Origin of the sequence: Pseudoalteromonas sp. K222D, assembly GCF_017653575.1 — a bacterium.
GTDB classification, from domain to species: domain Bacteria; phylum Pseudomonadota; class Gammaproteobacteria; order Enterobacterales; family Alteromonadaceae; genus Pseudoalteromonas; species Pseudoalteromonas nigrifaciens.
The window spans coordinates 57,672-115,342 of sequence record NZ_JAGGDL010000006.1 but is presented as its reverse complement, the minus strand read 5'-3'; the positions used below and the strand labels follow the sequence as shown (position 1 = coordinate 115,342).

Annotated in this window: 48 protein-coding genes (2 of these 48 cut by a window edge); 28 read left to right on the top strand and 20 right to left on the bottom strand. The window is 41.0% G+C overall.

Features of this window, described 5'->3' with window-relative positions; translation table 11 throughout:
* Positions 1–71, top strand: partial view of a Der GTPase-activating protein YihI gene (yihI, locus tag J5X91_RS05395; protein WP_011329394.1) — the 3' portion only. Its footprint begins 514 nt before the window's first position; only the last 71 of its 585 coding nucleotides appear in the window; its start codon lies beyond the left edge, outside the window; the stop codon is at positions 69–71.
* Positions 72–84: 13 nt separating this feature from the next.
* Positions 85–600 carry a DUF2489 domain-containing protein gene (locus tag J5X91_RS05390; RefSeq protein ID WP_058374288.1) on the top strand — a complete coding sequence of 172 codons (516 nt, stop codon included), beginning with the start codon at positions 85–87 and terminating at the stop codon, positions 598–600.
* A gap of 86 nt (positions 601–686) precedes the next feature.
* Here the strand turns inward: J5X91_RS05390 and hemN are convergent, their stop codons facing one another.
* Together hemN and yjgA are read right to left on the bottom strand one after the other, a co-directional pair.
* A complete protein-coding gene (gene hemN / locus J5X91_RS05385; protein ID WP_208834201.1) occupies positions 687–2,060 on the bottom strand; it encodes an oxygen-independent coproporphyrinogen III oxidase in 1,374 nt (457 codons plus the stop codon).
* A gap of 118 nt (positions 2,061–2,178) precedes the next feature.
* On the bottom strand, positions 2,179–2,712 hold the full coding sequence (yjgA, locus tag J5X91_RS05380; RefSeq protein WP_011329391.1) for a ribosome biogenesis factor YjgA: 534 nt from the start codon (positions 2,710–2,712) through the stop codon (positions 2,179–2,181).
* Between the two features lie 145 nt (positions 2,713–2,857).
* Here yjgA and pmbA point away from each other — a divergent pair, with 145 nt between their 5' ends.
* The 3 genes from pmbA to J5X91_RS05365 all read left to right on the top strand — a co-directional run bounded on the left by pmbA (position 2,858) and on the right by J5X91_RS05365 (position 7,107).
* Entirely contained in the window at positions 2,858–4,207 is a 1,350-nt protein-coding gene (pmbA, locus tag J5X91_RS05375; RefSeq protein ID WP_208834200.1) for a metalloprotease PmbA, read from the top strand.
* Positions 4,208–4,287: 80 nt separating this feature from the next.
* Entirely contained in the window at positions 4,288–4,767 is a 480-nt protein-coding gene (locus J5X91_RS05370; RefSeq protein WP_182683858.1) for a DUF721 domain-containing protein, read from the top strand.
* 267 nt (positions 4,768–5,034) lie between these two features.
* Entirely contained in the window at positions 5,035–7,107 is a 2,073-nt protein-coding gene (locus J5X91_RS05365; protein ID WP_011329388.1) for a M13 family metallopeptidase, read from the top strand.
* A 151-nt stretch (positions 7,108–7,258) separates the two neighbouring features.
* On the opposite strand, the gene mutT is transcribed toward J5X91_RS05365, so the two are convergent.
* From mutT to J5X91_RS05350, 3 genes are all read right to left on the bottom strand, one after another.
* Entirely contained in the window at positions 7,259–7,657 is a 399-nt protein-coding gene (mutT, locus tag J5X91_RS05360; protein WP_011329387.1) for an 8-oxo-dGTP diphosphatase MutT, read from the bottom strand.
* A gap of 72 nt (positions 7,658–7,729) precedes the next feature.
* The gene (gene secA, locus J5X91_RS05355) at positions 7,730–10,438 is read right to left on the bottom strand and encodes a preprotein translocase subunit SecA (RefSeq protein ID WP_011329386.1); all 2,709 of its coding nucleotides are present in this window, start codon (positions 10,436–10,438) and stop codon (positions 7,730–7,732) included.
* 418 nt (positions 10,439–10,856) lie between these two features.
* Positions 10,857–12,884 carry a methyl-accepting chemotaxis protein gene (locus J5X91_RS05350; protein ID WP_208834199.1) on the bottom strand — a complete coding sequence of 676 codons (2,028 nt, stop codon included), beginning with the start codon at positions 12,882–12,884 and terminating at the stop codon, positions 10,857–10,859.
* Positions 12,885–12,994: 110 nt separating this feature from the next.
* Between J5X91_RS05350 and J5X91_RS05345 the strand changes: the two genes are divergently transcribed.
* The gene (locus tag J5X91_RS05345; protein ID WP_041454596.1) at positions 12,995–13,765 is read left to right on the top strand and encodes an NAD-dependent epimerase/dehydratase family protein; all 771 of its coding nucleotides are present in this window, start codon (positions 12,995–12,997) and stop codon (positions 13,763–13,765) included.
* Here J5X91_RS05345 and hutH read toward each other — a convergent pair.
* From hutH to hutC, 3 genes are read right to left on the bottom strand one after another with little or no spacing between them, the layout of a single operon-like run.
* The gene (hutH, locus tag J5X91_RS05340) at positions 13,762–15,294 is read right to left on the bottom strand and encodes a histidine ammonia-lyase (RefSeq protein ID WP_208834198.1); all 1,533 of its coding nucleotides are present in this window, start codon (positions 15,292–15,294) and stop codon (positions 13,762–13,764) included. The two genes, J5X91_RS05345 and hutH, sit on opposite strands and share 4 nt — an antisense overlap.
* Positions 15,295–15,296: 2 nt before the next feature.
* The gene (gene hutU, locus J5X91_RS05335; protein WP_089368815.1) at positions 15,297–16,970 is read right to left on the bottom strand and encodes a urocanate hydratase; all 1,674 of its coding nucleotides are present in this window, start codon (positions 16,968–16,970) and stop codon (positions 15,297–15,299) included.
* A 20-nt stretch (positions 16,971–16,990) separates the two neighbouring features.
* Entirely contained in the window at positions 16,991–17,704 is a 714-nt protein-coding gene (hutC, locus tag J5X91_RS05330; RefSeq protein WP_011329381.1) for a histidine utilization repressor, read from the bottom strand.
* A 120-nt stretch (positions 17,705–17,824) separates the two neighbouring features.
* On the opposite strand from hutC, the gene hutI reads away from it, so the two are divergent.
* A complete protein-coding gene (gene hutI / locus J5X91_RS05325; protein ID WP_208834197.1) occupies positions 17,825–19,072 on the top strand; it encodes an imidazolonepropionase in 1,248 nt (415 codons plus the stop codon).
* Positions 19,073–19,209: 137 nt separating this feature from the next.
* The gene (locus J5X91_RS05320; protein WP_208834205.1) at positions 19,210–20,883 is read left to right on the top strand and encodes a GGDEF domain-containing phosphodiesterase; all 1,674 of its coding nucleotides are present in this window, start codon (positions 19,210–19,212) and stop codon (positions 20,881–20,883) included.
* On the opposite strand, the gene J5X91_RS05315 is transcribed toward J5X91_RS05320, so the two are convergent.
* Together J5X91_RS05315 and rraA are read right to left on the bottom strand one after the other, a co-directional pair.
* Positions 20,880–21,929 (bottom strand): formimidoylglutamase, encoded by a 1,050-nt coding sequence (locus tag J5X91_RS05315; protein ID WP_182683863.1) that lies wholly within the window; start codon positions 21,927–21,929, stop codon positions 20,880–20,882. The two genes, J5X91_RS05320 and J5X91_RS05315, sit on opposite strands and share 4 nt — an antisense overlap.
* Position 21,930: 1 nt before the next feature.
* Positions 21,931–22,428, bottom strand: a complete 498-nt coding sequence (gene rraA / locus J5X91_RS05310) for a ribonuclease E activity regulator RraA (protein ID WP_011329377.1) — start codon at positions 22,426–22,428, stop codon at positions 21,931–21,933.
* 334 nt (positions 22,429–22,762) lie between these two features.
* On the opposite strand from rraA, the gene J5X91_RS05305 reads away from it, so the two are divergent.
* Complete coding sequence (locus J5X91_RS05305) at positions 22,763–24,643, top strand: methyl-accepting chemotaxis protein (protein WP_208834196.1); 1,881 nt, start codon at positions 22,763–22,765, stop codon at positions 24,641–24,643.
* A 27-nt stretch (positions 24,644–24,670) separates the two neighbouring features.
* Here the strand turns inward: J5X91_RS05305 and J5X91_RS05300 are convergent, their stop codons facing one another.
* The 5 genes from J5X91_RS05300 to priA form a co-directional block, all read right to left on the bottom strand.
* The gene (locus J5X91_RS05300) at positions 24,671–25,045 is read right to left on the bottom strand and encodes a gamma-butyrobetaine hydroxylase-like domain-containing protein (protein WP_011329375.1); all 375 of its coding nucleotides are present in this window, start codon (positions 25,043–25,045) and stop codon (positions 24,671–24,673) included.
* Between the two features lie 67 nt (positions 25,046–25,112).
* Positions 25,113–26,441, bottom strand: coding sequence for an HslU--HslV peptidase ATPase subunit (hslU, locus tag J5X91_RS05295; RefSeq protein WP_011329374.1), 1,329 nt, complete (start codon positions 26,439–26,441; stop codon positions 25,113–25,115).
* Between the two features lie 11 nt (positions 26,442–26,452).
* Positions 26,453–26,971 (bottom strand): ATP-dependent protease subunit HslV, encoded by a 519-nt coding sequence (gene hslV, locus J5X91_RS05290; protein WP_011329373.1) that lies wholly within the window; start codon positions 26,969–26,971, stop codon positions 26,453–26,455.
* A gap of 79 nt (positions 26,972–27,050) precedes the next feature.
* Positions 27,051–27,578, bottom strand: coding sequence for an SPOR domain-containing protein (locus J5X91_RS05285; RefSeq protein WP_011329372.1), 528 nt, complete (start codon positions 27,576–27,578; stop codon positions 27,051–27,053).
* Between the two features lie 20 nt (positions 27,579–27,598).
* Positions 27,599–29,785: a primosomal protein N' gene (priA, locus tag J5X91_RS05280; protein WP_208834195.1), complete on the bottom strand. Its 2,187-nt coding sequence runs from the start codon at positions 29,783–29,785 to the stop codon at positions 27,599–27,601.
* A gap of 256 nt (positions 29,786–30,041) precedes the next feature.
* Here priA and rpmE point away from each other — a divergent pair, with 256 nt between their 5' ends.
* Positions 30,042–30,257 (top strand): 50S ribosomal protein L31, encoded by a 216-nt coding sequence (gene rpmE / locus J5X91_RS05275; RefSeq protein ID WP_011329369.1) that lies wholly within the window; start codon positions 30,042–30,044, stop codon positions 30,255–30,257.
* Positions 30,258–30,801: 544 nt separating this feature from the next.
* Positions 30,802–32,043 carry a malic enzyme-like NAD(P)-binding protein gene (locus J5X91_RS05270; protein WP_011329368.1) on the top strand — a complete coding sequence of 414 codons (1,242 nt, stop codon included), beginning with the start codon at positions 30,802–30,804 and terminating at the stop codon, positions 32,041–32,043.
* A gap of 98 nt (positions 32,044–32,141) precedes the next feature.
* On the opposite strand, the gene metJ is transcribed toward J5X91_RS05270, so the two are convergent.
* Complete coding sequence (gene metJ, locus J5X91_RS05265; RefSeq protein ID WP_006793094.1) at positions 32,142–32,462, bottom strand: met regulon transcriptional regulator MetJ; 321 nt, start codon at positions 32,460–32,462, stop codon at positions 32,142–32,144.
* Between the two features lie 198 nt (positions 32,463–32,660).
* Between metJ and metB the strand changes: the two genes are divergently transcribed.
* Positions 32,661–33,899 (top strand): cystathionine gamma-synthase, encoded by a 1,239-nt coding sequence (gene metB / locus J5X91_RS05260; protein WP_011329367.1) that lies wholly within the window; start codon positions 32,661–32,663, stop codon positions 33,897–33,899.
* A gap of 5 nt (positions 33,900–33,904) precedes the next feature.
* Entirely contained in the window at positions 33,905–36,250 is a 2,346-nt protein-coding gene (metL, locus tag J5X91_RS05255; protein WP_208834194.1) for a bifunctional aspartate kinase/homoserine dehydrogenase II, read from the top strand.
* A 90-nt stretch (positions 36,251–36,340) separates the two neighbouring features.
* Here the strand turns inward: metL and J5X91_RS05250 are convergent, their stop codons facing one another.
* A complete protein-coding gene (locus tag J5X91_RS05250) occupies positions 36,341–38,851 on the bottom strand; it encodes a PBP1A family penicillin-binding protein (RefSeq protein ID WP_208834193.1) in 2,511 nt (836 codons plus the stop codon).
* Between the two features lie 131 nt (positions 38,852–38,982).
* Between J5X91_RS05250 and J5X91_RS05245 the strand changes: the two genes are divergently transcribed.
* The 9 genes from J5X91_RS05245 (at position 38,983) to J5X91_RS05205 (ending at position 48,126) form a co-directional block, all read left to right on the top strand.
* Complete coding sequence (locus J5X91_RS05245; RefSeq protein ID WP_011329364.1) at positions 38,983–40,062, top strand: pilus assembly protein PilM; 1,080 nt, start codon at positions 38,983–38,985, stop codon at positions 40,060–40,062.
* Positions 40,050–40,622 (top strand): PilN domain-containing protein, encoded by a 573-nt coding sequence (locus tag J5X91_RS05240; RefSeq protein WP_011329363.1) that lies wholly within the window; start codon positions 40,050–40,052, stop codon positions 40,620–40,622. Before J5X91_RS05245 ends, J5X91_RS05240 begins: the two co-directional genes overlap by 13 nt.
* Positions 40,612–41,214, top strand: a complete 603-nt coding sequence (locus J5X91_RS05235) for a type 4a pilus biogenesis protein PilO (protein ID WP_182677589.1) — start codon at positions 40,612–40,614, stop codon at positions 41,212–41,214. The genes J5X91_RS05240 and J5X91_RS05235 overlap by 11 nt, the downstream gene beginning before the upstream one ends.
* On the top strand, positions 41,214–41,750 hold the full coding sequence (locus J5X91_RS05230) for a pilus assembly protein PilP (RefSeq protein WP_011329361.1): 537 nt from the start codon (positions 41,214–41,216) through the stop codon (positions 41,748–41,750). Before J5X91_RS05235 ends, J5X91_RS05230 begins: the two co-directional genes overlap by 1 nt.
* Entirely contained in the window at positions 41,737–43,827 is a 2,091-nt protein-coding gene (locus tag J5X91_RS05225) for a type IV pilus secretin PilQ family protein (RefSeq protein WP_089368803.1), read from the top strand. Before J5X91_RS05230 ends, J5X91_RS05225 begins: the two co-directional genes overlap by 14 nt.
* Before the next feature lie 442 nt (positions 43,828–44,269).
* Positions 44,270–44,788, top strand: a complete 519-nt coding sequence (gene aroK / locus J5X91_RS05220) for a shikimate kinase AroK (protein ID WP_008466255.1) — start codon at positions 44,270–44,272, stop codon at positions 44,786–44,788.
* Positions 44,789–44,816: 28 nt separating this feature from the next.
* On the top strand, positions 44,817–45,887 hold the full coding sequence (gene aroB, locus J5X91_RS05215) for a 3-dehydroquinate synthase (protein WP_208834192.1): 1,071 nt from the start codon (positions 44,817–44,819) through the stop codon (positions 45,885–45,887).
* A complete protein-coding gene (locus J5X91_RS05210) occupies positions 45,887–47,215 on the top strand; it encodes an AAA family ATPase (RefSeq protein WP_208834191.1) in 1,329 nt (442 codons plus the stop codon). Before aroB ends, J5X91_RS05210 begins: the two co-directional genes overlap by 1 nt.
* Positions 47,216–47,268: 53 nt before the next feature.
* Positions 47,269–48,126 (top strand): Dam family site-specific DNA-(adenine-N6)-methyltransferase, encoded by an 858-nt coding sequence (locus J5X91_RS05205; protein WP_011329357.1) that lies wholly within the window; start codon positions 47,269–47,271, stop codon positions 48,124–48,126.
* Here the strand turns inward: J5X91_RS05205 and J5X91_RS05200 are convergent.
* Positions 48,083–48,268: a DUF2970 domain-containing protein gene (locus J5X91_RS05200; protein ID WP_041454590.1), complete on the bottom strand. Its 186-nt coding sequence runs from the start codon at positions 48,266–48,268 to the stop codon at positions 48,083–48,085. The genes J5X91_RS05205 and J5X91_RS05200 overlap by 44 nt on opposite strands.
* A gap of 2 nt (positions 48,269–48,270) precedes the next feature.
* A complete protein-coding gene (locus J5X91_RS05195) occupies positions 48,271–48,567 on the bottom strand; it encodes a hypothetical protein (protein WP_208834190.1) in 297 nt (98 codons plus the stop codon).
* A gap of 215 nt (positions 48,568–48,782) precedes the next feature.
* Between J5X91_RS05195 and rpe the strand changes: the two genes are divergently transcribed.
* The 3 genes from rpe to trpS are packed head-to-tail and all read left to right on the top strand — an operon-like array spanning position 48,783 to position 51,168.
* The gene (gene rpe, locus J5X91_RS05190) at positions 48,783–49,466 is read left to right on the top strand and encodes a ribulose-phosphate 3-epimerase (RefSeq protein WP_208834189.1); all 684 of its coding nucleotides are present in this window, start codon (positions 48,783–48,785) and stop codon (positions 49,464–49,466) included.
* Positions 49,466–50,131 carry a phosphoglycolate phosphatase gene (locus J5X91_RS05185; protein WP_208834188.1) on the top strand — a complete coding sequence of 222 codons (666 nt, stop codon included), beginning with the start codon at positions 49,466–49,468 and terminating at the stop codon, positions 50,129–50,131. Before rpe ends, J5X91_RS05185 begins: the two co-directional genes overlap by 1 nt.
* A 32-nt stretch (positions 50,132–50,163) precedes the next feature.
* A complete protein-coding gene (trpS, locus tag J5X91_RS05180; RefSeq protein ID WP_011329353.1) occupies positions 50,164–51,168 on the top strand; it encodes a tryptophan--tRNA ligase in 1,005 nt (334 codons plus the stop codon).
* 141 nt (positions 51,169–51,309) lie between these two features.
* Here trpS and uvrA read toward each other — a convergent pair whose 3' ends face one another.
* Positions 51,310–54,132 carry an excinuclease ABC subunit UvrA gene (gene uvrA / locus J5X91_RS05175; RefSeq protein WP_208834204.1) on the bottom strand — a complete coding sequence of 941 codons (2,823 nt, stop codon included), beginning with the start codon at positions 54,130–54,132 and terminating at the stop codon, positions 51,310–51,312.
* Between the two features lie 161 nt (positions 54,133–54,293).
* On the opposite strand from uvrA, the gene J5X91_RS05170 reads away from it, so the two are divergent.
* From J5X91_RS05170 to J5X91_RS05160, 3 genes are all read left to right on the top strand, one after another.
* A complete protein-coding gene (locus tag J5X91_RS05170) occupies positions 54,294–55,661 on the top strand; it encodes an MFS transporter (protein WP_208834187.1) in 1,368 nt (455 codons plus the stop codon).
* Positions 55,662–55,681: 20 nt separating this feature from the next.
* Entirely contained in the window at positions 55,682–56,416 is a 735-nt protein-coding gene (gene ssb, locus J5X91_RS05165) for a single-stranded DNA-binding protein (protein WP_208834186.1), read from the top strand.
* 194 nt (positions 56,417–56,610) lie between these two features.
* On the top strand, positions 56,611–57,671 hold the 5' end (the start) of the coding sequence (locus tag J5X91_RS05160) for an Ig-like domain-containing protein (protein WP_208834185.1). 1,747 nt of this gene lie beyond the right edge of the window; the window shows 1,061 of its 2,808 coding nt (coding positions 1–1,061); its start codon is at positions 56,611–56,613; its stop codon lies beyond the right edge, outside the window.

The window sequence follows — 57,671 nt, the reverse complement described above, 5'->3', positions numbered from 1 at the left end:
GTAATTCAGACTTCGATCAGTATTTATCGAACGATCTTGCTAACGAATGGTTAGACGAAGAAGACAAGTAATAAGGGTTATTAAATGAGTACAGCGGTGATCTTAGCCTTATTTGTAGGCGCTGCTATTATAGTAGGCTTAGCATTTTATGCGGGTCAGTTGCTTTATAAGTTAAGCGCGCAAAAAAAACTGATTGCTAAAAAGCAGGCTGAACAACAGCAAAAGCTTAAGCAGTCGCGTTTAAAGCGTAACGCCAAATTAGCCGACAGCATTCATTTAATCGCGCGTGCAATGCATGAACAGCAGTGTGAGTTTTCAGAAGGCTGTTTACGTATTTGGGTACTTATGTCGCAATATGGTTTTGAAGACGAGCAAGATTTAACGACAAAATACTCGGGCATTTATAAAATGTACCAAGTAGTTAAAGAAATGCCGACTCATGATGCGCGTAAAAAATATACCAAAAAAGAAATATTTAAGTTAGATACAGCTCGCTGGCGTGCCGAAGAGGCACATAAAGATGAGATTATAGCTGACTGCGCTAAAATTATTATTGAGTTTAAAGCCGCCCCTGGCAGCGAAAACGTGGTATTTAATTAATCAGCGTTTAAATAATTTAAAGCACAAAATACAAAAGCAGACCTCAGGTCTGCTTTTTCGTTTTAAATTTACTACTTGGCTGAGGATTAAATAACCCGAGAAAAACGCGTTGCATTTAGCTGTTTTTGTAAGTGAGCGTCAAAACACATACAAATAATACGAATAAACAAATTTCCTCTAGCAGTGACACTAATCATATTATTTTCAATAGTGACCATGCCATCAGCAATTAAAGGCTTAATTGCCGTTAGTGCATCAGCAAAGTAGTGGTTAAAGTTAAGCGCATGCTTGGCACTAAATGCCTCCATATCTAACTCAAACTGGCATATAAGCTGTTTAATTGCATCTGCGCGTATTACGTCATCGGCACTTAAGTGCATGCCTTTGGTGATGGCACAGCCGCTTTGCGTTTCTACGCTATGATAATAATGCTTTAACTCTTTTTGATTTTGCAAAATGGCAGTACCAATTTGCGATATAGATGAAACCCCTAAGCCTAATAAATCGCAGTTTCCGTGAGTAGTATACCCTTGAAAATTACGGTGTAATTGCCCCGCATTTTGTGCCACAGCGAGTTCGTTATTAGTTTTAGCAAAATGGTCCATACCAATAAATTGATAACCGGCTTGAGTCATTTGCTCTAAGGTGTTTTTAAACATAGTTAGCTTGTTGTGTGCACTGGGTAAGTCGGCATCTTTAATTTTACGTTGTGCTGCAAAACGCTCTGGAAGGTGAGCGTAATTAAATACCGAAACACGATCAGGGCTAAGCTCAAGCAACTGCTCTATGGTTTGTTTAAAGCTTTGTGGTGTTTGCAGTGGGAGGCCGTAAATCATGTCGGCATTAATCGATTTAAACCCTAATTCACGGGCTTGGGTGATTAACTGTTTTACGGTATCGGCATTTTGCGGACGGTTTACTGCTAGTTGTACTTCATCATTAAAGTCTTGAATACCAAATGATACGCGGTTAAAACCTAAGTTACTTAAATCAACCAACATATTATCGGCAAGCGAGCGAGGGTCAATTTCAATACCACGCTCAGTGGCGTCGGTAAAATTAAAATGCTGCTCCAAAAGTTTAACTAAACGGCTCATTTGCTGCGTAGTTAAAAAGGTGGGTGTGCCACCGCCTAAATGCAGTTGCTCTAGGGTGTAGTCTTTAAATAGAGGTGCTTGGGCTGCAATTTCTATAGCTAAAAAATCAAGGTAGGTATCGGCTTTTGACTGATGGCGAGTAATAATTTTATTGCAGCCACAGTAATAACAAAGCTGACTACAAAACGGAATATGTATATATAAAGACAATGCACGGCTGTTTGATGACTCAATCGCACTGAGTAAGTCTTGCTGTTGATAGCCCTCAGTTAGCGATAGTGCCGTTGGGTACGACGTATAACGTGGGCCAGACACATTATATTTATTTATTAGGGTTTGATCCCATTTTGGAAGTTTAATCATCACGCGCACCTTGGTATATTATTTAGGTGCTGATTATAAAAAAATGTTTAGCAGGGCGGGTTGATCTACAACAAAAAAAGGTGCCGTAGCACCTTTTTAAAGTATGTTTTTTAATCTGTTAGTAAGTAACTTGATGGGCATCTTTCAAATATTGAAATAGCTCTTTGTAACCTCTACCAGGTTTTTCATCTTTTGCTTCTTTAGCTGCATTACGAACTAGCTGGCGCATTTGTTGACGATCAAGCGACGGAAACTGCTCTATAGTCTCATTGATTAGGTCATCGCCTTGTTCAATTAGGTCTGCACGTAATTGCTCAATTTTTTTGACCAACACTTCAGCTTGGTTATTTTTATTAAGCATAACATCGATAATTGATCTTATAGCATCGATGTTCTCTACGGTGCGCAGTGTTTTAGCTATGTAGTTTAAATGACGACGATAAGCATCACTTTTATTGCTAATTTTATCGGCAACAACCATTGCAGCTTTTAAATCATCATTTAATGGCAAGCGCTCACGCTGCTTTTTACCCATTTTGGCAATTTCAGTCCCTAACTGATGAAATTCTTGTGCTTCACGCTTCAGTTCGGTTTTTGAGACATATTCAATTTCTTCTTCAATATCAGCAGGCTTGCTTTTTTTCTTCGCCATGGGGTGCTCTTAAATAAAAATAACTTCTGCCATTATACATGATTATCATACAGAGGAATATTAGCTGATGTGATGCATTGAGTGTGTTAGCATTTAAATATAAAAAATGTGTGCAACATTGCCTTCAAGGCTCAGGACTTAATTTATGAAAAGCCAACAACACGATCCAATTTATTCTCAAATATCTCAAGTAAAAGATGCGGTAGCAGCAGTGCTCGAGCATGCGAAAAAACTCGGTGCCACAGCGGCAGAAGCGGCTATGTCTAGCACTTCAGGGCTGTCGGTTAGCACTCGCATGGGCGAAATAGAAACCATTGAGTTTAACCAAGATGGCGGTTTAGGCATTAGTGTGTATGTAGGTAATAATAAAGGCTCTGCGTCTACCGCAGATTTAAGCCCTAAAACGCTACGCACTGTGGTTGAAAAAGCCATTGATATTGCAAAATTCACCTCAGACGACCCTTTTAACGGTGTTGCAGATAAAGAGCTACTTGAGTTTTCACCCAAAGATCTCGATTTATACCATCCATGGGATGTAAGCCCAGAGCAAGGTATTGAGTTTTGTCATGCTGCAGAGCAAGCAGCGTTAAATGCGGATGGGCGCATTGTTAACTCAGACGGCGCAAGTTTTTCATCGCACCAAGGTTTGCGTGTTTATGGCAATAGCCATGGTTTAATTGCTGGTTTTCCGCGTACTCGCCACAGCATAAGTACTATGGTAATTGGTAAAGATGGCGAGCAAATGCAACGCGACTCTGCTTACACCGTAGCACGCGATCAAGCTGGTTTAAATGATGCCGCAGCAGTGGGGCTTGAAGCCGCAGCCGAAACTTTAGCTAAATTAAATAGCCAAAAATTAGGCACCATGAAAGTACCAGTAATATTTAGAGCTGACATTGCTAATTCATTATTTGGCCATTTAGTGTCGGCCATTGGTGGTGGTGCGCTGTATCGTAAATCGAGTTTTTTACTCGATAGCCTAGGTACACAAGTATTTAGCAATTGCGTAAATATTGCCGAGCGTCCGCATATACTCAAAGGGCTCGCATCGTCGCCGTTTGACAGCGAAGGTGTTAAAACCTTTGATAGAGAAATCATTCAAGGTGGCGAGTTACAAACTTACCTACTTGCAAGCTATGCTGCGCGTAAAATGAATATGACACCAACAGGGCACGCTGGCGGTATACATAACTGGTTAGTTGAGCAAACACATAACGATTTAACCGCGCTACTTAAAACCATGGGTACAGGCTTATTAGTAACAGAGCTAATGGGGCAGGGCGTAAATACAGTAACTGGTGATTACTCGCGTGGTGCGGCTGGTTTTTGGGTAGAAAATGGCGAAATCCAATATCCAGTAAGCGAAATTACCATTGCCGGTAACTTAAAAGATATGTTTAAAGGAATATCAGCTATTGGTGGCGACATAGAGCGCCGTGGTGGCATTCAAACTGGCTCTGTGTTAATTGAACAAATGCAAATAGCGGGCGCTTAGTCACTGCGCTCAGTGTATACTCAAGTCGAGGGTTATTTCGATTTGAGTAACCGCATTATTGAGTTTTTACGAGGTGTTAAATGGCTAAAGACAGGTATGCGCCAAAACCATTAACTGACATTATGGCAGGACTGAATAACCGCTTGTCGGCTTATGCAGGTAAAAGCCAAGCACTCGGTACCCAGCAAACCTTACTTAAAGACTTTTTAGGCCCCAAACTGGGTGATAAATGCCGCGTGAGTAACTACCGCGATGGTACTTTAATGATCGAAGCGGTATCTGCGCCTATTGCGCTTAGACTAAATTACTTAAAAATGGATATGCTCTCGCATTTTAGAGCCGCGGGCATGGCAGAGCTTGGGCAAATAAAAATTACCGCTAATCCACAAGCAACACAACGCTTGGGCGCAGTAAGTAAAACCATTAATACCCCAATAACTAATTCTCGTAAAATGAGCGAACAAACAGCCGATTATTTAAATGCCATAGCCGCCTCAGCCCCCCCTTCGCTAAAAGAAAAATTAGAGCGTTTAGCACTGCACGCAAAGCGTAAAACCTAGCTGCTAATAACTCGTTTATAAGCTCACATAGTTATTGATAGCACTATGTGGGTCACTCATCGCATTAAAATACTTTGTTACATATTCAATTTTATTGTTACCCCAATGGGGTTTATGATAGCTACTTAATACGCCTATTAACTAGGTTGCAGTTAATGCTTATTTCATTAAGTAAAAGTACATAAAATGTCATTACGCAGCTTTATGCTGCTGGTATTTGAATATTAATGAAATAGGTATTTATTTTAACTAACAAACGGAATCCTTATGATTAAAATAACAATGACCGCCGCAGGTATTGCGCTGGCACTTGGGTTGGTTGGTTGTGGTGAACAACAAGAAATTAAAGTAAACGAGACTCCCGCGGTTAGCGCTCCAGTTCCAGCTCCTTTTGCCTTAGGTATTGAGCTGGAAAATATGGATAAATCGGTACGTGCTCAAGATGACTTTTATTACCATGTAAATGGTCAATGGCTAGCTAAAACCGAAATTCCTGGCGATAAATCTAACTATGGTTCGTTTTCGCAATTATATGACGAGTCGCAAAAGGCGATGAAAACAGTACTTGAAAGTGCGGCAGCAAATAGCAATGTTGAAAAAGGCAGTGATGAAGCAAAGTTGGCGGCATTTTATAATAGCTACATGGCAGAAGAAGCGCGCGAAGAACTTGGCATCCAGCCACTTGAGCCATCATTGGCAAGCATTGACGCCGTTAAAGGTAAAAAAGATTTAGTTACTTTAATGGCGCAATTACAGATTAAAGGCGGCGACTTGCCATTTGGTTGGTATGTAAATAATGACGCTAAAAACTCCAGCGAAAATGCATTGTATGCGTATCAAGCTGGGTTAGGTTTACCCGATCGTGATTATTATTTAAAAGATGATGAAAAGTTCACTAAAATTCGTGCTTCTTATCAAGCTTACATTGCTAAAATATTAGCCAAGTCAGGGGTTGAAAATACAGAGGCTGTGGCTAAAAATGTATTAGCGCTGGAAAAAAACCTTGCTGAGGCGCAGTGGAGTCGAGTAGAGAGCCGTGATGCAACCAAGTCTTATAATAAAATGAGCCTTGCACAAGCAAATAAACTAATGGGTGACTTTGATCTTGCTAGTTACTTTAAAGCGATAGGCATAAACACCGAAGAGTTAATTATTAGCCAGCCGAGCTACTTTGAAAAATTTGCGACTATTTATAAAAACACCGATTTAGCAACATGGCAAAATTACCTTAAGTTTCACTTTGTAAGTAATTACGCTCAGTTACTCGATAAAGAGTTAGTGGACCTTAAGTTTAATTTTTACAGTACAACTTTACGTGGTGTAGAAGAACAAGCACCACTTTGGAAGCAAGCGGTTGATGCTTCAAACAGTGTGCTAGGTGAGATTTTAGGTAAAGTGTACGTTAAAGAGAACTTTCCACCAGAAGCGAAAGCGCGTATGGAAGAGTTGGTTGATAACGTAATTAAAGGCTACGGTGTTGCGATTGAAAATTTAGAGTGGATGAGCCCGGAAACTAAAATTGCCGCTCAACAAAAGCTAGACAAGTTTACACCTAAAATTGGCTACCCAGATAAGTGGAAAGACTACTCAGCACTAGAGATTAACCCTGATGAATTAGTCGGTAACTACATTCGTTATAGCGAATGGGCTTACAGCGATATGATTGCCAAATTGGGTAAACCAGTAGACCGCTCAGAGTGGCACATGACACCACAAACTGTGAATGCATACTACAACCCAGTAAATAACGAAATTGTGTTTCCAGCAGCTATTTTACAGCCGCCATTTTTTAACTTAGAAGCAGATGATGCAGTAAATTACGGTGCTATTGGCGCGGTAATTGGTCATGAGTTAGGCCATGGTTTTGACGACCAAGGTGCTAAATACGACGGCGACGGTAATTTACGTAACTGGTGGAGCGAGTCAGACCTTAAACAGTTTGAACAGCGTACTGCGGCTTTAGTTGCTCAGTATAATGAATACAAACCTTTTACTGATGCTGGCGTAAATGGTGAATTGACGTTAGGTGAAAATATTGGTGATTTAGGCGGCCTTACGGTTGCGCATAAAGCGTATATGCTATCTTTAGGTAACTCTAAGGCTCCAGTGATTGATGGCTACACTGGCGATCAGCGCTTCTTTATGGGCTGGTCACAAATTTGGCGTCGTAAGTATCGTGATGAAGCGCTGCGTAACCGCTTAATGACCGACCCGCATTCGCCTAGTCATTACCGCGTAATTGGTATTTTATCGAATATGCCTGAGTTTTATAAAGCATTTGACGTTAAAGAAGGCGACAAAATGTATATTAAACCAGAGGACCGCGTAAAAATTTGGTAATTTAATTACCTAACTAGAAAGTACCTAACTAGAAAGTATCTAACTAAAAAGGCCAGCAAGTGTTAACTTGCTGGCCTTTTTGTAGCTGCCTAATAATGGCGGTTTATTGTTATTATTATTTTACTAAAAGAGTATAGCCAAATATTAAGCGTTAAATATATTTCGCTTTTATAGCGCTAATAATATCGACGTTAGCTGCTGGAAACTCGTAGTTATCTAGCTCGTCAATACTTACCCAAGCATTATCTTGCCCTTCTGCGCCATGTGCTTCACCACTAAAGTTACTCACCACATGTACGTTCAGCTTTACCGTTTTATCATCGTAATCGTGTTTTATTGTTAGCAACTCACTGGAACTAAAAATAGTGATGCCAATCTCTTCTTGAAGTTCACGCTTAAGTGCTCTAAATACACTTTCACCGGCTTCAATTTTACCACCAGGAAACTCCCACAAACCTCCTTGATGTTGATCATTTGCCCGCTTGCAAATAAACAGAGCGTTATTTTTTTTAATTACGCCAACAGCCACATTTACAATTATACTAGTCATTTTATCTCCCTTAAACACCATAAAAAAAGCGACGCAAGCGCCGCTTTTTACGAAATTTATTACACTATTGGATTATTTTAATTTACCACAACATTGCTTAAATTTTTGACCTGAGCCACAAGGACAAGGATCGTTACGGCCTACTTTTGGCTCGCTACGTGCCATTACAGTTGCGCTTTGTGGTGCTTCTCCGCCTACATGCTCAACTTCTTCATGCTGATATTCGCGAGGAGCGTTTTCACTTTTACGGTGTTGCTCTTCTACTTTTTCAACATCCTCTTCGGCGCGTACTTGTACTTTGCTTAAAATACTTACTACATCTATTTTTAAGTTTTCTAGCATTTCAGCGAATAGCTCAAACGATTCACGCTTGTACTCTTGCTTTGGATTTTTTTGCGCATAACCACGTAAATGAATACCTTGGCGTAAATGATCCATTGCTGCCAGGTGATCTTTCCAATGCTGATCTAGGCTTTGTAACATAATCGCTTTTTCGAATTGACGTAGTACTGAATCGCCTACCATCTCTTCTTTTTGCTTATATGCTTGCCCAACCGACTCTTCAATGCGCTCACGAAGTTTTTCTTCATAGAGTTTATTGTCATCAGCTAGCCACTGAGTAATTGGCAATTCAATTAAGAAGTCTTGTTTTAAGCGCTCTTCAAGGCCAGGTACATCCCACATTTCAGCCAAGCTTTGCGGTGCAATGTACTGATCAATAATATTACTCAGCACATCACCACGAATAACCGTGATAGTTTCTGAAATATCGCCTTCTTCAAGTAGTTCGTTACGCTGTGAGTAAACCACACGGCGTTGATCGTTTGCTACGTCATCGTACTCAAGTAATTGCTTACGCACATCAAAGTTACGTGCTTCTACTTTACGCTGTGCATTTTCAATCGCACGGTTAACCCATGGATGTTCAATAGCTTCACCGCGTTGCATACCTAGTTTACGCATCATGTTGGTCATGCGCTCGCCAGCAAAAATACGCATTAACGCATCGTCCATCGATAAGTAAAAACGGCTTGAACCGGCATCACCTTGACGACCAGAACGACCACGTAATTGGTTATCTATACGACGAGATTCATGGCGTTCAGTACCAATAATATGTAAACCACCTGCATCAATTACTGCGTCATGGCGTATTTTCCATGCAGCTTTAATTTCAGCAATTTGTTCATCAGTTGGGTTTTCAAGCTTTTCAACTTCGCTGTGCCAGTTACCACCAAGTACAATATCGGTACCACGGCCAGCCATGTTAGTGGCAATCGTTACTGTGCCTGGTAGGCCAGCGTCTGATACGATATCAGCCTCTTGCGCATGAAATTTAGCATTAAGTACGTTGTGCTTAATTTTTTCTTTGCGTAAAAATTGCGATAAATACTCAGAGCTTTCAATTGAAATAGTACCTACAAGTACAGGTTGTCCGCGTTCTTGGCAGTCTTTAATATCAACTAAAATAGCTTCGTATTTTTCTTCTTGCGTTAGGTACACTAAGTCGGCGCGATCATCACGAACCATCGGCTTATTAGTTGGCATAACAACAGTGTCTAGGCCGTAAATAGACTGGAACTCAAATGCTTCCGTATCGGCTGTACCTGTCATGCCCGCAAGTGTTTCGTATAAGCGGAAATAGTTTTGAAAGGTAATAGATGCAAGCGTTTGGTTTTCGTTTTGAATATTTACGCCTTCTTTAGCTTCAACAGCTTGGTGTAAACCTTCTGACCAACGACGACCTTCCATTGAACGACCAGTGTGCTCATCAATAATGATAACTTCGTTTTCTTTTACAACGTAATCAACATCTTTTTGATAAAGCTTATGAGCACGAAGCGCTGCATAAACATGGCTTAGTAGCGTAATGCTGGCTGCAGAATAAAGCGAATCGCCTTCTGCAATTAAGCCGCGCTCAGTAAGTAGCTCTTCAACTTTAATTTGGCCACGTTCAGTTAAATGAACTTGCTTAGACTTTTCATCAATAGTGAAATCGCCATCGCCTTCAATACCTTCTTCGTCTTCTTTTTCTTGTAGTTCAAGTAAAGGCACCATGGTATTAATTTCAGTGTATAGCTCTGAGCTGTCCTCAGCAGGGCCTGAAATAATAAGGGGCGTACGGGCTTCATCAATTAAGATAGAATCCACTTCATCGACAACAGCATAAAATAATGGACGTTGTACACGCTCATCTATGCTAAATGCCATGTTGTCACGCAGGTAGTCAAAACCAAACTCATTATTAGTACCGTACGTAATATCGGCAACATAAGCTTGTTTTTTCTGCTGTGGCATCATACCCGGTACGTTACAGCCTACTGTTAAACCTAAAAACTCAAATAACGGACGGTTAGTTTCCGCATCGCGTTTAGCTAGGTAGTCGTTCACGGTAATTACGTGTACGCCCTTACCAGTTAAACCATTTAAGTAAGCAGGTAATGTAGCTGTGAGTGTTTTACCTTCACCGGTACGCATTTCTGCAATACGGCCTTGGTGCAGTACCATGCCACCGAGTAGCTGTACGTCAAAGTGACGCATGCCATTTACACGTTTAGATGCTTCACGTACCACAGCAAATGCTTCAGGCAGTAAGTCGTCAAGGCTTTGTCCGTTATCGTAACGTTCTCTAAACTCTGCTGTTTTCGCTTTTAAGTCGTCATCAGAAAGCGCTTCTAATTGCGTTTCAAGTGCATTGATCAGTGCGACCGTCTTTCTTAGGTTTTTAATAGTGCGGTCATTGCGACTACCAAAAATCTTGGTAAATAAATTAGATATCATGATAAAACCGTTACAATGTATTTTTTTGCCAGCCGTACATCGGCTAACCCATTTTTAACAATTGATAATTAATGTATTCTTTAAAGTAACACCGAGGACACATTAATTAGCAATTTTGTATTAAACCGTTCAAAAAGCACTGTTTATTACGTGTGCTACTATACCAGACTCTGCTAAACAACAAACCATCTCACTAAAAAGATATGGATTAAAAACAGAAAAACTTAATCTAGTACATAAAATTGCTATATATTTTTATACGAGGTGAAAACTGTTAGCAAAGCTAGTGATATTAAGTAAGTTTCCACTTTGAAATATCAACAGTCACTCAAAGATATGGTGCTGAATAAATTAAAAACAAGGGGGTAATAAGCGCTTAAAGTTTATCCTCAAGCGCTTAAATATAAGTAGCCGGCGTTTATAGTTTAAACTGGTTTACCGTTTTATTTAATGCCCCTGCAAGGTCACTTAAATCATGTGCTTCATTGGCAAGTGTGTGTGCATGCTCTGCGGTACTATTAACTAAACTATTAATAGCACTAAGGCTGGTATTAATATCTTCTGCTACTACCGTTTGTTGCTCGGTAGAGGTGGCAATTTGATGACTTTGATCTTGTACTTTAGTTACCGACAGGGCAATGCTTTGTAGTGAGCTAAGTACTTCTTTTGTTTGCAACACAGAGTCCTCGGTTTGTTTTTGCCCTTGTAGCATCATACTAGAGGCTTGCTGAGCAATTTGCTGTAAACGGGTAATCATATTGCGAATATCGTCGGTTGACTCTTGTGTACGACTCGCCAACGAGCGAACTTCATCGGCAACAACGGCAAAGCCGCGGCCATGTTCTCCGGCGCGGGCCGCTTCTATGGCTGCATTAAGCGCGAGTAAGTTGGTTTGATCGGCAATTGAGTTAATTACATCAACCAATGCGCCTATGTTATTACTTTCTTGCTCAAGCCCGGCAACCACCTTAGAGGCTTCGCCAATATGTTCAGCCAGCGCACTCATTACACTTTGTGCTTGGCTTGAGCGGCTTGCACCATCGGCAGTAATTGCTTGTACTTCTTCTGCTGCGGTATTTGTTTGCTGTGCGTTACGTGATATTTCTTGCACGGTAGTGGCCATTTCTGTCACTGCGGCACTAACACTATCTACTTGTTGTTTTTCTTGCTGAATTTCTGAATTCGTTTGTTGCGATACCGTTTTAAGCTGATCGGCAGCGGCACTTAATTGCTCAGCTTGTGCTGCGGTGTCTAGCATCATCGCTCGCAACTTATCAATAAAGGTATTCATATGATTAGCCAGTTGGCCTACTTCGTCTTGGCTATCAATATTAATTTTTTGGGTTAAATCACCCTCGCCAGAAGCAATGTCGCGCATAATATGCGTGAGTGTAGTGATTGGTTTTGAAATCATATGGGTGGCCCATAAAATCATTACTAAAATAATCACTAAAATAATGATAACGGCGGTTGTAGTGGTTGTAACCGCAGCATTTACCGGGGCTTCAATCATACTGGTTGGAATTAATAAACCCACATACCAATCTAAATGAGGCTGCTCTAATTGTAGGCGGTTATAAACCACATAAAATTGCTCGCCTTTAAGCATAACAGTTTGGCTACCCGCGAGGTTATTTTGCATTGCACTGTTAAGTGTTTTAAACCCTGAGGTATTATTAAATTGTTGTTCAAGCGCATCGAGTCCGTCTTTACCGTTAGGGCCTTCGTCGGTGACAGAGAGTTTATGCCCAGATGCTTTTGAAAAGTGCACAACTTTTTGTTGATCATCTAATAAAAAGCCATAGCCTTGGCCGTTAAAGCGAATGTTTTCGACCATGTCGTTAATTTTATTAAGTTGTAAGTCAACGCCGCCCACACCAATTAATTTGCCTTGTGGGTTATAAACAGGTTGTTGTACAACTGCTGAGGCATCGCCGGTGGTTAAGTCTACCGAAATAGGGCCTACGTAAAGCTTATTAATTTGCATTGCTTCTTGCCACCAACCTCGTTTGTACGCGTAGTAAGGTTCGCCATTATAATATGCAGTACGTTCGTTTTCTTTAAAGTACTCGCCGGTAGTGGCTGAGGCAAAAAAAGCAGATAAAATATTTTCATCATTTGCACTTATGCGTACAAAGTCTTGATTTATAGCCAAGTAGCCGTTGGCATTTTCTAGGGCTTGATCGCGCTTATCCCACGCGGTAAAAAAATTCACCAAATGCGGATTATTAATAAAGGTGGCAACTACTTTACCGTATGTAGCAAAGTAACTTTGCATTGATAATTGCTCGCTTTGTAAGTAGCTTTGAGCCTCACGCTCTATATTAACTCTGGATAGTTTGGCAATATGGTTAACAAAAAAAGTAGAGGCGATGAGCAGTAAAATAGTAATTGTTCCGCCAATCAATAATAATATTTTTTTTCTTAATGATAAGTTATTTAGCATAAGTGCACATGTTGTTATTGTTTTTGTAACAGATATCTAAGCATATTTAATTTTAGAACTCTATGAAATGAGTTAAGAATTATACATTTAAATAAACGGGGTCATATAAATTGAATCATCAGAGTAACAACTTAGTGGTACTAGGCGCGGGCTGGCTAGGCAGTGCTTTATGCGTTAATGCGCAGCAAGCAGGTTGGCAAGTGCAGGGTACACACCGCTCAGCAGTGCATGAGCATGATTTTGAACGTCAGTTTTTGCTAGAAAATGGCCAGTTAACGCATCAAATTGATTTACAAAATGCCTACTGGGTGTGCGCTATTCCTCCACGTAGTCGCCATAGTGAAAACAATTATGCGCAAACATTAACGGCAGCACTTACACTGGCAAAAAAACTGAATGCTAAGGGCTTTTTACTTTGCTCATCAACAGGAGTGTACGATCAAGAACCAGGTGTATATAGCGAAAGCAGCGATATTTCGTGTACAAACGAGCGACAAATAAAGCTATATGAAGCTGAAGAGCAAGTACTAGAGCAAAACGGTAAAGTGCTGCGCTTAGCCGGTTTAGTTGGACCCAATAGAGAGCCGGGGCGTTTTATTGCAGGTAAAGAGCTAAATACCTCTGCCGAGCAAGTCGTTAATATGGTGCATCAGCAAGATGTGATTAACGCTATTTTTGCGGTGCTTGAGCATTGGCATCAAGGGCAGAGTATTTATAATGTGGTTAACCCGTCGCATCCTTGTAAGCGCGATTACTATGCGCAAAAGTGCCAACAACATGGCGGCGAAATGCCACGCTTTACGGGAACAGATACGGCTGAGCGCAAAGTGCTTGGCTCAGCCATTGAGGCGTTAGGGTTTAGTTACCAATACGCAATTTAATAAGATACTAAGCAGTCACCCTCAATAAAGTTGCATAACTTGCCTGCGTTTAATAACGCATTTGCAGCTTCAATATCGGGGGCAAAGTAACGGTCTTTATCGTAGTAGCTTACATGCTCGCGTAGTAAGCTTTTAGCACGCTCTACTTTAGCAGCAGCTGTAAGCGGCTTTCTAAACTCTAACCCCTGCGCGGCCGCTAACCATTCAACAGCAAGTACGCCTTGGGTGTTATCGGCCATTTCCTTCAAGCGCCTTGCCGCAAAAGTGGCCATAGACACATGATCTTCTTGATTCGCCGAGGTTGGCAAACTATCTACAGAAGCTGGGTGGGCAAGTGATTTGTTTTCAGATGCCAGGGCTGCGGCAGTTACTTGGGCGATCATAAAGCCTGAGTTTACGCCGCCATTTTCAACTAAAAAAGGCGGCAATTTAGATAGGCTAGAGTCAATTAGTAAAGCAATTCGGCGCTCGGCAAGTGCGCCAATTTCAGCAATGGCAATTGCTAAGTTATCGGCGGCCATTGCCACCGGCTCTGCATGAAAATTACCGCCAGAAATAATATCACCCACATCAGCAAATACCAGCGGGTTGTCGGTTACGCCGTTAGACTCACATAATAAAACTTCTGCCGCCTGGCGAATTTGGGTTAAGCAAGCACCAAGCACTTGTGGCTGACAGCGTAAAGAGTAGGGGTCTTGTACTTTTTCACAATTTACGTGTGATTCACTAATTTGTGATTGTGGACCTAGCAAGGTTCTAAATATAGCTGCAGTATCTATTTGCCCTTGTTGGCCTCGAATTTCATGAATACGCGCATCAAATGGTGCTCGGCTGCCCATGGCCGCTTCAATACTCATAGCGCCAATTACGCAGCTTTGTGCGTATAAATCTTCTGCTCTAAATAGCCCTTGTAATGCAAAAGCAGTCGAGGCTTGGGTGCCGTTTAAAAGGGCTAAGCCTTCTTTAGCGGCTAAGGTAAGTGGTTTTAGCCCCGCAATTTTAAGCCCTTGCTCGGCACTGATTATTTGCCCTTGGTGGCGCATGTGGCCTTCGGCTAGTAACGGCAAGCACATATGAGCAAGCGGTGCTAAATCGCCCGATGCACCCACCGAGCCTTTTTTAGGCACGCAAGGGTATACTTGGCTATTAAGCAACTGGATAAAAAATTCAATGACCTGCAAACGAATACCAGAATAGCCACGCGACAGTGAATTAATTTTTAAGATGATCATTAAGCGTACGGTACTGTCATCCATATACTCGCCAATACCTGCCGCATGTGAAAGTACAATAGAGCGTTGTAATAGCTCTAGTTCGTTATCGGCAATTTTGGTGTTAGCTAATAAGCCAAAACCGGTATTAATACCATATACAGTGCGGTGCTCGTTAATTACGTTTTGCACTGTTTGTGCGCTGGCAGCTATTTGCGACTCGGCATGCTTTATAAGGCTCAATTTTACCGGTGAATTATTAATTTTTCTTAGTGTGTTTAAATCAAGCGAGCCGGGGGTGAGAGTTAGTTCAAGCATGATCATTCCTCGTTTAACATTGGTAAGTCTAGGTTTTGCTCTTTTGCACAATTTTTTGCTATATCGTAGCCTGCATCCGCGTGGCGCATAACTCCAGTTGCAGGGTCGTTCCACAGTACGCGGGCAATACGCTGTTTTGCTTCGTCGCTGCCGTCAGCCACAATAACTACGCCTGCATGTTGGCTAAAGCCCATACCTACGCCACCGCCGTGGTGTAGCGATACCCAAGTTGCACCACTGGCTGTGTTAAGAAGTGCATTGAGTAATGGCCAATCAGATACCGCATCAGAGCCATCTAGCATAGCTTCGGTTTCGCGGTTAGGGCTAGCAACCGAGCCAGAGTCGAGGTGGTCGCGACCAATAACAACCGGGGCTTTAAGCTCGCCATTTTTAACCATGTTGTTAAAAGCGAGCGCAAGACGGGCTCTGTCTTTTAATCCTACCCAGCAAATGCGCGCCGGTAAGCCTTGAAACTGAATACGTTCACGCGCCATATCAAGCCAGTTATGTAAGTGTGCGTCATCGGGGATTAACTCTTTAACTTTGGCATCGGTTTTATAAATATCTTCGGGGTCGCCCGACAGTGCCACCCATCTAAATGGGCCAATGCCTTCGCAAAATAAAGGACGAATATACGCAGGGACAAACCCCGGAAAATCAAATGCGTTACTTACTCCTTCATCAAATGCCATTTGCCGAATATTGTTGCCATAATCAGTGGTAGCAGCGCCCGCTTGTTGCAGCGCGAGCATAGCTCTTACTTGCACCGCCATTGATTGCTTAGCTGCTGTTACAACCGCTTTTGGGTCTTGTTCGCGCATTTTAGCTGCATGTTCCATGCTCCAGCCTTGCGGTAAATAGCCATTTAGCGGATCGTGTGCTGAGGTTTGATCGGTGACCACATCGGGAGTAACGCCACTTTTAACTAAAGTGCTAAACACATCGGCAGCATTACCAAGTAACCCGACCGAAAGGGCGTCACCTTTTACGCACGCATTAGTTATAAGTTGTAGCGCGTGTTCAAGGTTGTTGGCTTTAATATCTACGTAACCGGTTTTTATTCTAAAATCGATACGGGTTTCATCGCATTCCACCACTAATGCACAAAAGCCTGCCATAGTTGCAGCAAGAGGTTGTGCGCCGCCCATGCCACCAAGCCCGCCAGTTAATACCCATTTACCTTTAGCACTGCCAGCAAAATGTTGTTTAGCCATGGCCACAAAAGTTTCGTAAGTGCCTTGCACTATGCCTTGTGAGCCAATGTAAATCCAAGATCCCGCGGTCATTTGCCCGTACATCATCAAGCCCTTTTTATCGAGCTCGTTAAAGTGCTCCCAATTAGCCCAGTGCGGTACTAAGTTAGAATTAGCTATGAGTACTCGCGGCGCATTACTGTGGGTTTTAAATACCCCTACAGGTTTACCCGATTGTACGAGTAGCGTTTCGTCATCTTCGAGTCTATCGAGAGTTGCTATAATTTTGTCGTAACTGGGCCAGTCACGTGCAGCGCGACCAATGCCGCCATAAACAACTAATGCATGGGGATGCTCTGCAACGTCAGGGTCTAAGTTATTCATTAACATGCGTTTAGCGGCTTCGGTTTGCCAACTTTTAGCGCTAATTTTATCGCCGTGAGGGGCACGTATTGTGCGGTTGTTGTCGAGTCGATTGTTCATATTTACTCCTGTTGTAGTTTTTAATTATTATTTTTAAAAGTTAAGTGACCACCTAAACGATACTTACTTCCTGGTGAAACAAGTCGGGCATAACTCACAATGCCGTTGCTTGACCAAGTACGGCGAATGAGTTGCAGGCAAGGTTCTTGACTCGATAAGTTAAGCCACTGGCACATTTGTTTATTGGGCATAATGGCTTCCACCGTATGCGTTGCTTGGGTAAGCGGGGCTACATTCGATAAGTACTCATGTGGAGTAAGTAGCGTAAAATTTTGTTGTAAGTACTGCGTGGCAAAAGTGGGATTTACAAAGCGCTCCTCTATTTGCAGTGGTTTAGTATTTTCGTTATGCAGCAATACACTGCGATACACAGTGCTGTTAACTTTAATACCCAGTGCAATGGCAATACTAGTGATTGCGGGTAGCGACTCAAGGGCCAATACCGTACAGCTATAATTACCATTGCGTTCTTTTACTTCATCGGCAATATTTTTAATTTCAAGCAATGACGACTGCGATTTAAAGCTAGCAACAAAGGTGCCTAACCCTTGGCTGCGAGTTAAAATTCCCGCCTCGGTTAGCTCGCTTAATGCGCGTCGAGCGGTCATACGGCTTACAGAAAATTGATTGCTTAGCTCGTTTTCAGAAGGCACACGCTGGTTTTCTTGCCATGTAGCACTGCTAATTTTATCAACTATAAACTGTTTTATTTGTGCAAATTTAGGCGTTGTCATGGTGTATTTAATTGTATTAAAAATAAACTATAAGATTAAGATGGCATAATTACCTTGTATATACAAGATGGGTTGTTAGACTATATTTTAGTCATTATAAAAAACACAAGGGCGCGCAATATGCAAAGTGCAACACCAGGTTATGAATTAGAAGATATTGATTTACTGCTTACCGATGCCAACATTGCCACTATGGATAGTGCTGTAGAGGCGCCTTATGGCGCGATAGAAAATGCAGCCTTAGCAATCAAAAATGGAAAAATTATGTGGCTAGGTGAGCAAAAAAACTTACCTAGTTTTGATGTGTTTGCAACGCCTACCTTGAGTATAAAAGGGCAATGGTTAACCCCAGGGTTAATAGATTGCCACACGCATTTAGTATTTGCAGGCTCTAGAGCAGAGGAGTTTGAGCAGCGCTTACAAGGGGTGAGTTATGAGCAAATTGCTGCCCAAGGTGGCGGTATAACTAGTACAGTTAAAGCCACCCGCGCTGCCGATCATGAGCAGTTATTTGTAGCCGCCAAAGATAGGTTAAATACGTTACTGGCAGAGGGCGTGACAACTGTTGAAATAAAGTCGGGTTATGGACTCGATACTGCCAACGAAGTAAAAATATTAGAAGTGGCGCGCTTACTTGATGAGCATCACCCTATTAATATTAAAACCACCTTTTTAGGGGCGCATGCGCTACCACCAGAGTACAAAGGGCGTAGCGATGACTATATTGATTTAGTATGTAACGATATGCTTGATCAGGTAGTGGCTAATAACCTTGCTGATGCGGTTGATGTTTTTTGTGAGAATGTAGGCTTTAGCTATACCCAAACTAAGCGGGTGTTCGAGGCGGCAAAAAAACATAACTTGCCAGTAAAATGCCATGCCGAGCAGCTCTCTAATCAACACGGTGCTGAGCTGGTGGCGCAATTTAACGGGCTATCGGCTGATCATATTGAATACCTAGATGAAGATGGCGTAAAAGCGATGGCACAGGCCGGCACAGTAGCAGTATTGTTGCCTGGCGCATTTTACTTTTTAAGAGAAACACAACTTCCGCCAATAGCTTTGCTTAATCAATATAAAGTGCCTATAGCGATTGCTAGCGACTTTAATCCGGGCACCTCACCGCTGTGTTCGCTACAATTAATGATGAATATGGCATGCACATTATTTAGATTAACACCCGAGCAGTCACTTGCTGGAGTAACTCGTAATGCTGCTAAAGCTTTAGGATTAACAGACCGCGGAGTTTTAAAAGTAGGTGCGAGGGCCGACATTGCACATTGGCAAATAAGCCATCCAGCACAATTAAGTTACCAGTTTGGGGTAAATAAACTGTTAAACTTATGGATTATGGGTAAACTTAATTAGTCACACCTTTACCCCAGACCGATAAGTAGGCCTTAATATTTATGCTTTTATTTAATTTTTTAGCCAGTACCAGTAGTGCTAATTTGAGCTTGCTTAGCGACAGTGGCTTGCCGGTTTTTTTTAGTGGCGCCTTACTTATGGCGATGATCGCTACCTTGCTGAGCGTAAAAAATACAGCATCTAGATTAAGCTACTTATGCACAGGGTTAATAGGGTTGGCTATTTTAAGCAGTGGTGCTGCATGGCTTAGCGCTTTACTCGCATTAGGTTTTGGCTTTAATTTGTGGCATGCAATTGTACATAAAAACAAGCTGTTAATTATATTAAGTGCACTTGCTGCGGTGTTGTTTATAGCATTACTTATAGCCATTGCAGCGTTTGGCATTGCACTGTTTTGGATTGTTAGTGCGGTGTTGTTATTATCATTAACTGGGTTTATTACTAATAATGAGACACTTAATCAAGCGCCCTTGAAGCAGCAGCAAGCAGCACCTGAACATTACATCGAAAGCTCTCCGCTGGCCTCTTTTGCCGATAAACAAAAATTACGTCAAGGTTATAATACGTGGCGTAATAAAGCACCGTCACTAGGGGCGTTGGTAATTCTTCGTTTAGAAGGTTTTGAGCAAGTTAATCAGCATATTGGGCGTGATTTTGGTGATTTACTGCTTGCTCAGTCGGCGAATAGAATAAAAGAATTACTCAATAATGATGGCATTGTATCGTTAGAGGACGATGAAAAACTAGCCCATTTAGGAGGGCTTAATTTTGCCTTTATTTGTAACTTAGCCAGCCATAAACACTTGCATGAAAAAATAATTACCGAAATATTTGGCGCTACACTTAAACCTTTTAATGTGGCTAACTGCACTATAGAAGTGACCGCAAGAGCAAGCTATGTGCATTGTAATGAGCAAGATGAAGACTTTGATAATTTAATTAAATCGGCTTATTTAGCACTTGATAGCCAGCCAAAACAACAGGTGGTTGCTTATCATCAACAAATGATGATCGAGCAGTTAGAGCAGCAAGCACGATTAAAAGAGCTTGCAGAAATTGATTTCACCAATGAGTTCGAGCTGTATTTTCAGCCGGTTATTGTAAATGATAATGGCCAAATTGAGTTTTTAGAACTATTACTGCGTTGGCAGCATCCTAAGCAAGGCATACTTTCAGCGAGTCGTTTTATTGATGATATTAGAATTGCAGGGCTTGCTTACCCACTGGCTATATTTGTTATAGAGCGCGCTGCTGAACTTGCAATGGCATTGCGTATGGAGGGCTTTGCAGTGCCATTGAGCATTAATGTATTTGGCCCTGAAATGCTCAATGAAGAGTTTGTAGAATTTGTAACGAGTGCTATGAAAGAGCATAACTTAAGGCCTGGCGATTTAATTGTTGAGTGCCCGCTACATATTTTTACTAACCTAGATGACAAAGGGCGAGCCATGATTGCGCGGCTTAATAATATAGGCTTAAAAGTGTGTGTTGATGGTTTGGGCGATAACCCCGTTTCGCTCTCTAAGTTACCTAGTTTAGCGGTAGAATACATTAAAGTCGCGCCAGCATTAACTGCTGATTTTAGTAATCAAAACAATATTCGCAGCCTAGTTGTTGGTATGGTGCAAATGCATAATCAACAAAGTACTAAGGTTATTTTTGAAGGGGTTGAAACCCTAAATCAGCTTAAATTTGTAAAAAGCCTAAAAGGCTATGCAGCACAAGGCTATTATTTTGGCCACCCATTAAGCAGTGTTGGTTTAATGAGCTGGTTAAAGCAGTGGCAATTAGCGCAGCAGCAAAGTAATTAAGCACACTCTTTGGCTTGCAGGTAACTATTCACTAGTGCGCTAATAACTTGTCCGCAATGCACTTTACCGGCTTTAATCCCGCTGGGATGTTGAATAGGAGCTGCTTCGCATAAGTGTAAGTAGTGAGAGTGGCGGTTGCTTGCAGCTAAATGTACAAAGTGCTCAGCGTCACTTACGCTAAAACCACTACAGGTATAAGCACTTACAGGCATAAATGCAATGCTATCTAAATCAACCTCAACACCTAGAGGCGCCGCATCAAAACTCTCCAGCGCATTGCTCACTGCTTGAGTTAGATTAATTTCACGTTTAACGGCGATTGACTGATAGCTATTAAAAGTAAAATTAGCAGCGGCTAACGCATCTATAATAGCTTGATTGTTTTTTAGCTCGTGCAAGCCAATAACATGGTAACTTTTTAAACACTGCGCGCTGTACGCATAGCTAAAGCCATTACCACTGTGGCGGCCTTCGCATTCTCGAAAGTCGGCGTGGGGATCAAAATTTATAGCGTTAATAGCGGTGTTTTTATACTTAGCTAACGCTTTTATAATACCTAAGCAATTATTATGGCCACCACCAATAACAATGGGTTCAAGCCCCGCTTTAAATATTAAACTTAATATAGCTTCTACGCGTTGATCAAGTTGCTCACATAACTCACGCAACTGTGTTAAATGGGCAGGGTTTTGGTTGTCGAGTAGAGCGCTTTGCGCCATTAAATCAGCGGTGTGCACTTCGCCAAGTAACAGTACTTTTTGCGTGGCAATAAATTGATTATAAGGCTGGTTTAAAAAACGTTGTAAAAAAGCCGGCCATGCTTGCTCTGCACCCCCGGCTCCTAAGTTTGCTTTTGGGCCAATATCTTCACAAATACCCAGTAACACGTAGCGCATGCCAAATTGTGCGGCATCGCTAAGCGCTTGTTGTATATTTACGTCGGTATCGAGTAATGACATTGACTGCCATACTTTGGTTTCGTTAGCGCGACTAGTGCAAAACGACTTAACCGCGCTTTCATCGTAAACGTTTAAATAGTGCGCCACGTTATATTTCTACGATTTCCAGTTCTAGCTCTTCTGCAGATAATACAATGCCGGTGCTGTCGGCATAAATAAAGTCATCATCAAAAAACGATACGCCAGCAAAGTTAACCCCAATGCCGTCTTCGCCTGCGCCTTGGCTATCTGCTGCAACCGGAATAGAGGCAATAGCTTGAATGCCTAAATCAAGCTCTTCAATTTCGTCTACGTGGCGTACAGCCCCGTAAACAATAATACCTTGCCAGTTGTTTTCAAGTGCAAGTTCGGCCAGTTCAATATCGATAAGCGCACGACGAGTAGAGCCACCACCGTCAATAAGTAGCACTAGGTCTGTACCATCTTGAGAAAGTAATTCACGGATAAGTTCATTATTTTCAAAACATTTAACCGTTTTAATGCGGCCACCAAAGCTGTGTCGGCCACCAAAGTTGATGAACATAGGTTCAAGCACGTCAACCACATCGGCAAAGTGGTCACATAAGTCAGAAGTGCTGTAATCCATTATTTTATCCTCAAAAGATACATTAGTTTATGCTTCAGTATACCCTCCTTATATGCAATAACAACGACTTAATCGCAGTAAATTTAGGCAAAATAGGCGGCTAATAAATAATTTGTAATCATTGGCCTATACAATGTATAGGCCTTAAGTTATTGCTGGCATATAATCCGCAACTAAATAATTGCGCGGTTAATTAAGCTAAATAACGTCACTTTAAAAAGTGCTCAGCAGTGCAGGTGTTTTAGTGTTTTTCGGTATTTCTTTCTTTGTTAAAAGCTTAAGTTATTTAAGTGTAAGTAACAGAGTTGCTCATTAAATTTTTAAAGGTGTAACAATGATTGTTTTGCAAAACTTGACCATTAAGCGGCGTTTACAGCTAAATGCTTTAACTGTTGCTTTGGCCATGCTGGCTTTTTTATATGTAATTATCACAGGTTCACAAACCACGTTAAAGTTAACTAACATCACGCAACAGGCCGAGCAGTTAAACATTCATCAGTTGCAGTTAAGTGCACATGAAAAAACCTTTTTGTTTTATAAACAGCCACAAGCACTCTCATTATTTGAACAAGAATACGCACAATTAAATAAACAAATAATTCAATTACAATCGCAAATGCAAGATTCAGAGATTGATACACAGCAGATAACCCTCTATACGCGTTTAATAAAAAGCTTTTATAGTGATTTTAATGAGGTTGTGCGACTGCAAAAAAGTATTGGCTTACATCAAGACGATGGGCTTTATGGGCAGCTGCGAAGTGCTGTGCATGAAGTAGAAAGTTTGCTCAATCAACAAGATGAATACCAGCTATTGACCCTAATGCTACAGCTAAGACGTGCCGAAAAAGACTTTATGTTACGTTTGGATGAAAAATATTTAGCAAGTTTTCAAGATCATGTTGATACGTTACAGCAAAAAATAACGAGCTCATCACTAAGTCAAAACATTAAAAGTAATTTAAAAAACCTACTGTCTAATTATCAAAGTGCTTTTCAAACATTAGTAAAAACGCAGCTTGAATTAGGTGTTGATCTAGACTCTGGCGCACTTGGGCGCATGCAACAAAGTGTAGAGCAAAGTGATCAGTTGGTAATGCAGTTAGTAGCAGATACTAAATTGCAAGTTGAAGCCAGTATAGCTAAAGCACAGTCGGTCGCTATTATGGTGTTTATTATATCGGGTATTATAGTTTTAACCCTGGTTTACTTAACCAGTCGCTCTATCATTGTACCTGTAGAGCGTATTTACCAATCTATAAACAAGATTCGACGCAATAATGATTTAACAGTAACCATTGAGCAAATTGGCAATGACGAAATTACGATTATGTCGAAAGATTTTAATAGTTTAATTGGTGACTTTAATAACCTTATAAATGAGGTGAATGGGGCTTTAAATGCGTTAAATATCGCGACTGAAAATTTATCAGAAAGTACCGCCGCAACCAGCTCGGGTATGCAAGAACAATTACATGAAGCCGATATGGTAGCCACTGCAGCGACCGAAATGCAGGCGACCATTCAAGATATTTCACATAATACCGAAGCTGCTGCTAAAAAAGCAGAATCAACTAATTTAAGTGCGCAACAAGGTCGTAGTGAGGTTGAGTCAACCGTCGCGCATATTAGAGGGTTGTCTGACTCTTTAGAGCATGCGTCAAGTGTCGTTTCTTTATTAGAAAAAGACGGTGAAACAATAGGCTCTGTGCTTGATGTTATTCGTGCGATTGCCGATCAAACTAACTTGTTAGCGTTAAACGCTGCTATTGAAGCCGCTAGAGCGGGTGAGCAAGGCAGAGGGTTTGCTGTGGTTGCAGATGAAGTGCGCTCATTGGCTCAACGAACACAAGAATCTACAAGTGAAATAGAAGGTATAATAAATACTCTACAACAGCGCACTCAAGAAGTGGTGAGTATTATGCATCAGTGCCGCTCACAAGGTGATGAAAGTGCATCGCAAGCAAATAGAGCTGGTGAGTTACTCGGAGCAATAACCGAAGATGTGCAAACGATTATGGAAATGAGCACACAAATTGCTGTGGCAATTGATCAACAAAGCCAAGTAGCATCTGAAGTAAATAAAAATGTGGTGAGTATTCGTGATATTGCCAGAAACACCTCAGGGCACGCTGCTAACAATGCGCAAACAAGCGAAGAAGTATCAGCGCAAGCACGAGTGCTTTTTGCTGCAATTGACAAATTTAAGGTTTAAAACTTAGCAATAAAGTACCCGTATAGTTTAAGGAATAAACTTTATGGGTACGCTGTCTTTAGAGTTATTGTGCTCACTAACCCGCTTTAAATACTCATCCCATAGAGTCGCTTGCTGCGCCTGTAGTTTTGCAAAATATTGCCAGCTAAATAACCCGCTATTGTGGCCATCGTCAAAATCTAAACGCAGTGCGTAATGACCAACATGAGCAATGTTTTTAATACCAACGGATTGTTTATTGAATACTAATTTCATTGGCCCTGAGCCATGTCCTTGCACTTCTGCAGAAGGAGAGTGCACACGTAAAAATTCACAACTAAATACGGCTTGGCTGTCATCATCAAAGTAAACATCTAAATTTTTGCTAACGCTGTGGTAATGTACTTTTGTTACGTGTTTCATTTTTATCTCATTAAAAAGCCCCCAGTGCGGAGGCTTTTAGTATAACTGTTTATGCAGCTAATTTTAATTAAAGAATGTAGCGGCTTAAATCTTCATCTTCAACCAGCGCACCTAAGTGTTTTTCAACATAAGCGGCGTCAACTACCAGTGATGTTCCGGCTTGCTCTGAAGCGTCATATGAAATTTCTTCCATTAGCTTTTCCATTACCGTATGTAAGCGACGAGCACCGATGTTTTCGGTTTTTTCGTTAACTTGCCAAGCGGCTTTAGCAATGCGCTCAATTGCATCATCACTAAATTCAATAGTAACTTGCTCAGTTTTAAGCAGTTCACGCTGCTGCTCGGTAAGCGATGCATGCGGCTCTGTTAAAATACGTTTAAAGTCATCAGCAGTAAGTGCTTCAAGCTCTACACGAATAGGAAGGCGACCTTGTAGCTCAGGGATCATGTCTGATGGCTTAGCCATTTGAAATGCGCCCGAGGCAATAAATAGCATATGGTCAGTTTTAACCATGCCGTGCTTAGTGCTAACCGTACAACCTTCAATTAATGGTAGTAAGTCGCGCTGTACGCCTTCACGACTAACGTCTGGACCTGATGAGTCACCGCGTTTACAAATTTTGTCTATTTCATCAATAAATACAATACCATTTTGTTCAACTGCAAAAATAGCCTGCTCTTTTAGTTCTTCAGGATTAACTAGCTTAGCGGCTTCTTCTTCACTTAATAATTTAAAGGCTTCTTTAATTTTTAACTTACGCTTAGTGCGCTTATCGCCACCCATGTTTTGAAACATGCTTTGCAACTGGTTGGTCATATCTTCCATACCAGGGGGGGCCATAATTTCTACGTTTGGTTGTGCTTGAGCTAAATCAATTTCGATTTCTTTGTCATCTAATTGGCCTTCACGTAGCTTTTTACGAAACGTTTGACGAGTTGAAGAGCTGTCATCGCGTTGGCTTTCGCCATATTGATCTTTAGCTGGTGGTAAAAGCGCATCTAAAATACGCTCTTCGGCTGCTTCTTCAGCGCGATGCTTAAACTTTTTAGTTTGTTGCTCACGCGTCATTTTAATCGCAACATCGACTAAATCGCGGATGATGGTTTCAACTTCCTTACCAACATAGCCAATTTCGGTGAATTTAGTTGCTTCTACTTTAATAAATGGCGCGTTAGCAAGCTTAGCTAAACGGCGCGCAATTTCGGTTTTACCAACACCCGTTGGGCCAATCATTAAAATATTTTTAGGTGTTACTTCATTACGTAAATCATCACTTAGCTGCATCCGGCGCCAGCGGTTACGCAGTGCAATAGCAACGGCTTTTTTAGCTTTTGCTTGACCAATAATGTGCTGATCTAGCTCGTGAACAATTTCTCTTGGGGTCATAGCAGACATAGCGGTTCCTGTTACAATTCTTCGATAGTTTGAAAGTCGTTAGTGAATACGCAGATATTGCCTGCAATGGTTAGGCTTTTTTCTACTATTTCGCGAGCACTTAAATCGGTGTTTTCCAGTAAGGCAGTTGCTGCCGATTGGGCAAAGTTACCGCCACTGCCAATGGCAATTAAGTCATTTTCTGGCTGTACTACATCACCATTACCGGTAATGATTAAAGAGGCTGTTTCGTCGGCTACAGCAAGCAGTGCTTCGAGCTTGCGCAAAGCGCGATCGCTGCGCCAGTCTTTGGCCATTTCAACCGCGGCTTTAGTGAGGTTACCTTGGTGCATTTCTAGTTTGCTTTCAAAGCGTTCGAAAAGGGTGAAGGCATCAGCAGTACCGCCGGCAAAGCCAGCAATTACTTTGCCATTATAGAGGCGTCGAACTTTACGGGCATTGCCCTTCATTACTGTGTTACCAAGCGAAACTTGGCCGTCGCCGCCAATTACAACATTGTTGCCGCGGCGTACACTTACGATAGTAGTCATATTATTCCTCATCATCGAGCTGCAGGGGCAACTCGTAAAAAACGATTATGAAGAGGTTATATGGGTGAATGGTTTATTTTCAAGTCCAGCCCCAAATTCCGCAGCCGACTATTTTTACACGTTTAAGTTTATTTTTATCGCTCTCAGCTTGGCGCTTGGTTTTATAGGGGCCTAAGCGTACTTTATACCAAATGCCACTGCTGCCTGTGGTCTCTTTTATTTCAGAAATAAGCCCTGCAAAGGCTATTTTAGCTTTTAGCGATTCAGCCTGCGGGTAGGTTCTAAACGAACCGCATTGCATAACGTAAGGGCCTTTTTGTTCAAGTTCTTTTACTTCAACCTGAATTTCGTGGTTTCTAATTTCTTTAATAAACGCAGGCGTACGTGGTACAACAACTTCTACAGGAGTTGTAGGTACAGGGTTAGCTTGTTTTTCAACTAGCTCAGGATCGGCGTTATTTTTAATAAACCATAAGCCATAAGCAAAACCTGCCACCAATAAAGTAACAATTAAAACTAACAGTATTGGAAAGGGTTTTTTAGCGGGCGCTGATTTCGCTTTTTTGCGGTTTGCTGGTTTTTTGTTAATGTAATCGTGCTGTGCCATAGCTTTATTTTGGCCTTAACCTAAATCATGTCTATAGGGTCTACGTCTAGGCTCCAGCGTACTTTTTGTGCAAGTTTGCTAGTGCTTAGATAATCAACCATTTGCGCAAGATATTGGTGCAATACGCGGCGATCTTGCGCTTGAATGTGTAATTGAAAACGATACATACCTGCTACTTTTTCAAGAGGAGCAGGTATTGGACCGAGCAATTGTATACCAGTTACCCCGCTTACTGGAACCAAATCTGTCAAAAAATCGACGACTTGTTTTATATTGTGTCCTTGGGCGCGAACAATGGCCATATTTGTGATTGGTGGTAGGTCTGCATCTTCACGTTCACGCAGTGCAAAGCGAGCAAAATCCTGATAACCATTATTAACCAAATCTTGTAATAGTGGGTGCTCAGGAAAATGTGTTTGCAATAACACTTGGCCTGCCTCACCTGAGCGCCCAGCACGCCCGGCCACTTGCGTAACAAGTTGGGCTAAATGCTCAGTTGCTCTAAAATCACAGGAGTATAAGCCGCTGTCTACGTCTAAAATAACCACTAAACTTACATCGGCAAAGTGATGCCCTTTAGCCAACATTTGCGTGCCCACTAAAATGCGCGCGCCGCCTAGGTTTATTTCATCCAGTGCTTTTTTAAGGCTGCCTTTACGACGAGTAGAGTCGCGGTCGATACGTGTAACAGGGGTTTGTGGAAATTCACTCGATAAAAACTCTTCTATTTGCTCAGTGCCTTTACCATTAGGAAAAATTTGCGTGCTACCGCAGTCGGGGCATTGGTGTGGAACATGATATTGATCGCCACAGTGATGGCAAATCATTTGCCCAATAGCTTTATGAAAAGTGGCACTGGTGCTGCAACGCTTGCATTCGCTTAACCAGCCACATTCATGGCAAATTAACGTGGGCGAAAATCCACGACGATTTAAAAACACCATCACTTGTTTGCCACGTTTTAAATGTTGGCGCATGGTAGCAAGGCTGGCATGGGCAATGCCTGCTTGGTCGGGCTGACCTTTCATATCGAGTAATTTAAATTGGTTATCGGTAGCGGTTTGCGCGCGCTCAGTAAGGCTCAGTAGTTGGTATTTATTATTAATTGCTTTGTGCAGGGTTTCGAGTGCCGGTGTTGCACTGCCTAATATAAGCGGAATTTTATGCTGATATGCACGATACGCAGCTAAATCACGGGCATGGTAGCGCAGCGTGTCTTGCTGTTTAAAAGACGAGTCATGTTCTTCATCAACCACTATCATGCCGAGCTTTAAAAATGGCAGAAAAATACTCGAACGTGTGCCTATTACTATGGCGCAGCTGGCTTTTTCGCAAAAACGCCAGGTTTGTAAGCGTTCATTATCGGTTAAAGCTGAATGCCAAAGCATAATGGGGGTGTCGGGAAAGCGGCGGCGAAAGCGGTTAACGGTTTGCGGGGTTAAGCCTATTTCGGGCACTAATACTAGTGCTTGTTCGCCGCGCTTTAGTACTTTTTCTAAACATTGTAAGTACACTTCTGTTTTGCCGCTACCGGTTACACCTTCTAATAAAAAGCTGCTAAAACCGCTGCTTTGATTAATTGTGGTGCAGGCAACCGCTTGCTCTTTGTTAAGTGTTGGTTTGCTACCCACTGTTGGGGCTACACTTTGCCAGTGGTTATCATGCTCAATTGACTGCGTTATGAGTGCCTTATCTATTAAGCTATCAATGGTTTTTTTACTAAAGCCCAAAGCTTTTAACTCGGTTAATGACGACTTGCCTGATTGCGATAGCTGCTTTAGTAAATTAAGTTGAGTCTTAGCTTTTAATGACGGCAGCAGCGCGCCTTTTTCCGTTAGGGCTACCATATTAATGCTGGTTTTATCAGGCGATTCGCCTTGGCGTAGTGCGCTTGGCAATGCAATATGAATGGTTTCACCCAGCGGGTAGCAATAATAACGGGCAGTAAAGCGCAGTAACTCTATGTGCTCTGCAGATAAAATTGGCGTATCGTCGATAATTTCAAAAATTGCCTTTATTTTGTTTTCAGGCACTTCGGTTGTTGTTTTAAGCGCTAAAACCACGGCTACTTTACGTTGATTACCAAAGGGTACTAACACCCGCATTCCGGGTTTTAATGGCGCAGAAGCTTCACCAAGCTGGCTATCTACTTTATAATCAAAGGTGCGCGGTAGTGGAACTTTTATAGCAACTTCAACAAAATACATAGTAACTCAACTGTTAAAAAAATAATGGGGGAGGGCGTGCTAATACTTGGCCCTAATGTACTAAAAATACAGCTAAAAACCTACTACCAAATAACCTTGTTTACTCAAAATGGTTATTTTTTTAGCAAAAATACTAATTAATGCTTGTGTGCTTGATGGTTGTTGGATAAAATCCGCCACCAATAAATTTGTTTTAACGACGTATGGTGCCAGACTCCGGGTTTGGAGAGCGATGCGGCCTTAACTAGAGGTTTCTATGAAAGAAGGTATTCACCCTAAGTACGAAGTAATTTCTGCAACTTGTTCATGTGGAAACGAATTCGAAACTAGCTCTACTCTGTGTAAAAATATTCACCTAGACGTTTGTTCTGCGTGTCACCCGTTTTACACTGGTAAGCAAAAGATTTTAGACACTGGCGGACGTGTTGATCGTTTCAACAAGCGTTTCGGTGCACTTGGTAGCAAAAAGTAATTATTGCTATTTAGTTAAAAAAAGCATCTTAGGATGCTTTTTTTATGCCTAAAAATCCTCTAACTTCCCCCTAACCTCGCTAGTTTTAAGTTTATTGCTTTTGCATAACTATTTCCTGTTCTTATTCTCGGTATGCATAAACCTTTGCAGACAAATGACCTAATATTCTCTATATTTTTAATAGCTTAATTTTAAACTCGGTTTCTAAAAGTAGCCAACATGAAGCTATGTGTTGTTAAAGCAGAATAAATAATCGCTTTTAGCTGATTTTATTCACATTTTAAAAACGCTGTTTTGTGAATAATACTTTTAACTAAAATAAGCTTGAAAAGTGCCTTTTAGCACAATTTATATTTATGAAAAGTAGCGATGTTTTTATCGAAGTTGCTGAAAATTCGCTTGAAATTAACAGATCTAGCATATAACAGGATAGACCTGATATTGCTTGGAATTTAAAAATAATAAGGGTATCGTACTTTAAGGCATGTTAAGTGTCGCTTTACTCCCTCTCACTTTAACTTAAATTGCAGGATATAATCGCGTTATGTCGGACTTTCGTGAACAAGCACTACATTATCACTCTCACCCCGTTCCAGGTAAAATCAGCATTGAGCTAACCAAGCCTGCAGAAACGGCTCATGATCTCGCTTTAGCTTATAGCCCCGGTGTAGCTGAGCCGGTGCGTGAAATTGCTGCTGACCCTGTAAATGCCTATAAGTACACAGGTAAAGGTAATTTGGTTGCAGTGATCACCAATGGTACTGCTATTTTAGGTTTAGGAAATTTAGGGCCTTTAGCGTCAAAACCGGTAATGGAAGGCAAGGCGTTGTTGTTTAAGCGTTTTGCAGGCATTGACTCAATTGATATTGAAGTAAAACACCGCACCACCGAAGACTTTATAAATACTGTGGCTAATATTGCTGATACTTTTGGCGGTATTAACCTTGAAGATATTAAAGCACCAGAGTGTTTTGAAATTGAAAAGGCGCTTATTGAACGCTGTAGTATTCCTGTTTTTCATGATGATCAGCACGGCACGGCTATTGTAACGGCTGCAGGTATGATAAATGCGCTGGAAGTGCAAGGCAAAGATATTGAAGATGCAGTTATTGTATGTTTAGGTGCCGGCGCTGCAGCGATTGCTTGTATGGAGTTATTAATTAAGTGTGGTGCACTGCGTGAACATATTTATATGCTTGATCGTAAAGGTGTTATTCACACTCGCCGTGATGATTTAAACGAGTACAAACAGTTATTTGCTAACAATACCGATAAGCGTACATTACAAGATGTAATTGAAGATGCTGACGTATTTGTTGGTGTGTCGGGCCCTAACTTATTATCGGCCGATGATTTAAAATTAATGGCAGCAAAGCCAGTCGTATTTGCTTGTTCGAACCCAGACCCTGAGATTGATCCGGCACTGGCACACGGCGCACGTAGCGATTTAATTATGGCAACAGGGCGCTCAGATTACCCTAACCAAGTTAATAACGTGTTGTGTTTTCCGTTTATTTTCCGTGGCGCACTTGATGTGCGTGCCAGTGAAATTAACGATGAAATGAAAATTGCAGCAGTTGAAGCTATTCGTAGTATTGCCAAAGAGCCGGTTCCGCCAGAAGTACTAAAAGCTGCCGGTGTCGATAAGCTAGCGTTTGGTGCAGAGTATATTATTCCTAAGCCTATGGACCCGCGTTTATTGCCGCGTATTGCTAAAGCAGTTGCATTAGCAGCCATTGCTTCAGGCGTAGCGCAAATAGAGCTGCCAGCAAACTATATGGAATAAGCAGCATTATGCTGCTCGGTATTAAGTTACTTCAGTGTAATTTATAGCCATAAAAAAACCTCAGCATGGCTGAGGTTTTTTTGTTTAAAAGCCGCTGTTTAGTCTTCGTTTAAAACAGGAACTTCTAAGCCCATTTCTTGCATTATTTTTTTCACTTCTTCAGGCACTTTTTCGGCGTTATCTTTACGTAAATCATCATCGTTAGGTAACGGTTGCCCAGTAAACGCATGCAAAAATGCTTCACATAATAGCTCGCTATTAGTTGCATGGCGTAAGTTATTAATTTGCCTACGGGTGCGTTCATCGGTTAGTACTTTTAATACATTTAGCGGGATCGAAACGGTGATCTTTTTAACTTGCTCTGATTTTTTCCCGTGTTCTGCGTATGGGTGAATATACTCGCCATTCCATTTTGCCATAAGATGTATCGTTGCCTCAGATTATTAATTGCTCACCCTACTAAAAAATAGCGCGAATATGCGTGAAATTCTATCGATTTAAACAAATTAGTCAAATACTTGTTGCACAGATGGCTAGGTGTTTAAATGTTTTGACTTCTTAAGTTGAATGAATTACTGTTTTAGACGTCTAAACATCTAAATAAGTAGGTAATAAATATGAGTGAAAAAAATAAAGCGACAATTGCAGTTCGCAGTGGTGTCGATGCTGATAAGCACCATGGCGCGGTTGTGCCTCCGCTGTATTTATCAACCACTTATTCGTTTGCCGACTTTGATACAAAACGTCAATATGACTATGGCCGCAGTGGTAATCCAAATCGTGATACTTTAGCCCAAGCACTCAGCGAACTCGAAGGTGGTGCTCGCGGCATTATTACTGCAACAGGAATGGCTGCCGTACATTTAGCCACTCAGCTGCTTAATAGTGACGATACGTTAGTGATCCCCCATGATTGTTATGGCGGCAGCTATCGCTTATTTACCTCATTACAAAAGCGCGGCCTATTAAAACTCGAAGTGTTAGATTTAACTAAACCAGAAAGTTTGCAGCAAATTTTAGTAATCAAACCTAAGTTAATTTGGATAGAAACCCCTAGTAACCCTATTTTACGTTTAACTGATATTAAAGCAGTAACCGATATTGCGAAACAATGCGGTGCTTTGGTAGCCGCAGATAACACTTTTTTATCGCCTGCATTACAAAACCCGATTAAATTTGGCGTTGATATTGTGGTGCACTCAACCACTAAGTACATAAATGGCCACTCAGACGTGGTTGGCGGTGCGGTTATTGCTGCAACTGACGAACTAGGTGAAGAACTGGCTTGGTGGGCAAATAATATTGGTATAACGGGGGCACCGTTTGATAGTTACTTAACTTTGCGTGGCTTGCGTACTTTAAATGTACGCTTACGGCAGCATCAAGAAAATGCCTTAGCTATTGCTAAGTACCTTGAAAGCTCAAAATTTGTTAGCCAAGTATATTACCCGGGGCTAGAGTCGCATCCACAACATGAATTGGCTAAAGCACAGCAACTTGGTTTTGGTGGCATGGTTAGTTTTGACATTAAAGGTGATGTAAATGACGCAGCTGCATTTTTAACAAACCTTAAAACATTTAGCTTAGCTGAATCTTTAGGTGGCGTAGAGAGCTTAATATGCCACCCAGCAACAATGACGCATGCAGGAATGGAAGCCGAGGCTCGTTTAGCCGCTGGCGTTGGCGATACGCTTATTCGTGTGTCGGTAGGTATTGAAGATGTAGCAGATTTATTAGCAGACTTTGATCGGGTATTTAATTTAGTGCAACCAGGTCAGCACAATAACGCAGGTAAAGCAGGTGCTAGCGCAAGTAGTAATGTTAAATTGAGCGCTGCTCACCCGGCGTTGTGGTAATTAATATGACTAATAATATTCATAAGTTTGGTGGTTCGAGTTTAAGCTCAGCCGAGCGCTATAAAAGCGTTGCAAAAATAATTATAGGGCAAGCTCAGCCCGGTGATTGTGTAGTGGTATCGGCTGCAGGAAAAACCACAGATACATTAGTAAAACTGTGGCAAAGTTATCAGCAGCACGATACTCAAGCGCTCGCTGATATTGTATTGCAATTAAACAATCATCAAAGTGATTTAATAACGCAGCTACTGCAGGGCGATTTAAAGCGCAGCGCTTTAACCACTCTAAATGAAGAGCTAAGTTTAGTTGCTAAATTAGCGAGTACTGAGCAGTTGCAAGAAGCGGCGCTACTCGCCTATGGTGAGTTGTGGTCAGCTCGTTTGCTCGCAGCGTATTTGCAGCAACTTAATGTTGCTGCATGCATGCAAGACGCAAGAGGCTTGTTTACGCTAAGTGATGGACAATTATTGCATAGCCAAAATACACAGCAGTGTAGTGAGCTTATTAGCCAGCACAAAATTAACGTGGTAACAGGGTTTATTGCGGCTAATACCCAAGGCGATACGGTCACTCTTGGTCGTAATGGTAGTGATTACAGTGCAACCTTATTGGCAAGTTATTGCAATGCTAAACAAGTATATATTTGGACCGATACACAAGGGATATTTAGTACCGACCCACGTAAAGTTAACAAGGCCATTAAATACGCTAAGGTATGTAGAGCGCAAGCTAACTTATTGGCAAGATTAGGTAACCCCGTTTTACACGCTAAAACATTATCGCCACTTAAAAATACCGATATAAAGCTTGCGGTGCGCAGTAGTTTTGACGTGCAAGCAAGCTCAACAAATGTAGTGAAAGAGGGCTGTGTAAAACAAAAACGCTTTATTACTACATTAGAAAATATAGATTTACTTAGTGTTGAAGGGCTAGTTGAGGGTGAGGTAACTCAGGTTAGCCAGCTTATTCAACATAGTTTGCATCATTTTAGTAGCGCGGGTGAAACTTACCTAATAGTACCGGCAGTAGCGACCCATCAAGTAGTTAGTTACTTTGCAGGAAGAGCCAATATTAGCGAGTCTAACCTACATGGTTGCGCGCTAGTTGCTCCTGAGCAAGATATAAACTCATTGAGTACTCAGGCACGCGAGTTGCTCAATTTGCATAATATTGAACCTCGCTTTGTGCATCAAGATAGTGGTTATGTATTGCTACTGACGGATCAGCTTATTGATAGTGATGTGCTTAATGTGCTGCACGATAAACTGATCACTAAAGGCCAAGAAATTGCCTTAATAGTGGCAGGGCTTGGTAACGTAGGGGATGTATTTGTTAGCCAACTATCGGCGCAGCTAGCACGCTTATCAACCGACTTTAATATTAAGTTAGTGGGATTAGCACGTTCGCAAAAACTGCTATTTAATCCCAGCGGCATAAATGTACAGCACTGGAAGAACCAATGGCAGTTAGAGGCTGTTGACTATAGCAGCCAAGATTTATTAACCGCTATTGGCCAGCTTGATTACGAGCATAAAGTGGTTATAGATATAACCGCCAGCGAGCAATTTAGTCAGTTATACCCAGATTTTGTTGCGCTTGATTGTCATTTAATTAGTGCTAATAAGTATGCTGGTACCGCGCCAACTCCTTGGTATAAAGCGTTGCAGCACAATATTGCGCAGCGCAATTTATATTGGCGCTATAACGCTAGTGTGGGTGCCGGTTTACCAATTAATTTTGCCCTTGCAGATTTACAAAACAGTGGCGATAAAATAACACGTATAGAAGGTGTTTTTTCGGGTACGTTATCGTGGTTATGTAGTATGTATAATGGCGCAACTGCATTTTCTGAGTTATTACTTGAAGCGCAACAAATGGGTTTTACTGAACCCGATCCGCGCGAAGATTTATCGGGGCGAGATATGCAGCGTAAGCTACTTATTTTAGCGCGAGAGTTAGGGGTTGAATTAGACCTTAACGACATTGCCTTAGCGCCGTTAATGCCCGATGAGCTAGCACTAGGTAGCTGGGATGACTTTTTAGCTAATAAACATAAGCTCGACACTTTTATTGAAGAGCATGCACGCAATGCAAAATTACAAAACGCGGTACTTCGTTATACAGGTTTACTGAGTATTGGGCACGATAGCGTAACGGCCAAAGTAGGGTTAGCGTATGTTACGCCCAATGACGCATTAGCAAACTTAACCCCGGGTGATAATATTTTTGTTATTAACAGCCAGTGGTACAGCAATAATGCCTTGATTATACAAGGCCCAGGTGCTGGTAAGGAAGTGACTGCAGCAGGCGTTCATTCTGACTTATATTGGCTGATAAAAAACTTAAAGTAATAATTAAATAAAACAAAGAACGGCAACCTAAAGAGGTTGCCGTTCTTTTAGCGTAATTAACCATTTAGCTAATGAGAGATGTGCTTATGGTTAAAATAGCTCTTCTTCTGTTTTGGTGTTTTCTTCAAAAATATCGCTTGGCTGCGAAAGCACATAACTAGTTGGGGTAGTGCCTTTTTCAAAGTATTCAAAGCGGCTAGTGTAATCATTTTTGTGGCTTAATAAGCCAGTCGCTAAATCAATACGAATAGAAACTAATCCTTCAGGTGGTTCAATTGGCGCTTCTGGTTGCCCATCAAGAGCTGCCCTCATAAATTCATTCCATGCCGGTTGAGCTGTTTTAGCGCCCGATTCAGCCCCTGTTATTTGACCACTATCAAGGTTGTTGTTATAAGCAGAACGACCTAGAGTATTGCCAGGGTTGTCAAAGCCAACCCATACTGAGGTGAGTACATTGCGGTTAAAACCACTAAACCAAGTGTCAACAGAATCGTTTGTGGTACCTGTTTTACCCGATAAATCACGACGCCCTAAACGCTGTGCTCGCCATGCAGTCCCCGTCCAGCCTGTTTTATTGCTCCAGCTTCCGCCGCCCCAAATTGCGCTGTTCATAGCGTCTGCAATTAAAAAAGCATTTTGTTTAGAAATAATACGTGGGGCACATTGCACTGTTTGCTGCGCTTTTTCACCTTGCTCAGTATTTTCTATCGTTAGGCTGCTGTTATTTTCGATAGCGAGGGGCTGCGTGCTCTCATCGCAGGCTAGGGCTGGGTTTGCTTTAAATAACACTGTACCAAAGGCATCTTGAATTTCAGATATAAAATACGGTTCTATTAAATGCCCGCCATTAGCAAACGCGCTCATACCACGAGCAAGTTCTAATGGAGAAATGGAAGCACTACCAAGTGCTAAGGATTCACTGCGGTTAATGTCTTTATTATCAAAACCAAATTTAAGTAAATGATCAGCAGTACGTTGCAAGCCTACACCACGCAGAAGACGAACCGAAATAACGTTTTTAGATTGCGCCAATGCGCGGCGAATACGAATTGGGCCATTATAAACTGCAGGGCTGTTTTTTGGGCGCCATGCAATACCTTGGCTTTTATCCCATTGATTAATTGGAGCGTCGTTTAAAATGGATGCTAAAGTGTAGCCTTTTTCCAGAGCTGCAGAGTAAATAAAGGGTTTAATGTTTGAGCCGACTTGGCGTTTAGCTTGCACTGCACGGTTGTACTGGCTTTGCTCAAAACTATAACCACCAACAATTGCTTTAATACGGCCATCTTGAGGGTCTAAAGACACAATGGCACTAGAGGCTTCAGGAATTTGACTCAATAAATAATTATTATCGTCGTTTTTACGTAGCCATATTTGTGCACCTGGTACTAATATTTCAGTTGCAGCTTTAGGAGCAAAACTTTGGCGGTAACGCGTAATATATTTACGTGCCCACTTTAAGTTATCCCATGTAAGTGTTGCCAGTTCACCATTTTTTAGTAAAACGTCGGCTGTTTTTTCGTTAACCGCCAATACTACCGCGGCTTGTAAGTCGCCAAGCTGTTTTACGTCTTTTAGCTGGTTAAGAATTTGCGCTTGGCTTAAGGCTGGTTGTGTTTGCGCATCCCATAATAAACGCTCTGGACCTCTAAAACCGTGGCGCATATCGTAACTATGTAAGTTATTTACTAAAGCCGTTTGCGCAGCTTGTTGAACGTGGGACTCTACCGAGGTAAATATTTTAAAGCCAGAGTTGTACGCTTTATCAATACCGTATTTAGCAACCATTTCTGCACGCACCATTTCAGATATATAAGGTGCGTATAAATCTATTTCAGCGCCATGAAAAACGGCCGTTATAGGTTGATTAATAGTCTCTTCATATTCGCTTTGGGTTATATAACGTTCAGACAACATTCTACCAAGTACGACATTACGACGCGCTTTAGCACGCACTGGATTGCGAATAGGATTAAGCGCTGAAGGTGCTTTTGGCAGGCCGGCAATCATTGCCATTTGCGCAAGGGTTAAGTCTTTTAGTTCTTTACCGTAATAAACTTGCGCTGCTGCACCAATACCAAACGCCCTATTACCTAATTCAATTTTATTTAAATACAGCTCAAGAATTTCGTTTTTGCTTAATAAGTTTTCAATATGTATCGCGATAAAAATTTCTTTTACTTTACGAATGTAGGCTTTTTCGCGGGTTAAGAAAAAATTACGTGCTAGCTGCATAGTAATAGTACTAGCGCCTTGTTTTTTCTCTCCGGTAGATATAAGTACAAGCGCAGAGCGGACTATACCTATTGGGTCAATACCAAGGTGATCATAAAAGCGGCTGTCTTCGGTGGCTAAAAATGCATTAATGAGGGGTTGTGGTATTTGGTCTATTGTGACCGGAATTCGTCGTTTTTCACCAAATTGATTGATCAACAGACCATCTTTAGTGAATACTTGCATAGGAGTTTGTAATTGCACGTCTTTTAAAACTTGCACACTTGGGATATCAGGTTTAACGTAATAATAAAGGCTGAACAAAGTGATCAGTCCAAATAATGTGCAAATGATAAAAAATTGTAAAGTTCTTTTTAATAAAATCACTGATATTTCCCTAAATGGACTCCCAATTACAAGTTGAGGCTGCTAGTATATATTGATTAAAAAATGAATAGTATTTTTTCAGATAAGAATTATAACTTGTTTATTATTAAAACAAAGGCAAAGTTGCAAACATGCTAAGTCAACTATTTAAAAAGCCATCGCCGATGATGGTAGGCATTGATATAGGATCGCACTCTATCAAAGCTGTACTGTTAAGTGAAACAGACACTGGGCTTCGATTAGAAGCACTTGCAATTGAACCTATGCCAAAAGGCGCCATGAGTGAGCGTACTATTCAAGATATTGAAGCAATTGGTAATGTAATAACTAAATTAAAACGAAAATTACCTAAATCACTAAAAGAAGCTGCGGTGGCTGTTTCAGGCCAGACCGTGATCACCAAGGTGATTTTCATGGATGTCACCTTAAGTGACGCTGAATTAGAATCGCAAATTGAAATTGAAGCAGACAGCTTAATTCCTTATCCATTAGATGAAGTTAATCTTGATTTTGAAAAGCTATCAACCAATGCCGCCGATCCTAGTAAAATGAATGTATTGCTTTCGGCTGCGCGTACTGAAAGCGTTGAAGCACGTGTTGGCGCGTTAGAAGCGGCTAACTTAGTTGCTAAAGTGGTTGACGTAGAAAGCTACGCATTAAGCCGAGCAATGGATGTGTACTATCAACAGTTACCAAGTGATGCATTTAATAAGTGCGTTGCAATTGTCGATATTGGCGCGGTATTAACACTCGTAAGTGTAGTGCAAGCGGGCGATACAATTTATACCCGCGACCAAGTGTTTGGTGGCGATCAATACACTAATAGTATTGTTACTTATTATAATAAAGGCTTTGATGAAGCTGAAATTGGTAAAGCAACCGGCGACTTACCGCCAAATTATACTTTTGAAGTACTTGCACCTTTTCAAACAGCCTTGCTACAACAAGTGCGCCGCGCGGTGCAAATGTTTTTAACCACCACGGGTAAAGATCAGCTAGATTATATTGTATTAACCGGTGGTACAGCTATGATTAGCGGGTTTGAGCGCTTATTAGTCGAAGAGTTAGGTATACACACAATTGTAGCCGAGCCATTTGTAAATATGGAAATATCTCCTAGAGTTGACCGTAATGTATTACAGCGTCATCGCACGCAATTTGCTATTGCAACAGGACTCGCTTTGAGGAGCTTTTCATCATGCCACATATAAATTTACTGCCTTGGCGTGAACTACAGCGTGAAGACTCAAAAAAGAAGTTTATTACTTCATTAATTGCAGTTGTTGTTTTGTGTTTTTTGAGTATGTATTTATTGAGCTCATTTTATGGCGCTTTAAAAGAGGGTCAAAATCTAAAAAACAATTACCTTAGTGCAGAAATAAGTATGCTAGATAAAGAAATAAGAGACATTAGAGAGCTAGATAAGAAAAAAGAAAACCTGCAGCAGCGTATGCGCTTAATTGAAAACCTGCAAAGGAGTCGTAATTTAGGCACGCAAATTATGGATGAAGTCGCAAAAATAGTACCTGCAGGGGTTTATTTAACTAAGCTAGAGCGACGCGGTAATCAAATTCATGTACTTGGAAAAAGCGAATCGAATAATCGCCTTTCAACCTTGTTACGTGAAGTGCAAGGTTCTTATTTATTAGAGCGCCCAGTAATGCAAGGTATTGTTGCTGGCGATAAATCGTCGCGTTTGTTGAGTGATTTTAATATGGAATTTTATGTAAAACCATTCGATAAAATTGGCGAGGTACATGATGAACCTTGATTTTAAAGCATTTAAAGATGTAGATTGGAATGAAATAGAACTTGATAATATAGGTGAATGGCCGGTTATTGTTAAAGTTATTTGCGGTGCTTTTATTGCGGGTTTAGTGTTGTTTTTTAGCTATAGCTTATTAGTTTCAGATGAAATAGACAGTTATCACAACGCGGTAGCCAAAGAGGTGGAGCTGCGCACTACTTATCGCACCAAATATGCGGTAGCCAGTAAACTAGATATTTATCGGCTGCAAATGATTGAAATGGAAGATAAGTTTTCTCAGCTATTAAAACGCCTACCAACCTCTAATGAAACCCCAGGCTTATTAGATGACTTATCTTATGTGGGTACTACCAGTGGCTTAACCTTTTTAAAAATTGGTTGGTTGCCTGAAGTTGAAAAAGAATTTTATACCGAATTGCCAATAAAAATAGAAGTGGTAGGGACCTACCATGAATTTGGTCAGTTTGTAGGTAAAGTGGCTCAATTACCGCGAATTGTTAGTTTACATGACTTTTCTATTTTATCATCTGGAGAAAAGCAGTTAACATTTAGTGTGATTGCAAAAACTTATCGCTACGAAGAGGGGACTAAATAATGAATAAACTCCCTTTAGTGGCTATTTTTACAATGTTATTGAGTGGCTGTAATAGTGACACTTCTGAACAAAAAGAATTTATTGATCAGGTAAAAGCAAGTACAACCCCCAGAGTGGAAAAAATACCAGAGCTCATTCAGTTTGAGTATTTTGAATACAATGCAGGTCAATTGCGTAGCCCATTTGTAGCTCCACAACCTGAAATTATACAAAATAAGTTAACGCAAATTAAAAATTGTTTGCACCCAGATCCAGATAGGGTTCGTGAGCCATTAGAAAAATATCCGCTAGATAACCTAGCGATGAAAGGCACGCTAGGCTCTAATAGCCAAACGTGGGCACTTATTACTGCTGCTGATGCAACGCTGCATAGAGTAACCGTAGGGAGTTACTTGGGCACTTACGACGGAAAAGTAAAAAAAGTGAGTAGTGACTATATTGAGTTAATAGAATTAATCCCTGATGGATCTGGCTGTTGGAAAGAGCGTCAGACTAAATTAGAAATGTTAGAGGCGACAATTGATGGCGCAAATTAATAACAAAAAAGGTCATACAAATATGTATAAGGATGTAGGTTCGCTTCATCGTGTATTGTCAGCTTTATTAGTGATTTTTGCACTATTAATAGCTAAAACTGCGGTAGCTGAGCCGCTACTTTATGACGTGCGCTATAATCCATTATTAAAAGGCGAAACCGAACTACAGCTGGTATTTGATGAAGAATTAACCCAGCAACCAAGTATTCAAGTGTTCAATAGCCCAGCGCGTATAGAAATGCTGTTTACCAATGCACAGTTAGATCAAGGGTTAGCCGATGTTGCTGTTAATTTGGCTGGAATAAATAATGTAACCAGCGTAATGACAAGTAACGGTTTAAAAGTAACGGTACATCTTGAGCGTTTGAAAATTTATGAAACCCAGGTTAATAATAATCTGGTCTCGCTGCGTATCTCTGATAATCCATTAACCGAGCAAGCGCTAACGACTGATGATGCTGCAGATAGCATTGGCGGTAGTTACATTAATCGTATTCAATCTATTGATTTTCGCCGTGGTGAAAAGGGCGAAGCTAAAGTATTGGTATTTTTGCAAGATACTCAAGCCGCAATAGAAGTACATGAAAGTGGCGGTAAAATTATTGCAGAGTTTCATCACACTGATATTTTAGATGATTTATTATACGAATTAGATGTACTTGATTTTGGTACTATCGTAAGCAATATAGAAACCTTTAAAGAAGATAACCTGAGCCGAATTGTTATTGAGCCAAACGCAGCATTTACGTTTACTTATCAGCAAATAGATAATATTTTTACCTTAAATGTTGAGAAAGACGAAACCCAAAATGCTTACCTTGATGGTGGTAAAGAATATCAAGGTCGACCAATGACCCTGAACTTTCAAGACATTTCGGTACGTGCAGTCTTGCAAATTATAGCCGGATACAACGACTTTAACTTAGTAACCAGTGATTCTGTAACGGGCAATATAACGCTACGTTTAGATGGCGTGCCATGGGATCAAGCGCTTGATGTGGTACTCAGAATAAAAGGCCTTGATAAGCGTATGGATGGCTCTATTTTAATGGTAGCCCCATCAGAAGAGCTTGCAGCACGTGAAGCAAAAGATTTAAAAGCAAAGCAACAAGTAGAAGATTTAGAGCCTTTGTACAGCGAGTACATTCGCTTAAATTATGCAAAGGCCGAAGATTTTGCAGATTTACTAAAAACGGACACTAACAGCATTATAACCCCAAGAGGGAGTGTGTCGGTTGATCAGCGTACCAATACATTATTAATGAAAGATACGGCAAAAAGTATCGAAAGCGTACGCCGCATGGTCGAAACGCTAGATATACCCGTAAAGCAGGTTGTAATTGAAGCGCGCATGGTAACCGTACGCGACAACGTTACAGAAGATTTAGGGGTACGTTGGGGCTTTAGTGATCAGCAAGGAACCGATGGTATTTCAGGCACCCTAGAGGGGGCTGAAAACATCTCTAATGGTAATATTCCAAGCTTGTCTGATAGATTAAATGTAAACCTGCCGGTTGCCAATCCTTCAGCTAGCATAGGTATGCATATTGCTAAACTAGCTAATGGTACGTTAATTGATTTAGAGCTAACTGCGCTTGAAGAAGAAAATAAAGGTGAAATTATTGCCAGTCCGCGAATTACTGCGGCTAACCAGCAAAAGGCGAGGATTGAACAAGGTACCGAAATACCTTATGTTGAATCAGCCTCTAGTGGTGCGACAACAGTAAGCTTTAAAAAAGCAGTACTTAGCTTAGAAGTAACACCGCATATAACACCTGATAACAAAGTTATTTTGAATTTAATTATCACTCAAGATACCCGAGGTGATACAGTACAGACCGGAACAGGCCCTGCGGTTGCAATTGATACGCAACAAATTGAAACGCAGGTACTGGTAGAAAATGGCCAAACAGTTGTTTTGGGTGGTATTTTTCAACAGCAAATTATTAATTCGACCAAAAAAGTTCCTTTATTGGGCGACATTCCATACATTGGAAGACTGTTTAAAAGTACCAGTGAGTTTAACGAAAAGCGTGAACTACTGATTTTCGTCACTCCTAAGATACAAGTTGATTAGGGCGTGATTATATTTGAATATTGATTTTGCAGCACTCTACTTAGTTTACTAAGTAGAGAATATGCAGTGTGGTTACTTCCCAAAATATGCGATAGCAGCATAAAACCAACATGCGCTGCCCTTCGGGTGCACTCTAGTGTTATTTTGCGCTTTACTGTGTGAGTTTTACATAACATTACGTAGTAAAGTTATCAGTAATTTGATAAATACAACTTTGGATTGCACAAATTTTAACCATGAAAAATAAATACTCCCTAAAATAAGCTAATGTTTTGTTAACTAATGGATGATTATTTAGATTAATTGCTCGTTATATGGCTTTTTATGCTAATTGACTTGAAATACCCAACCGATTACTGAGATAATCCTCTCCTTAATTTTGGGGCCAGGTCGTTAGGCGGGGTTTTATTTCAAATTTTAGAGTTCGTTTGTACTAAAAGATATGGCTGAGAAACGTAATATATTTCTAGTTGGCCCCATGGGGGCTGGCAAAAGTACGATTGGTCGTCACATCGCTGACCAATTACACCTTGAATTTGTTGATTCTGATCAAGAAATCGAACGCCGTACCGGTGCAGATATTGCCTGGGTGTTTGATCTTGAAGGTGAAGAAGGCTTTAGACTTCGTGAAGAATCTGTTATTGGCGATCTAACCGAAATGCAGGGTATTGTACTTGCAACCGGTGGTGGTTCAGTAATGAGTAAAGAAGTTAGAAACAAGCTTTCGGCTCGCGGTATTGTAGTATACCTAGAGACACCGATTGAAAAACAAGTTGCACGCACACAACGCGACAAGCGTCGCCCATTACTGCAAACAGAAGAAGCACCTCGTGATGTATTAGAACGTTTAGCAGAAGAACGCGAACCGTTATATAAAGAAGTGGCTGATTTTGTTGTACGCACTGATGAGCAAAGCGCTAAAGTTGTTGCTAACCAAATCATCGAGAAATTGGATTTTTAATTACTAATATTAAAGGAAATAGCTAAGCATGCTTGAATTATCTGTTAATTTAGACGAGCGAAGTTACCCTATTTATATTGGTCAATCTACACTTCAAGATAATGGCCGCCTAGTTCATCACATTGGTGATTGTCGGCCTATCATCATTACTAACGACACTATTGCGCCTTTTTATTTACAAGGCTTATTAGCGCAGTTAGCAACATTGAATCCACTGCACTTTATTATTCCTGATGGCGAGCAATATAAATCGCTTACTTGGTTTGAAAAAATATCGGCATTCTTACTCGAAAATAACTGTGGTCGTGACACCTGCTTAATTGCATTAGGTGGCGGCGTTGTTGGTGATTTAACTGGTTTTGTTGCTGCATGTTATCAGCGTGGCATTCCCTTTATTCAAATGCCAACGACACTATTATCACAAGTTGATTCGTCGGTAGGTGGAAAAACAGCGGTAAATCATCCACTAGGTAAAAATATGATTGGGGCATTTTATCAGCCACAAGCCGTTTTTATCGACACACAATCATTACATACTTTACCTGCGCGCGAGTTTGCAGCCGGTATGGCTGAAGTGATTAAATACGGTTTGATTTACGATACTGAGCTATTTGCTTACTTAGAGCAAAATGTTGAGCGTTTACAGCAATTAGATGAAGCCTGTTTACAGCATATAATTTATAGGTGCTGTGAAATTAAAGCGCTAATTGTAGCTCAAGACGAAAAAGAGCAAGGCCTAAGAGCACTATTAAACTTAGGTCATACCTTTGCGCACGCAATTGAAGCGCAAATGGGGTACGGTGTTTGGCTACATGGCGAAGCAGTAGCAACAGGTATGGTACTTGCTGCAAAACTAGCATATACACGCCAAGATTTAACCGCTGAGGACGTTACGCGTATCTCTGGTTTAATTGCGCAATATAGCTTACCCACGCAGATCCCGGCGGTAATGACCAGCGAGCATTTTTTGCAGCATATGCGTAAAGACAAAAAGAATAAAAAGGGTACTATCCGCTTTATTCTGCCCACCCAATTTGGACAATGTGCATTAGTGGATGATGTTTCAGATGACCAAGTTCGAGCGTTAATCGAGCAATAATGCAGCCACAAATTTTACCAAGCCGTGCGGCATTGGTGGATAGAATCGCACTGCAATTTGAGTACGGACAAAACATGATTGTTTTACTAGGCACCTCTGGCCTAGGTAAAAGCTACCTACTCGAAACTTTTATTACTGATAAATATAACGATTTTAATAAAGCATTTGTGCAAGTAACAGCGCAAATGACAGACATTCAATTAATGAGCGAGCTATTAGAGCAAAGCTTTAATGCACCTTTAATTGATCATAGCTTGAGCCTATCCGAAAACTTTTATCAATTATTACAACAGCAAGCTTGTGGCCCTTGTTTATGGGTGCTAGATAACGCCAGGCACTTATCAGAAGAATTACAGGTAGAGTTAGAACTACTGGCTAAAAACTCCCCCAGTACGCTTTATATTATGCTTGCTGCGCAGTCAAAACTGGCCTTTGCAGCGGCAATAAACATTCACTTAGAGCCATTAAACCAAAGTGAAAGTAAGCAGTTAATGCGTTGGTATTTTAGCGACCTGCCTTATGATGAAGACCCAGTTTATCAAGCTTTTATAGCCGCGGCACAGGGTAATCCTAATTTATTACTGAGCTGGCAAGCAACAGAACATATAGCGGATGTTGTTGTAAAAGATAAAGTATCTTGGCGTTTACACTTATTAATTTTGATGTTAATTATTCTGTTTTTAATAATTGGCTTGTTATATAAATCAGACATGACTCAATGGTGGCAACAATATTATCAGCAAGCTGAGCCTGAAGTGCTCACAACAGCAATTTCGGTTAAGCAAATACAGCAGCCATTAGCGATAGCTAGCGACAATAGCGACAATAGCGTTATTGCAGCGCCACCTAACTTACCTGCAAGCACAGTTGAGCTACAAACACCGCATAATGATGTGCCTGCAATTATGCAAAGTCTGACTGCGAAGCAAACAACTCCCAGCTCTAAAAATACACCATCGGTAGAGCCAAAGATATTAGCAACGCAGCCACACAGTAATATTTCAGCTCAGGTTGAGAGCAAAATACTCACAGGTAATGCATGGTACTTACAACAGCCAGACACAAATACAGTTATTCAATTATTAGCGATTACTCAGCAACAAGTCAGTGCTGAATTTATTAGCCAGCATAAACTACAAAAAGTAGCGCATACCTATCAAACTAAAAGAAACAATAAAACTTGGTGGGTGGTAACAGTGGGTAGTTTTACTGATATGAATGCTGCAAAGTTAGCTATGAGCGCTTTGCCTGCAGAGGTTAAAATAAATAAGCCTTTCTATAAAAAAATAAGCAAAATAAAACAAGAAATTGTATTAGTTGATCAGTAAACTAAGCAACTTTAGTGTAAAATCGCGCAACACCAGATTGAAGTAAAGAGCCAATGCAGCAAAAGAGTAGAGCCTTCCTTAAATGGGCTGGCGGAAAATACAGTCTAGTTGAAGATATTAACGCGCGACTAAAGCAAGCTAGCCAGCAGGCTGATACTTTGGTTGAACCTTTTGTTGGTGCCGGCTCAGTGTTTTTAAATAGCGATTTTAAACACTATATTCTTAATGATATTAATGCCGATTTAATTAATTTATATAAAGAACTTAAAAACTCGCCCGATGAGTTTATAAGTGATGCTAAAAAGCTGTTTGTGGATTTAAATAATCATCCCGACGCTTACTACGAATACCGCGTGCAATTTAATCAAAGTAGCGATATATACGAACGCGCAATGCTGTTTTTATATATGAATAGACACGGTTATAACGGGCTTTGTAGGTATAACTTAAAGGGTATTTTTAATGTACCTTTTGGTAAATACAAAAAGCCTTATTTTCCCGAAAAAGAAATGTACTTTTTTGCTAAAAAAGCGCAACAGGCTACGTTTACCTGCCTTGATTACGATGACATTTTTAAACTAGTACCTAAAAATGCAGTTATTTATTGTGATCCACCGTATGTGCCTTTAAGTAAAACAGCCTCGTTTACCTCGTATGCTAAGGGCGGTTTTAATTTAGATGATCAAGCAAATTTAGCAAATTTAGCCGAGCAAGCGGCGTTTGAAAACGATACTCCAGTGCTTATCTCTAACCATGATACGGTATGGACGCGTAAAATTTATAGCCAAGCCACATTAGATCAAATTCAGGTAAAGCGCACTATTAGCCCTAAAGGTGGATCGCGTAATAAAGTGAGCGAACTAATGGCTATGTACTTAGCACCGAAACAACAATCGCGTAAATCGAAATAATAAAAACAATAAAAAGCATAATAGCTATTATGATAATGCTAACTGGCGAGTGGTGTTTAAAATCTGCGTGGCGTTTATGGTTAGATTGCACCCCAAAAAATGCAGCAAGTACACTTTGTAAGGCGCTAAAAAATTGTCGCATGTTTAAAATGATGGTTTTAAAGAGAGAAGCTTTTTAGAATCACCAGAGCTTGTAAGTAACTCTAATAAATCTAAATAATGAAACTGTGCACTGCGGCTATCGCCTGTTATCCATGAAGACCAAGACGATTCATCTACTATTTTAAGGCAAGCACTTACAGCTGTATCTGTAGAAGTTGTTTGTTTTTGCTGGCAATTGTTAATTGCCGTTAAATCTTGCTCAGAACTTGAGATAAAATTTAACGCTCCAACAAACAAAAATGCTGACGCCATTAATATCCCTGTTTTAAAAGCACGCATGATTTAAACCTAATAATTTGATCCTTTTTTAAGCATAACAAAAATTGCTTAAATAACAAACTTAAATTTTAGCATTAGCTTCTAAAGTCGAATAAAAATAAAGGCTTATCAATAATCTTTATTTTTATTAAGCGATTATATTTGTCGCGATTACTTGGGTAACATCATTAATTAAGTTACATTAACGCAATATATTATTCATTGTCGGATTAACTATGTTGAACCCAGAAAAAAAATACTTAATAGCCCCTTCTATTTTATCTGCTGATTTCGCTAAACTAGGCGAAGATGTTGATAGCGTACTTGCTGCGGGTGCCGATGTGGTTCACTTTGACGTAATGGATAATCACTATGTGCCTAACTTAACTATTGGCCCTATGGTGTGTAAAGCGCTTAGAAATTACGGCATTAAAGCGCCTATTGATGTGCATTTAATGGTTAAACCGGTTGATAGCCTTATTCCTCAGTTTGCCGAGGCCGGCGCTTCAATTATTACTTTTCATCCAGAAGCCAGTGAGCATATTGACCGCACATTACAATTAATAAAAGATCATGGCTGCGAAGCTGGTTTAGTGTTTAATCCAGGCACTAGCTTGAGCTTTCTTGACCATGTGATGGATAAAATTGATGTTATTTTAATTATGTCGGTTAATCCAGGGTTTGGTGGGCAAAGCTTTATTGCGCATACTTTAGAAAAACTACGCCAAGCAAAACAACGTATTGTAGAATCGGGTCGCAATATACGCTTAGAAGTTGATGGCGGAATAAAAGTCGATAACATTGCCGCTGCTGCAGAGGCGGGTGCTGATATGTTTGTAGCGGGTTCAGCCATTTTTAACCAGCCAAATTACCAAGAAGTTATCGATCAAATGCGTGAGCAATTAGGAAGTGTTAAATAATGAAGTACGACCTAGCCCTGTTTGATTTAGATGGCACCTTAGTAGATAGTGTATACGATTTATACATAGCACTTAATCTTACTTTGAGCGACTTAGCATTTCCGATTGTTAGCCAGCGCTTAGTAGAAAGCTGGGTTGGCAATGGTATAGAAGTATTAGTAAAACGCGCACTGAGTGGCGAAATGCAAATAAGTGAGCATTTAGATAAAGCACTTAGCGATAAAGCATTTACATTATTTTACCAACATTACGAACAGCAAGTAGGTGAATATAGCGTACTTTACCAACATGTTGAAACTGGGCTTGCTGCCCTACGTGGTATGCCCAAGGCATTGATCACTAATAAAGATCGGTTATTTACCGAAAAATTACTGGATAAGTTAGCCTTAACGAGTCATTTTGAGCTAATAATTTGTGGTGATGACATGGCTAAAAAGCCATCAGCAGAGCCGTTGTTATTTGCCTGTAATAAACTAAATGTTGAGCCCAGTAAAGCGATTATGATTGGCGACTCTAAAAGCGATATACTAGCTGCCAATGCAGCTAAAATTGACGTTATTGCACTGAGCTATGGTTATAATCAAGGTGAAAACCTTAAGGACTATAATCCACAGTACCTATGCGATAACTTCTTAGATATAATACCTGTTCTTACACAGCACTAAGTGCTGTTAATTAAGCAAAATAAAGGAAAATCATGAGTAAACCAGTAGTTTTAAGTGGCGTGCAGCCAACCGGTGGTATGACAATAGGCAACTATGTTGGCGCTATTAACCAGTGGCTAAAGTTACAGGAAGACTATGATAGCTACTTTATGCTTGCAGATCTTCACGCAGTAACTGTGCGTCAAGACCCTGAATTACTTCGCTCGCGCGTTTTAGATGGCGTAGCGCTTTATACTGCTTGTGGTATTAACCCAGAAAAAGCCGCGTTATTTGTGCAATCGCAAGTACCAGAGCATGCACAACTTGCTTGGGTATTAAATTGTTATGCACAAATGGGCGAACTTAATCGTATGACCCAGTTTAAAGATAAGTCGGCAACGCACGCGCACAATATTAACGTGGGCTTATTTGCTTACCCAGTATTACAAGCGGCCGATATTTTATTATACCAAGCAGAGCAAGTGCCGGTAGGGGAAGATCAAAAGCAACACCTTGAACTAACCCGCGATATCGCAACACGTTTTAACAACCTGTATGGCGAGGTGTTTAAAATACCTCAAGCGTATATTCCAGAGTTTGGCGCGCGAGTAATGAGTTTGCAAGATCCGCTGAAAAAAATGTCTAAGTCTGATGAAAATCTAAATGGTTTTATTATGATGTTAGATGAGCCAAAAAAGATTGAGAAAAAACTGAAAAAAGCAGTTACTGATTCAGACGAACAAGCGCGTATTTACTTTGACCGAGCTGAAAAGCCTGGAGTGTCAAACTTACTTACCTTGTTAAGTGTGGCAACTAAACGTTCAATTGAGGATTTAGTGCCAGAGTACGAAGACAAAATGTACGGCCATCTGAAAAAAGACACTGCAGATGCTGTAGTGGCAATGATTGAGCCAATTCAAGCGCGTTTTAAAGAGATCAGAGAAGATCAAACACTCCTTAATAACATCATGAAGCGTGGCGCAGAAAAAGCCAGCAGCCAAGCCGAAGGTACGTTAAAAGCTGTGTACGATGCACTCGGTTTTATTCCTCGCGGCTAAACCTTGCTAGTTAAAATGATCAATAAAAATGCCGCTTTATTTATAAAGCGGCATTTTTGTTTTATTAGTGTATTTGGCGGTTAATAAAAGAAGTTAACCACCAAATACACAAAAAATGAATAGCTACCCAGCTTGCACTCGTTATTTAAGCAGTTCTTTTAAATAACGGCCAGTATGCGAGCGCTCACACTCGGCTACTTGCTCAGGTGTACCTGCAATGAGTATTTCACCACCGCCAGCTCCGCCTTCAGGGCCTAAATCGATAACCCAATCTGCGGTTTTAATAACATCGAGGTTATGCTCAATAACAACAATAGTATTACCGTGATCGCGCAAGCGATGAAGTACAACAAGCAGCTGTTCAATATCGGCAAAGTGTAAGCCTGTTGTTGGTTCATCAAGTATGTATAGCGTTTTACCGGTATCGCGTTTTGACAGCTCGCGGGCTAATTTAACTCGCTGTGCTTCACCGCCCGAAAGCGTTGTAGCTGCTTGGCCTAAACGAATGTACGATAAACCTACGTCCATCAGGGTTTTAAGTTTGCGTGCAATGGCCGGTATTTTATCAAAGTAGTCGTGGGCATCTTCCACTGTCATGTCGAGTACTTGATGAATATTTTTACCCTTATACAGTACTTCAAGGGTTTCGCGATTATATCGTTTACCCTTACACACGTCGCACGGCACGTACACATCAGGTAAAAAGTGCATTTCTACCTTAATTACGCCATCGCCTTGGCAAGCTTCACAGCGTCCGCCTTTAACGTTAAAGCTAAAGCGACCTACTTTATAACCACGAGAGCGCGACTCTTGCGTACCGGCAAATAATTCACGAATACCAGTAAAAATACCAGTATAAGTAGCCGGGTTCGAGCGTGGTGTGCGGCCAATTGGGCTCTGATCAATGTCGATCACTTTATCAAAATGCTCAAGCCCTGTAATTGATTTATACGCAGCAGCTTCGGCAGTTGTTGCGCCATTTAATTCAGTATGCGCAAGCTTAAATAAGGTGTCGTTTATGAGCGTAGATTTGCCCGAGCCAGACACACCCGTTACACAGGTCATTAAGCCAAATGGAATTTTTAAATCAACATTTTTTAAGTTGTTACCAGTAGCGCCAAATAACTCCAGCCATTTGTCGTTAGTGGGGTGGCGTAATTTAGGTATTTCTATTCTACGTACGCCGGATAAAAACTGCCCAGTAACCGACTCTTTACAGGCTAAAATATCGTCGCGAGTACCTTGGGCAATAATATGCCCGCCATGCACACCAGCACCTGGGCCAATATCAATAATGTGATCGGCTGCGCGAATAGCATCTTCGTCGTGCTCAACCACAATAACGGTATTACCTAAATCGCGTAAATGCACCAATGTTTTTAATAATCGGTCGTTATCGCGCTGATGCAAACCAATTGATGGCTCATCCAGTACATACATAACACCCACTAGGCCTGCGCCAATTTGGCTTGCAAGGCGAATACGTTGTGCTTCACCGCCCGAAAGAGTATCGGCACTTCTATCGAGTGAGAGGTAGTTTAAACCCACGTTAATTAAAAACGATAAACGGTCGCGAATTTCTTTTAATATTTTTTCAGCTATTTGGCCTCTTTGTCCGGTTAGTTTTAACCCTTCAAAAAAGTCCATTGCTTCACCAATACTCATATGAGTAATAGTGGGTAAGTTAGTTTGGCCAATAAATACATGGCGCGACTCTTGGCGTAAACGCGAGCCATGACAGCTAGGGCAGGCCTGGCTGGTTTGATACTTTGCTAGTTCTTCACGTACCGAGTTTGATTCAGTTTCACGGTAGCGACGGTACATATTATTAAGTACCCCTTCAAACTCGTGATTACGGGTAATTAAATCGCCGCGGTCGTTACGGTAGCTAAAGGCTATTTTAGTAGTGTCTGAGCCTTCTAAAATGATTTTTTGCGAGGTTTTATCTAAATCCTGATATGGCACATCTAAATCAAAATTATAATGCTGCGCAACGGCTTGTAGCATTTGGTAATAATAAAAACTGCGTTTATCCCAGCCTTTAATTGCGCCACCGGCCAAGCTTAGTTCAGGGTTTTGTACTACGCGGTTTGGATCAAAATATTGGCGTACGCCTAGGCCGTCACAGCTTTGGCATGCTCCGGCTGGATTGTTAAACGAAAACAATCTTGGCTCTAACTCGGTCATGGCATAGCCACAAGTAGGGCAGGCAAAATTAGCCGAAAACAGCATTTCTTCTGCGCTGCTGTCATCCATATAAGCTATGTTAGCCACGCCACCCGACATTTCTAATGCAGCTTCAAATGACTCAGCTAAACGCTGTTGTTGGCCATCTTTTACTTTAAAGCGGTCTACAACTACTTCTATAGTATGTTTTTTATGTAGATCAAGTGGCGGTGGATCCGATAGGTCACATACTTCGCCATCTATGCGGGCACGAATGTAGCCTTGGCTCGCCAATTGCTCAAGGAGCTTAACATGCTCACCTTTACGCTCTTTTATTACCGGTGCAAGCAACATGAGTTTACTGCCCTCAGGCAGAGCTAAAACAGTATCAACCATTTGGCTAATAGTTTGTGCGGCTAACGGTAGGTCGTGAGTTGGGCAACGCGGTTCGCCCACGCGGGCAAACATTAAACGTAAATAGTCATAAATTTCGGTAATCGTACCCACAGTCGATCGCGGGTTGTGCGATGTTGACTTTTGCTCAATAGAAATAGCCGGAGAAAGACCTTCAATATGATCTACATCGGGTTTTTCCATCAGTGACAAAAACTGCCTTGCATACGCAGAAAGTGATTCAACATAACGACGCTGCCCCTCTGCATACAAAGTATCAAATGCAAGCGAAGACTTACCCGAACCAGATAGGCCAGTAATAACAATTAGCTTATCACGTGGGATGGTTAGGCTGATGTCTTTTAAATTGTGCGTGCGGGCGCCTCGGACTTCAATGTTTTCCATGCTATCTCGTCTATTACCAAAATTATTTGTCCAGTATCGCATAATACGTAACATTATTAATCTATGATCAATGAAAAATCCTTACTTATGACGATTAATTATTAGTAAGCTTATGGTAGAATCTCAGCCTAAATTTTCCACACAGTAAGATCACGCAAATAATGACCGCATCTTCACTTAATTCACGAGAAAAACGCGCTGCTATATCGCTAGCTAGTGTGTTTGCATTTAGAATGCTCGGCTTATTTATGCTGATGCCTGTATTAGCTATTTATGGCCAATCATTGGAGGGCTTTTCGCCTATCTGGATAGGCTTTGCTATTGGCGCGTATGGTTTAACCCAAGCGGTATTGCAAATACCTATGGGTCGATTGTCTGATAAAATTGGCCGTAAAAAGGTTATTGTTGGCGGCTTACTAATGTTTGCGCTGGGCTCGGTAATAGCGGCATTAGCCGATTCAATTCAAATGGTTACAGTTGGACGTGCGTTACAAGGTATGGGCGCTATAGCCAGTGCATTACTGGCGTTTGCTTCCGATTTAAGCCGCGATGAACAACGCCCCAAAGTAATGGCTGTTATTGGTATGAGCATAGGCATGAGCTTTGCGTTTGCTATGTTACTTGGGCCAATCGTCGCTGCCTCGTGGGGTATTTCGGGGGTATTTTGGTTAACCGCAATATTAGCTATGGTCGGCATATTTATAGTGACTATGCTAGTACCTAATGCGGTTAATAAAGCTCCTAAAGGCGATACGCTCGCCAGCTTTAGCGATATTAAAAAATTGATTAAACACCCGCAGCTAGCGCGCTTAAATGCGGGCGTATTACTATTACATTTAACCCTCACTACTATTTTTGTAGTGTTACCGAGTCAGCTTATTAAAGATGGCTTAGTGGCCGATAATCACTGGCATTTATATATCCCAGTATTATTTTTAGCTTTTTTATTAATGGTGCCTATTATGATAATCGCCATTAAAAAAGAGAAAGAAAAGCAGGCATTTATTGGCTCCGTTATACTGTTAATGTTGAGCATGCTGGCTATGTCGGTATGGGTTAACAGTATTGTAGGTATTGCTGCTTGTATGCTGTTGTATTTTGTTGCATTTAACTTTTTAGAAGCCACCATGCCAGCGCTAGTATCGCGTATTGCACCAGCAAGCCAAAAAGGTTCTGCCATGGGTGGGTATTCTACTAGCCAGTTTTTAGGTGCCTTTTTAGGCGGTATGCTTGGCGGTTATGTAGCACAAACCACAACAACGCAAGCGGTGTTTGCGGCAGCGGCACTTGTTGGGTTAATATGGCTTATTATTGCGTGGAAAATGCAAGTCCCACCCAAAAGTAAAGTTATTAGCTTAATGACCAAATTAGACTCAGAAGAGCAGGCACAGTCGCTTGCTTCTCTGTTAGTTGCTTTACCTGGCGTAATAGAAGCAACTGTAGTGCGCGACGAAAGCCGCAGCTACTTAAAGATTAATGATAAAGAATTTGACCTAGACCAAGCACGTAAAGTAGCTGGTTTAATCTAACGTTTATAGGAGATAGTTCCATGGCACGCGGTGTGAACAAAGTAATTTTGGTTGGTAATTTAGGACAAGATCCTGAAGTACGTTATATGCCTAATGGCAACGGTGTAGCAAATATCACCTTAGCAACTTCAGATAGCTACAAAGACAAAAACACTGGCCAAATGGTTGATAAAACTGAGTGGCACCGTGTGGTATTTTTTGGCAAGTTAGCAGAAATTGTTGGTGAATATTGCCGTAAAGGTTCACAAATTTATGTTGAAGGTAAACTTCAAACACGTAAATGGACTGACCCACAAGGCCAAGAAAAATACACGACTGAAATTGTAGTTGACGGTTTTACCGGCCAAATGCAAATGTTAGGGAGCCGTGGTGGCGACCAGCAAGGTGGGCAACAAAGTGGTGGTTACCAAGGTAATCAATCACAAGGCGGACAGCAAAGTGGTGGTTATCAAAATAACCAATCACAAGGCGGCCAACAAAGTGGTGGTTACCAAAGCAACCAGGGGCAAAATAACCAACAGCAAGGCGGTTATACTCCACAACAGCAGTCTGCACCAGCAGCACAGCCACAGTCGGCTCCTACACCACAACAAAATAACCAATATCAGCAGCCACAAGGTGGTTTTGCACCACAGCAAAGCAGTGCACCACAACAGCAAGGTGGCTTTGCTCCTAAACCGCAAAATGTTCCACAAGGCGGCGCGTCTAACCCAATGGAACCAACCATTGATTTTGACGACGACATACCGTTCTAACCAAAGACAAAAATAGAATATAGAGTGTCAATTTAGGCATTTAATATTATCTAAACCCAGCGTAACTGCTGGGTTTTTTGTTTTTAAAATGAGGTTTTAAATAGAGTTCAGGGTAGATTAATATTATTAAAGCGATTGATATTGATAATGGTTTGCATTAGCATGTGCTTTCGGTTTTTATCTGAGAAATAGGCATGTCTCTTAAACGTTTAGCTTTAGTAATAATCTTTGCAGCATTAGCGCTCACTGGTTGCGGCTCTGGTAGTGGAGCTAACTCAGCGCCTATTTTTTCACAAGCCAGTTACCAAATCCAACTAAACGAAGACAGTGTTGCAAGCTTAATGGTTGCCGCAACCGATGCAGAAAACGACCTTCTGACATTTTATTTAGCAAATGCTGCGGCTAACGGCGCAGTTGCTGTTAATGCTAATAGTGGTCATATTAGCTATAACCCCAAAGCCAATTTTAATGGCGAAGATAGCTTTCAGGTTGCAGTATCTGATGGTGGAAACCTAACTACTAGTCGTGTGCTGGTAGTTGTTACAGCAATTAATGATGCACCAGTTATTCATACCGATAAAGTGATTGTGAGCGGTGGTGAAATTAAGCGCGGCAAAGTTAATGTATCCGATGTAGATAACGACCCCCTCAGCTATAGTATTTCACGCCCAGCAGAGCATGGCACTTTGCTAATTAATGCTAGCAATGGCGAAATTAGTTACCAAACTACACGCCTAGAAAATCAAGAGGATAGTTTTGAGCTAACGGTTGCAGATGGCAATGGCGCTGTGGTGAGTAAAAACTTAATTATAACCACTAATTTGTCGACTAATGCTGATCGCGCTTATTACTACTATGCCAGTGATGAATCGCATTTAAAGCAGGCGGAGTTACTTGCAAGCGAGTTACAAAATGATATTAATCTAAGCGCAATAAATGCATCGCTTGCAGTAGGTTATGCACAAGCTGGATTAAATAGTGAAGTTACACGTTTAACCTCGGTTGATAAAATAGCGCGTAATAATATACGCGCTATTGCCTTGTTAGAGGTAGCTACCTTATATAGTAAGCAAGGCAATAACGAGCAGGGTAATGAACTGCGTTTAACAGCAAAAAACCTTTATGCAGAGTACGTTGCAGCCAAAGGAATTAGTGCCTTTAATAGTGAGGATCAGCGTTTTTATAATGATTTAGCTTTGTCTTACTTACAGGCGGGTGAGTCTGAATTGGCAAGTGTTAGTTTTAATATTCTCGA

What these genes read in the sequence shown, in the direction of transcription:
- J5X91_RS05170 (WP_208834187.1), top strand. Translation starts at nt 54,294, where the DNA reads ATGACCGCATCTTCACTTAATTCACGAGAAAAACGCGCTGCTATATCG.
- rpmE (WP_011329369.1), top strand. Translation starts at nt 30,042, where the DNA reads ATGAAAGAAGGTATTCACCCTAAGTACGAAGTAATTTCTGCAACTTGT.
- J5X91_RS05370 (WP_182683858.1), top strand. Translation starts at nt 4,288, where the DNA reads ATGGCTAAAGACAGGTATGCGCCAAAACCATTAACTGACATTATGGCA.
- J5X91_RS05320 (WP_208834205.1), top strand. Translation starts at nt 19,210, where the DNA reads ATGGCGATGATCGCTACCTTGCTGAGCGTAAAAAATACAGCATCTAGA.
- J5X91_RS05240 (WP_011329363.1), top strand. Translation starts at nt 40,050, where the DNA reads ATGCCACATATAAATTTACTGCCTTGGCGTGAACTACAGCGTGAAGAC.
- trpS (WP_011329353.1), top strand. Translation starts at nt 50,164, where the DNA reads ATGAGTAAACCAGTAGTTTTAAGTGGCGTGCAGCCAACCGGTGGTATG.
- secA (WP_011329386.1), bottom strand. Translation starts at nt 10,438, where the DNA reads ATGATATCTAATTTATTTACCAAGATTTTTGGTAGTCGCAATGACCGC.
- hutH (WP_208834198.1), bottom strand. Translation starts at nt 15,294, where the DNA reads ATGCTTGAACTAACTCTCACCCCCGGCTCGCTTGATTTAAACACACTA.
- J5X91_RS05305 (WP_208834196.1), top strand. Translation starts at nt 22,763, where the DNA reads ATGATTGTTTTGCAAAACTTGACCATTAAGCGGCGTTTACAGCTAAAT.
- J5X91_RS05235 (WP_182677589.1), top strand. Translation starts at nt 40,612, where the DNA reads ATGAACCTTGATTTTAAAGCATTTAAAGATGTAGATTGGAATGAAATA.
- J5X91_RS05230 (WP_011329361.1), top strand. Translation starts at nt 41,214, where the DNA reads ATGAATAAACTCCCTTTAGTGGCTATTTTTACAATGTTATTGAGTGGC.
- J5X91_RS05245 (WP_011329364.1), top strand. Translation starts at nt 38,983, where the DNA reads ATGCTAAGTCAACTATTTAAAAAGCCATCGCCGATGATGGTAGGCATT.
- metB (WP_011329367.1), top strand. Translation starts at nt 32,661, where the DNA reads ATGAGTGAAAAAAATAAAGCGACAATTGCAGTTCGCAGTGGTGTCGAT.
- J5X91_RS05365 (WP_011329388.1), top strand. Translation starts at nt 5,035, where the DNA reads ATGATTAAAATAACAATGACCGCCGCAGGTATTGCGCTGGCACTTGGG.
- J5X91_RS05350 (WP_208834199.1), bottom strand. Translation starts at nt 12,884, where the DNA reads ATGCTAAATAACTTATCATTAAGAAAAAAAATATTATTATTGATTGGC.
- J5X91_RS05270 (WP_011329368.1), top strand. Translation starts at nt 30,802, where the DNA reads ATGTCGGACTTTCGTGAACAAGCACTACATTATCACTCTCACCCCGTT.
- J5X91_RS05195 (WP_208834190.1), bottom strand. Translation starts at nt 48,567, where the DNA reads ATGCGTGCTTTTAAAACAGGGATATTAATGGCGTCAGCATTTTTGTTT.
- priA (WP_208834195.1), bottom strand. Translation starts at nt 29,785, where the DNA reads ATGTATTTTGTTGAAGTTGCTATAAAAGTTCCACTACCGCGCACCTTT.
- rpe (WP_208834189.1), top strand. Translation starts at nt 48,783, where the DNA reads ATGTTGAACCCAGAAAAAAAATACTTAATAGCCCCTTCTATTTTATCT.
- pmbA (WP_208834200.1), top strand. Translation starts at nt 2,858, where the DNA reads ATGAAAAGCCAACAACACGATCCAATTTATTCTCAAATATCTCAAGTA.
- metL (WP_208834194.1), top strand. Translation starts at nt 33,905, where the DNA reads ATGACTAATAATATTCATAAGTTTGGTGGTTCGAGTTTAAGCTCAGCC.
- aroB (WP_208834192.1), top strand. Translation starts at nt 44,817, where the DNA reads ATGCTTGAATTATCTGTTAATTTAGACGAGCGAAGTTACCCTATTTAT.
- hslV (WP_011329373.1), bottom strand. Translation starts at nt 26,971, where the DNA reads ATGACTACTATCGTAAGTGTACGCCGCGGCAACAATGTTGTAATTGGC.
- J5X91_RS05210 (WP_208834191.1), top strand. Translation starts at nt 45,887, where the DNA reads ATGCAGCCACAAATTTTACCAAGCCGTGCGGCATTGGTGGATAGAATC.
- aroK (WP_008466255.1), top strand. Translation starts at nt 44,270, where the DNA reads ATGGCTGAGAAACGTAATATATTTCTAGTTGGCCCCATGGGGGCTGGC.
- rraA (WP_011329377.1), bottom strand. Translation starts at nt 22,428, where the DNA reads ATGGATTACAGCACTTCTGACTTATGTGACCACTTTGCCGATGTGGTT.
- uvrA (WP_208834204.1), bottom strand. Translation starts at nt 54,132, where the DNA reads ATGGAAAACATTGAAGTCCGAGGCGCCCGCACGCACAATTTAAAAGAC.
- yjgA (WP_011329391.1), bottom strand. Translation starts at nt 2,712, where the DNA reads ATGGCGAAGAAAAAAAGCAAGCCTGCTGATATTGAAGAAGAAATTGAA.
- J5X91_RS05285 (WP_011329372.1), bottom strand. Translation starts at nt 27,578, where the DNA reads ATGGCACAGCACGATTACATTAACAAAAAACCAGCAAACCGCAAAAAA.
- J5X91_RS05185 (WP_208834188.1), top strand. Translation starts at nt 49,466, where the DNA reads ATGAAGTACGACCTAGCCCTGTTTGATTTAGATGGCACCTTAGTAGAT.
- J5X91_RS05390 (WP_058374288.1), top strand. Translation starts at nt 85, where the DNA reads ATGAGTACAGCGGTGATCTTAGCCTTATTTGTAGGCGCTGCTATTATA.
- hutU (WP_089368815.1), bottom strand. Translation starts at nt 16,970, where the DNA reads ATGAACAATCGACTCGACAACAACCGCACAATACGTGCCCCTCACGGC.
- ssb (WP_208834186.1), top strand. Translation starts at nt 55,682, where the DNA reads ATGGCACGCGGTGTGAACAAAGTAATTTTGGTTGGTAATTTAGGACAA.
- J5X91_RS05300 (WP_011329375.1), bottom strand. Translation starts at nt 25,045, where the DNA reads ATGAAACACGTAACAAAAGTACATTACCACAGCGTTAGCAAAAATTTA.
- hutI (WP_208834197.1), top strand. Translation starts at nt 17,825, where the DNA reads ATGCAAAGTGCAACACCAGGTTATGAATTAGAAGATATTGATTTACTG.
- hslU (WP_011329374.1), bottom strand. Translation starts at nt 26,441, where the DNA reads ATGTCTGCTATGACCCCAAGAGAAATTGTTCACGAGCTAGATCAGCAC.
- mutT (WP_011329387.1), bottom strand. Translation starts at nt 7,657, where the DNA reads ATGACTAGTATAATTGTAAATGTGGCTGTTGGCGTAATTAAAAAAAAT.
- J5X91_RS05200 (WP_041454590.1), bottom strand. Translation starts at nt 48,268, where the DNA reads ATGCGACAATTTTTTAGCGCCTTACAAAGTGTACTTGCTGCATTTTTT.
- hemN (WP_208834201.1), bottom strand. Translation starts at nt 2,060, where the DNA reads ATGATTAAACTTCCAAAATGGGATCAAACCCTAATAAATAAATATAAT.
- J5X91_RS05205 (WP_011329357.1), top strand. Translation starts at nt 47,269, where the DNA reads ATGCAGCAAAAGAGTAGAGCCTTCCTTAAATGGGCTGGCGGAAAATAC.
- J5X91_RS05225 (WP_089368803.1), top strand. Translation starts at nt 41,737, where the DNA reads ATGGCGCAAATTAATAACAAAAAAGGTCATACAAATATGTATAAGGAT.
- hutC (WP_011329381.1), bottom strand. Translation starts at nt 17,704, where the DNA reads ATGACAACGCCTAAATTTGCACAAATAAAACAGTTTATAGTTGATAAA.
- metJ (WP_006793094.1), bottom strand. Translation starts at nt 32,462, where the DNA reads ATGGCAAAATGGAATGGCGAGTATATTCACCCATACGCAGAACACGGG.